At 59.6% G+C, this 51,308-nt stretch carries 45 protein-coding genes, 4 pseudogenes and 2 riboswitches (1 of these 51 cut by a window edge); of the genes and pseudogenes, 21 read left to right on the top strand and 28 right to left on the bottom strand.

Annotated features, from left to right (window positions below):
- Window positions 1-202: 202 nt before the first annotated feature.
- Together GGQ64_RS24965 and GGQ64_RS24960 are read right to left on the bottom strand one after the other, a co-directional pair.
- The gene (locus GGQ64_RS24965; RefSeq protein ID WP_246422920.1) at window positions 203-1,243 is read right to left on the bottom strand and encodes a glycosyltransferase; all 1,041 of its coding nucleotides are present in this window, start codon (window positions 1,241-1,243) and stop codon (window positions 203-205) included.
- Between the two features lie 809 nt (window positions 1,244-2,052).
- Window positions 2,053-2,256, bottom strand: a complete 204-nt coding sequence (locus GGQ64_RS24960) for a cold-shock protein (RefSeq protein ID WP_183808023.1) — start codon at window positions 2,254-2,256, stop codon at window positions 2,053-2,055.
- 820 nt (window positions 2,257-3,076) lie between these two features.
- Here GGQ64_RS24960 and xth point away from each other — a divergent pair.
- Together xth and GGQ64_RS24950 are read left to right on the top strand one after the other, a co-directional pair.
- Window positions 3,077-3,883, top strand: a complete 807-nt coding sequence (gene xth, locus GGQ64_RS24955; RefSeq protein WP_183808022.1) for an exodeoxyribonuclease III — start codon at window positions 3,077-3,079, stop codon at window positions 3,881-3,883.
- Window positions 3,873-4,091 carry a hypothetical protein gene (locus GGQ64_RS24950; protein ID WP_183808021.1) on the top strand — a complete coding sequence of 73 codons (219 nt, stop codon included), beginning with the start codon at window positions 3,873-3,875 and terminating at the stop codon, window positions 4,089-4,091. Before xth ends, GGQ64_RS24950 begins: the two co-directional genes overlap by 11 nt.
- A gap of 13 nt (window positions 4,092-4,104) precedes the next feature.
- Here the strand turns inward: GGQ64_RS24950 and GGQ64_RS24945 are convergent, their stop codons facing one another.
- Window positions 4,105-4,455 carry a hypothetical protein gene (locus GGQ64_RS24945; RefSeq protein ID WP_183808040.1) on the bottom strand — a complete coding sequence of 117 codons (351 nt, stop codon included), beginning with the start codon at window positions 4,453-4,455 and terminating at the stop codon, window positions 4,105-4,107.
- Between GGQ64_RS24945 and GGQ64_RS24940 the strand changes: the two genes are divergently transcribed.
- Entirely contained in the window at window positions 4,347-5,222 is an 876-nt protein-coding gene (locus GGQ64_RS24940; protein WP_183808020.1) for an SDR family oxidoreductase, read from the top strand. The two genes, GGQ64_RS24945 and GGQ64_RS24940, sit on opposite strands and share 109 nt — an antisense overlap.
- Window positions 5,223-5,259: 37 nt before the next feature.
- A pseudogene (locus GGQ64_RS24935) lies at window positions 5,260-5,634 on the top strand (alcohol dehydrogenase catalytic domain-containing protein); the annotation flags it as partial.
- Between the two features lie 304 nt (window positions 5,635-5,938).
- On the opposite strand, the gene GGQ64_RS24930 reads toward GGQ64_RS24935, so the two are convergent.
- Both GGQ64_RS24930 and GGQ64_RS24925 read right to left on the bottom strand, forming a co-directional pair.
- Window positions 5,939-6,427 carry a YciE/YciF ferroxidase family protein gene (locus GGQ64_RS24930; protein ID WP_183808019.1) on the bottom strand — a complete coding sequence of 163 codons (489 nt, stop codon included), beginning with the start codon at window positions 6,425-6,427 and terminating at the stop codon, window positions 5,939-5,941.
- A 149-nt stretch (window positions 6,428-6,576) separates the two neighbouring features.
- The gene (locus GGQ64_RS24925; RefSeq protein ID WP_183808018.1) at window positions 6,577-7,548 is read right to left on the bottom strand and encodes a DUF808 domain-containing protein; all 972 of its coding nucleotides are present in this window, start codon (window positions 7,546-7,548) and stop codon (window positions 6,577-6,579) included.
- A 263-nt stretch (window positions 7,549-7,811) separates the two neighbouring features.
- Here GGQ64_RS24925 and GGQ64_RS24920 point away from each other — a divergent pair, with 263 nt between their 5' ends.
- Together GGQ64_RS24920 and GGQ64_RS24915 are read left to right on the top strand one after the other, a co-directional pair.
- Complete coding sequence (locus tag GGQ64_RS24920; protein ID WP_183808017.1) at window positions 7,812-8,600, top strand: alpha/beta fold hydrolase; 789 nt, start codon at window positions 7,812-7,814, stop codon at window positions 8,598-8,600.
- Window positions 8,600-9,757, top strand: coding sequence for a PAS domain-containing sensor histidine kinase (locus GGQ64_RS24915; protein ID WP_183808016.1), 1,158 nt, complete (start codon window positions 8,600-8,602; stop codon window positions 9,755-9,757). Before GGQ64_RS24920 ends, GGQ64_RS24915 begins: the two co-directional genes overlap by 1 nt.
- Before the next feature lie 43 nt (window positions 9,758-9,800).
- Here GGQ64_RS24915 and GGQ64_RS27945 read toward each other — a convergent pair whose 3' ends face one another.
- The 5 genes from GGQ64_RS27945 to nrdH form a co-directional block, all read right to left on the bottom strand.
- Window positions 9,801-10,193 carry a YidB family protein gene (locus GGQ64_RS27945; protein WP_183808039.1) on the bottom strand — a complete coding sequence of 131 codons (393 nt, stop codon included), beginning with the start codon at window positions 10,191-10,193 and terminating at the stop codon, window positions 9,801-9,803.
- A 492-nt stretch (window positions 10,194-10,685) separates the two neighbouring features.
- A complete protein-coding gene (gene nrdF, locus GGQ64_RS24905; RefSeq protein WP_183808015.1) occupies window positions 10,686-11,675 on the bottom strand; it encodes a class 1b ribonucleoside-diphosphate reductase subunit beta in 990 nt (329 codons plus the stop codon).
- A 15-nt stretch (window positions 11,676-11,690) separates the two neighbouring features.
- Window positions 11,691-13,844, bottom strand: coding sequence for a class 1b ribonucleoside-diphosphate reductase subunit alpha (gene nrdE / locus GGQ64_RS24900; protein WP_183808014.1), 2,154 nt, complete (start codon window positions 13,842-13,844; stop codon window positions 11,691-11,693).
- The gene (gene nrdI, locus GGQ64_RS24895) at window positions 13,826-14,224 is read right to left on the bottom strand and encodes a class Ib ribonucleoside-diphosphate reductase assembly flavoprotein NrdI (RefSeq protein WP_183808013.1); all 399 of its coding nucleotides are present in this window, start codon (window positions 14,222-14,224) and stop codon (window positions 13,826-13,828) included. Before nrdI ends, nrdE begins: the two co-directional genes overlap by 19 nt.
- A 10-nt stretch (window positions 14,225-14,234) precedes the next feature.
- Entirely contained in the window at window positions 14,235-14,456 is a 222-nt protein-coding gene (nrdH, locus tag GGQ64_RS24890) for a glutaredoxin-like protein NrdH (protein ID WP_183808012.1), read from the bottom strand.
- A 242-nt stretch (window positions 14,457-14,698) separates the two neighbouring features.
- Window positions 14,699-14,915, bottom strand: a riboswitch (cobalamin riboswitch).
- 150 nt (window positions 14,916-15,065) lie between these two features.
- Between nrdH and GGQ64_RS24885 the strand changes: the two genes are divergently transcribed.
- Together GGQ64_RS24885 and GGQ64_RS24880 are read left to right on the top strand one after the other, a co-directional pair.
- Complete coding sequence (locus tag GGQ64_RS24885) at window positions 15,066-16,268, top strand: GTP-binding protein (RefSeq protein ID WP_183808011.1); 1,203 nt, start codon at window positions 15,066-15,068, stop codon at window positions 16,266-16,268.
- Between the two features lie 52 nt (window positions 16,269-16,320).
- Window positions 16,321-17,546 (top strand): annotated as a pseudogene (locus GGQ64_RS24880) (hypothetical protein).
- 49 nt (window positions 17,547-17,595) lie between these two features.
- Here GGQ64_RS24880 and GGQ64_RS24875 read toward each other — a convergent pair.
- The 3 genes and pseudogenes from GGQ64_RS24875 to GGQ64_RS24865 all read right to left on the bottom strand — a co-directional run bounded on the left by GGQ64_RS24875 (window position 17,596) and on the right by GGQ64_RS24865 (window position 21,550).
- Window positions 17,596-18,420, bottom strand: a complete 825-nt coding sequence (locus tag GGQ64_RS24875; RefSeq protein ID WP_183808010.1) for an acyl-CoA thioesterase — start codon at window positions 18,418-18,420, stop codon at window positions 17,596-17,598.
- Window positions 18,417-20,760 (bottom strand): annotated as a pseudogene (gene metE, locus GGQ64_RS24870) (5-methyltetrahydropteroyltriglutamate--homocysteine S-methyltransferase). Before metE ends, GGQ64_RS24875 begins: the two are co-directional and overlap by 4 nt.
- A 97-nt stretch (window positions 20,761-20,857) precedes the next feature.
- Window positions 20,858-21,067, bottom strand: a riboswitch (cobalamin riboswitch).
- Window positions 21,068-21,310: 243 nt separating this feature from the next.
- Window positions 21,311-21,550, bottom strand: a complete 240-nt coding sequence (locus GGQ64_RS24865; RefSeq protein WP_183808009.1) for a hypothetical protein — start codon at window positions 21,548-21,550, stop codon at window positions 21,311-21,313.
- A gap of 202 nt (window positions 21,551-21,752) precedes the next feature.
- On the opposite strand from GGQ64_RS24865, the gene GGQ64_RS24860 reads away from it, so the two are divergent.
- A complete protein-coding gene (locus tag GGQ64_RS24860) occupies window positions 21,753-22,079 on the top strand; it encodes a GYD domain-containing protein (RefSeq protein ID WP_183808008.1) in 327 nt (108 codons plus the stop codon).
- A 456-nt stretch (window positions 22,080-22,535) separates the two neighbouring features.
- Here GGQ64_RS24860 and GGQ64_RS24855 read toward each other — a convergent pair whose 3' ends face one another.
- The 6 genes from GGQ64_RS24855 to GGQ64_RS24830 form a co-directional block, all read right to left on the bottom strand.
- Window positions 22,536-23,762 carry a hypothetical protein gene (locus GGQ64_RS24855; RefSeq protein WP_246422919.1) on the bottom strand — a complete coding sequence of 409 codons (1,227 nt, stop codon included), beginning with the start codon at window positions 23,760-23,762 and terminating at the stop codon, window positions 22,536-22,538.
- A 406-nt stretch (window positions 23,763-24,168) separates the two neighbouring features.
- The gene (locus tag GGQ64_RS24850) at window positions 24,169-25,230 is read right to left on the bottom strand and encodes a DUF1254 domain-containing protein (RefSeq protein WP_246422917.1); all 1,062 of its coding nucleotides are present in this window, start codon (window positions 25,228-25,230) and stop codon (window positions 24,169-24,171) included.
- A 735-nt stretch (window positions 25,231-25,965) separates the two neighbouring features.
- Window positions 25,966-26,757, bottom strand: coding sequence for a transporter (locus GGQ64_RS24845; protein ID WP_183808007.1), 792 nt, complete (start codon window positions 26,755-26,757; stop codon window positions 25,966-25,968).
- A gap of 205 nt (window positions 26,758-26,962) precedes the next feature.
- The gene (locus GGQ64_RS24840) at window positions 26,963-27,724 is read right to left on the bottom strand and encodes a hypothetical protein (protein WP_183808006.1); all 762 of its coding nucleotides are present in this window, start codon (window positions 27,722-27,724) and stop codon (window positions 26,963-26,965) included.
- A 43-nt stretch (window positions 27,725-27,767) separates the two neighbouring features.
- Window positions 27,768-28,124, bottom strand: coding sequence for a YcgJ family protein (locus tag GGQ64_RS24835; RefSeq protein WP_183808005.1), 357 nt, complete (start codon window positions 28,122-28,124; stop codon window positions 27,768-27,770).
- A gap of 47 nt (window positions 28,125-28,171) precedes the next feature.
- Window positions 28,172-28,960 (bottom strand): acid phosphatase, encoded by a 789-nt coding sequence (locus tag GGQ64_RS24830; RefSeq protein ID WP_210300425.1) that lies wholly within the window; start codon window positions 28,958-28,960, stop codon window positions 28,172-28,174.
- A gap of 295 nt (window positions 28,961-29,255) precedes the next feature.
- On the opposite strand from GGQ64_RS24830, the gene GGQ64_RS24825 reads away from it, so the two are divergent.
- Window positions 29,256-29,945, top strand: a complete 690-nt coding sequence (locus GGQ64_RS24825) for a Crp/Fnr family transcriptional regulator (protein ID WP_183808003.1) — start codon at window positions 29,256-29,258, stop codon at window positions 29,943-29,945.
- A gap of 469 nt (window positions 29,946-30,414) precedes the next feature.
- Here the strand turns inward: GGQ64_RS24825 and GGQ64_RS24820 are convergent, their stop codons facing one another.
- On the bottom strand, window positions 30,415-31,419 hold the full coding sequence (locus tag GGQ64_RS24820) for an AraC family transcriptional regulator (RefSeq protein WP_183808002.1): 1,005 nt from the start codon (window positions 31,417-31,419) through the stop codon (window positions 30,415-30,417).
- An 82-nt stretch (window positions 31,420-31,501) separates the two neighbouring features.
- Between GGQ64_RS24820 and GGQ64_RS24815 the strand changes: the two genes are divergently transcribed.
- The 4 genes and pseudogenes from GGQ64_RS24815 to GGQ64_RS28380 all read left to right on the top strand — a co-directional run bounded on the left by GGQ64_RS24815 (window position 31,502) and on the right by GGQ64_RS28380 (window position 35,879).
- Window positions 31,502-32,098, top strand: a complete 597-nt coding sequence (locus GGQ64_RS24815; RefSeq protein ID WP_210300424.1) for a hypothetical protein — start codon at window positions 31,502-31,504, stop codon at window positions 32,096-32,098.
- A gap of 101 nt (window positions 32,099-32,199) precedes the next feature.
- Window positions 32,200-33,632, top strand: a pseudogene (locus GGQ64_RS24810) (DUF1254 domain-containing protein).
- A 122-nt stretch (window positions 33,633-33,754) separates the two neighbouring features.
- Window positions 33,755-35,380, top strand: coding sequence for a DUF1254 domain-containing protein (locus GGQ64_RS24805; RefSeq protein WP_246422915.1), 1,626 nt, complete (start codon window positions 33,755-33,757; stop codon window positions 35,378-35,380).
- 220 nt (window positions 35,381-35,600) lie between these two features.
- Window positions 35,601-35,879, top strand: coding sequence for a hypothetical protein (locus tag GGQ64_RS28380; RefSeq protein WP_425488539.1), 279 nt, complete (start codon window positions 35,601-35,603; stop codon window positions 35,877-35,879).
- 139 nt (window positions 35,880-36,018) lie between these two features.
- Here the strand turns inward: GGQ64_RS28380 and GGQ64_RS24795 are convergent, their stop codons facing one another.
- From GGQ64_RS24795 to GGQ64_RS24760, 8 genes are all read right to left on the bottom strand, one after another.
- Window positions 36,019-36,651, bottom strand: coding sequence for an SRPBCC family protein (locus GGQ64_RS24795; protein WP_183808035.1), 633 nt, complete (start codon window positions 36,649-36,651; stop codon window positions 36,019-36,021).
- Between the two features lie 14 nt (window positions 36,652-36,665).
- Entirely contained in the window at window positions 36,666-37,484 is an 819-nt protein-coding gene (locus tag GGQ64_RS24790) for an XdhC family protein (RefSeq protein ID WP_183808001.1), read from the bottom strand.
- A 2-nt stretch (window positions 37,485-37,486) separates the two neighbouring features.
- Window positions 37,487-38,677 carry a vWA domain-containing protein gene (locus GGQ64_RS24785; RefSeq protein ID WP_183808000.1) on the bottom strand — a complete coding sequence of 397 codons (1,191 nt, stop codon included), beginning with the start codon at window positions 38,675-38,677 and terminating at the stop codon, window positions 37,487-37,489.
- A gap of 1 nt (window position 38,678) precedes the next feature.
- Entirely contained in the window at window positions 38,679-39,560 is an 882-nt protein-coding gene (locus GGQ64_RS24780; RefSeq protein WP_183807999.1) for an AAA family ATPase, read from the bottom strand.
- Window positions 39,561-39,574: 14 nt separating this feature from the next.
- Window positions 39,575-42,004: an aerobic carbon-monoxide dehydrogenase large subunit gene (locus tag GGQ64_RS24775; RefSeq protein WP_183807998.1), complete on the bottom strand. Its 2,430-nt coding sequence runs from the start codon at window positions 42,002-42,004 to the stop codon at window positions 39,575-39,577.
- Window positions 42,001-42,501 (bottom strand): (2Fe-2S)-binding protein, encoded by a 501-nt coding sequence (locus GGQ64_RS24770; RefSeq protein ID WP_183807997.1) that lies wholly within the window; start codon window positions 42,499-42,501, stop codon window positions 42,001-42,003. The genes GGQ64_RS24775 and GGQ64_RS24770 overlap by 4 nt, the downstream gene beginning before the upstream one ends.
- 10 nt (window positions 42,502-42,511) lie before the next feature.
- On the bottom strand, window positions 42,512-43,378 hold the full coding sequence (locus tag GGQ64_RS24765) for an FAD binding domain-containing protein (protein WP_183807996.1): 867 nt from the start codon (window positions 43,376-43,378) through the stop codon (window positions 42,512-42,514).
- A gap of 178 nt (window positions 43,379-43,556) precedes the next feature.
- A complete protein-coding gene (locus tag GGQ64_RS24760; RefSeq protein ID WP_183807995.1) occupies window positions 43,557-44,765 on the bottom strand; it encodes an MHYT domain-containing protein in 1,209 nt (402 codons plus the stop codon).
- A gap of 695 nt (window positions 44,766-45,460) precedes the next feature.
- Between GGQ64_RS24760 and GGQ64_RS24755 the strand changes: the two genes are divergently transcribed.
- From GGQ64_RS24755 to GGQ64_RS24725, 7 genes are all read left to right on the top strand, one after another.
- Window positions 45,461-46,498 carry a LacI family DNA-binding transcriptional regulator gene (locus GGQ64_RS24755; protein WP_246422914.1) on the top strand — a complete coding sequence of 346 codons (1,038 nt, stop codon included), beginning with the start codon at window positions 45,461-45,463 and terminating at the stop codon, window positions 46,496-46,498.
- 168 nt (window positions 46,499-46,666) lie between these two features.
- On the top strand, window positions 46,667-47,680 hold the full coding sequence (locus GGQ64_RS24750) for an SIS domain-containing protein (RefSeq protein ID WP_183808034.1): 1,014 nt from the start codon (window positions 46,667-46,669) through the stop codon (window positions 47,678-47,680).
- Window positions 47,681-47,769: 89 nt separating this feature from the next.
- Entirely contained in the window at window positions 47,770-49,095 is a 1,326-nt protein-coding gene (locus GGQ64_RS24745) for an ABC transporter substrate-binding protein (RefSeq protein WP_183807993.1), read from the top strand.
- 23 nt (window positions 49,096-49,118) lie between these two features.
- Window positions 49,119-50,075 (top strand): carbohydrate ABC transporter permease, encoded by a 957-nt coding sequence (locus GGQ64_RS24740; protein ID WP_246422913.1) that lies wholly within the window; start codon window positions 49,119-49,121, stop codon window positions 50,073-50,075.
- Window positions 50,072-50,932, top strand: a complete 861-nt coding sequence (locus tag GGQ64_RS24735) for an ABC transporter permease subunit (RefSeq protein WP_183807991.1) — start codon at window positions 50,072-50,074, stop codon at window positions 50,930-50,932. The genes GGQ64_RS24740 and GGQ64_RS24735 overlap by 4 nt, the downstream gene beginning before the upstream one ends.
- Before the next feature lie 8 nt (window positions 50,933-50,940).
- A complete protein-coding gene (locus GGQ64_RS24730) occupies window positions 50,941-51,090 on the top strand; it encodes a hypothetical protein (protein ID WP_183807990.1) in 150 nt (49 codons plus the stop codon).
- On the top strand, window positions 51,087-51,308 hold the start of the coding sequence (locus GGQ64_RS24725) for a PfkB family carbohydrate kinase (RefSeq protein WP_183807989.1). Its footprint extends 642 nt past the window's final position; 222 of the gene's 864 nt are visible here — the first part of the coding sequence; the start codon lies at window positions 51,087-51,089; its stop codon lies off the right edge, out of view. The genes GGQ64_RS24730 and GGQ64_RS24725 overlap by 4 nt, the downstream gene beginning before the upstream one ends.

Genomic DNA, 51,308 nt, shown 5'->3' with positions numbered 1-51,308 from the left:
ATCTGCTCGTCTGAAAATCTGCTCTTCTTCATTCGTCCGTCCTTTGAAGGGCCGGACTCTAATAACTTTTGGAGGGAATTTTTAGTGGCAGGTCATCAGGTGTTAATAAGCCCATCGAGTTTCCGTACCGAGTGTGGCCAGATCCAGTTTCTGATCACCGCCTCTCGCGGAGAAAACGCGGAAAGTGTGCTGAGCATTTCCACTATGGCCTCGCCGAATATCTCGGCCGACGCTGCGCGCCCGGTTTCGGCGTAATATATTGCAGCCCACACCGAAGTGCTGCGTTGGCTAGAACGGGTAGGCCAGCGAGCATGTATTCGGTCAGTATTGCCGGCGCACCATCATCGACGCCGCATACGACCCCGATCTTCGCCAGGTTCATCAAGCGATTGACCTCAGCATAAGAGACCCCTGGCGGTCCGACGAAATCGACGCTGATCTCCAACTCCCTCGCTTTTGAACGCAATGTGGGGCCTAGCTCTCCGTAGCCGAATACGCACATGGCGCGAACGGAGCGTGGGAGCGTAGCAAGTGCCTCGAACAGGATATCGTGTCGTTTATATGCTTGTGCGGAAGCGACATAGACAACGTCATACGGTTTTGGCCCTCCAAGCGGATAAAACATACTTTGAGAGGCAAACTCCGGCCCAATTGGCAGTATCAGTGTGTCCATCTCGGGATGCCGCAGCGTGACCTCTTCCGACTGGCATTGGGCACCGGTAAGAACTAACTGGAAATGCCGACTTACTTCGACCGGAATACGCCACGTCGGGGCATCTATGGAATTGTAAATCTTATAGCTGTCCTTGCATGCTGTAAGAATGTCCTCGCACACGCCGAGGCCCCAGACGCAAAGAACGGCGGGGGACCCGAACTTGATGATATGAGCCAGCATGTGGTTCGATGCAAACGGCGCTTGCGGCCCGTTCATCTGGAAAAAGCGGCGAATCAGATGAGGTTCATTCGTCACGTCCGGCGGCGGAGGTCTTTCGCTGCGCCAGTGGCTCCACACCTCTATCCTGTCGATAAGACCAGACTTAAGGCATGCAAGTGGCATTCGCTCGACATAGCTGCCAGCTACAATCACATTGTCGGCGTCTCCCCCGATGTGCCGCGGCTTTTCACCTAGGCTTCCCCACCGTCGTAGAAACTCCTCTGGGGGAGGTGCCGCGGACGCTTGCGGAAGTCCGTCCTGAAAGTCACTGATGACTACGAGTAGTCTTTCGCCCTTCCTCGTGATCATGACCTGTCGCCATATTGCGTTTATCGTCAAACTGACGTTGCGTTTATCGTCAAACTGACGCCCGCGGCCTTTGTTCCAAACCGCCCGGGGTATCGTGTCGTCAATGACCGAGTGAGCTCGTCTACTCCGGCCCTGGATGAGGGAAGCATCTGGTCGCGTCGCTGCAGTAGGAAGCGCGTGAGCAGGATTTCTGCGCACTAACGAAGACGCGGCATTGACGGGTTGGAGAGATTGTGGTCCGGACGTTACGCTGCGCCGACGAGGTCGGTCCGGAGGAATCGTACTTCAAGGGATAACGAAGGATCCGGACGCCGACCTCATGCCGCTCGTAGAGAAGCTGATGCCGAAGCGAAGGGTATAAATAGCTAGGTGAGCACACGAGTACGGCCGGCACCGCACTCGCGGCAGCAACGCCAATGGTCGCTCATCCACTGCCACGCCGGCCGCACCCTGAAAATATTTCCGTGGCGTGGGGACAAATGCGCCTCGCAGGGGCCTTGATTCTTGACGGCCTTATAGGACGAATGGGGGACGTCATCGCCGTCGGACTTCATGCGAGTTGGGGCGTGAACGCCGGCTACGCGAACGCGCATACAAAATTTGAGAAGTCGAGGGCCGTCCTGAAGGCAGCCACGACGATCATTGGAGGCGCGGAAGAAGAGCAAGAGTTGAGTGAGCAAGAATCGGAGGATGTTACAAAAGTCAACCAGAACGCCGACGATGCATTTGGCGGACGAGGCGAAACGGCCAAAAGCGCGACCGACATTCGGGCCTCCCTCTTCGGCGAACTGGCGGATTGCCACCGGAGGTCAGAGGACCGAAACGTTCTCTGCCTTCGACTTTCCTGTTTTGCGATCCTGACCGACTTCGAAGCTGACCTTGTCGCCCTCATGGAGCGAGCCGCCGCGCTCGAGCGACGAAACGTGGACGAATACGTCCTGTCCGCCATTGTCCGGGGTGATGAAGCCGAAGCCCTTGTCTACGTTGAAAAACTTTACGGTACCTGTCACCATTTGGCTGGTTCCTCTCGTGGCCTCTTCGGATCGCGAAGGAAACGTATAGCGATCGAGCGTGCCGTCAATATGCAGACATCTTTGCATGTGTTTCGGGTCTTGGATAGTGCGGTCCGCGATCTCCTTTAGGGATCATCTGTGACTTGTCGCGCGCAGCCCGGCGATCTCCAAGAAGGATCAAGCGCCCCTTGTGCTTCACCTGAGTGGCGTGACTCACAGGGAGGACAATCGAACCGCCACGTAGCCGTGGTAAGGAGCAGGAGGGCGGGGCGAGCCGTCCCGTCGACGAAATAGCGTCATCCGGCGTGTCAGGGTCTTGTTGTTTGCCGGCTGAAACCGCTTCCCGCAGATGAGAGGAACCATCCGGGACCCGAGCGGGTTTCAACTTTCGAGGTCGCGGCGTGTCAATCGGACACGACGGAGATGGTGAACGTAGCGATTTTTCCGATTTCTCGCTACGGGCAACGAAACGCCAGGCGAGCGCTCAACCTGTCCGCCGCGATCTCGTCCAACCAACACATAGATGATCTCCGCAATCCAAGGTCGTCGTAGCTCTGATGCTGGATGCAGATACAACAACGGCCGCGCCGACGTGTAACTTTTCGGGTCTTGGTGCGTTTCGGCTCCATTAACAAAGGGAGAGTGTCATGTCCGAGCGCGAACTCATCGATACGGGAACCGACAAGCGTTATGTTCGGCGTGATAAAGAGGGCCAATTCAAGCAGTCCGTCGACGCTCTCTGTCCGCTGACAAGCGCCAGAGCGCGAGGAATGACACGAGGCGGGACGAGGGCGACACGCGCGATCAGAAGCACTAGACCGTGAAAATCGCAACCTACAACGTCCATGGCGTCAACGGTCGCCTGGACGTTCTGCTTCGGTGGCTCAAACAGGCGTCGCCTGAAGTGGTTTGCCTGCAGGAACTCAAGGCACCTGATGAAAAATTTCCGGCAAAAGCGATAGAGGCCGCCGGATACGGAACTGTATGGCACGGCCAGAAAAGCTGGAACGGTGTCGCCATTCTCTCCCGGGACACGGGGCCACTGCTCACCCGTAGGGGGCTTCCTGGCGATCCCGACGACGCCCATAGTCGTTACATCGAGGTCGCAGTCGAGGGGATGATCATCGGCTGCTTGTATCTACCGAACGGCAATCCTTATCCCGGCCCAAAGTTTGAGTATAAACTCCGTTGGTTTCAGCGCCTTACCGCATATGCGGCCGAACTGATGGAACTGGGGGTGCCCGTCATTCTGGCTGGCGACTATAACGTCATGCCTACGGAACTCGATGTCTACAAACCGGAACGCTGGGTAGACGACGCCCTCTTCCGCGTCGAGGTGCGCGATGCCTACCGGCTACTCGTTGAGCAGGGCTGGACGGACGCGATCAGGGAGCTGCATCCAGGAGAACGTGTGTACACGTTTTGGGACTACTTCCGCAATGCGTTCACCAGAGATGCACGCCTAAGGATAGATCACTTCCTCCTCACGCAAGATGTCGCCGCGCGCCTTGTGAAGGCGGGCGTGGACCGGGAGGTGCGAGGATGGGAGCACACCAGCGACCATGCGCCAGCATGGATCGAGCTGTCGGAAAAGGCGATCAAAAGGAGGAAGCGGAATGAGAAATGACTGGCGCGAAGATGTTCGTGTAGCGGTTGAGAACCTGGTGGATAACGCGGTCACCGGCGGCGCGGTACAGGGGGAGGTTTACGCCGAGGTGCTCAAGGAGATCGAGCGTCTTAAAATCGCGGAAGAACGCGATCCCGACCCTTCAGAGGATGCACCCGAAAGAACAGTCGACGAGCCTGCAAACGACTGGCCTGGGGCCGATCGATAAGTCCACGCCCGGCTCAGCTCGTGTTCTTCACGAGCTTGTAGGCCATCTTCGTTTGCGCGATGAGCTTGAGCAGGCTCCCCTTACCAGTGCCGCCATGGCTCAGCCCAATCTTTTTGACGTCGTTGAGCTCGTTGTCACTTAACGAGCGCTCTCCCCGCCGTCGCGCTGCTATTTCCTCAACGAATGTCGGAACGTTGATCGGGAAGCGTTTCCCTCGCTCACGCGGGTCACCAGCAAATTGAAGGACGCGGCCTAATGGAAAATCCGACGACGAAATACCCCAAGCCACCTTTCGAGAAACAAACGCAGCCGTTCCCCGGCCTCGCAAGCAAGATGAACCCCAAGCCGGATCACGGCGAGACATCTTATAGGGGCTCCGGCAGGCTTGCGGGGCGCAAGGCCTTGATCACGGGAGGCGACTCCGGAATGGGGCGTGCGGCTGCGATCGCCTATGCTCGCGAGGGCGCTGACGTTGCCATCAACTACCTTCCCGACGAAGAGCCCGATGCAAAGGAAGTGATCGCGCTGATCAAAAAGGAAGGCCGCAAGGGCGTTGCACTGCCTGGCGATCTTCGTGACGAGGACTTCTGCACGCAGCTTGTCGAGGATGCCGTAGAGGCGCTTGGCGGCCTTGACGTCCTCGTGAACAACGCAGGCCGGCAGCAACAGGCCCAGTCGCTGTCCGACATCACGACGGAATCCTTCGACGCGACGATGAAAACCAATATCTACGCGATGTTCTGGCTGACAAAGGCGGCGTTGAAGCACCTTCAGCCGGGGTCTTCGATCATCCAGACGACATCGGTGCAGGCATACGACCCCTCGGAGAACCTCGTCGACTACGCGATCACCAAGGCTGCCGGGATGAGTTTCACGAAGTCCATGGCCAAGCAACTCGGCCCGAAGGGTATCCGCGTCAACGGTGTTGCGCCGGGCCCGGTCTGGACAGCGTTGCAGGTCGCGGGCGGCGCGACGATGGACAAGCTTCAGGAGTTTGGCGGTGAGACGCCTCTCGGCCGACCGGGACAGCCCGCCGAACTCGCCTCGATCTACGTCCAGCTTGCCGACAATAGCGCCAGCTTCTCGACGGGACAGGTATACGGGGCGGCCGGCGGCAGCGGCCAACCGTGAAAATGAAGACGCTGAAGTCCAACAGGAGGATTGCACCTTGAAAGCACTGACATGGCACGGAAGCGGCGACATTCGTTGCGAGGCCGTCGATGACCCGATTATCCAGGACGACCGCGACGCGATTATCAAGGTCACGAGTTGCGCGATCTGCGGTTCGGACCTTCACCTCTACGGCGGCTTCGTGCCCGGCATGCATGCTGGTGACGTCATGGGACACGAGACCATGGGCGAAGTTGTCGAAGTCGGCCGACGTAACGCCAAGCTCAAGGTCGGCGATCGGGTCGTTGTTCCCTTCACCATCTCCTGCGGTGAATGCCGCATGTGCAAGTGGAGCCTTTTCTCGCTTTGCGAACGTTCCAATCCTTCGGGTGCGGAACAGGCCAAACAGATAGGCTACCCCACCGCCGGCGTCCGTAACCGATCCTTCGCATCACTCTGGATTGGCTTCCAAACCCCGAAGGCAGTTATCCTGGTAACTGGCACCTGCGAGATAGAAACAGCAACTGCTCTGTTCATACCGGCCCTTCGCGCCTATGCGGTTTGCGCCCATCCCGGGAACATCAAGCACGCCATCGGCGGACTTTCCGCTGGCCGCGCGTTGCAATGAGCTTAGCTCTATCGTCGCCCCTACCGCTTAGGACTGATGAGGAGCCAACTTACGAGCCGACTACTTGCTTAGAGTTCCGTAAGGACCAGAGACCTACGCTGTCGATTGGTCAACCTTCCGCTCTTCTATTCACCACCGATGTTGCAATGGCCGTGAGAGCGAGATCGGTGGCTTGCTCCTCTTCAAGTGTCGATTGAAGAATTTCGGCTACCTCTTCGTAGCCGAGTTCCAGCGCCCAGGTTCGCAGGGTGCCATACCTTGACATTTCGTAATGCTCCACCGCTTGGGCCGCAGATAGAAGGCCGGCGTCCAGCGCCGGCGAACCTTTGTACTCTTCCATAATCTCGGCACCCTCATCGGTGATCCCGAGGATGGCGTCGCAAGTCTTTGCTTCGGGTTGAGCGCCGATCACGTTGAAGACCGCTTCGAGACGTGTCACGTGAATTTTGGTTTCGTCCAGGTGCTGACGAAACGCCGATTTTAGCTCCGAATTCGTTGCCGCCTGCTCCATCTCTGGAAGTGTGGCCACGATTTTCTGTTCGGCGAAGTACACGTCCTTCAACGTGTCGAGGAAAAGGTCTTCGAGCAATTTGGCCATGGTGTCGGTCCTTGATTCGTCGCGCGCCGGAAGCCGGGGCCGCTGTCTGGAACCAACTCGTTGTAGGAGGCAATGTTCCTCAGGTTTCCGTACAAAAGCTGATATCCCACCATCGAGATCGTCTCGCGGCTCGAGCCAGTAAAAAGGACCTATATATGGGTGGCGGATTTTGGACGGAGCCGACTGATCAGCGGGGCCGACGCATGCACTAACAGGATGGCCGTGCCCCCAATTAGGATGGCTAGCCCAGCCTGAATCGCGGACGTCGTGGTCCAGTGCAGGACCCCGGTAAGGTAGGCCGACGCGGCGCTTACGCCCTCGGCAATCTCGTCGATGAAATGTTCAGTCCCGTGGAATCCCAATTCGGCCAGTCCGTGGACGAGAATGCTACCACCGACCCAGAGCATGGCGGCAGTGCCAATCGTAGCGAGGATATTAAGAGAAACCGGGACCCCGACAACAAGGCTACGTCCCAACGCTCTCACAATGCCGGTGGAGGACCTGGCGAGCGCTAGCCCTACATCGTCCGCTTTGACGATAAGCGCAACGACACCGTAGACGGCAAGAGTAATCAGAATGCCCACTGATGCCAGGACCGCTGACTGCCTGTAGATATTGGAGGTGGCGACGTTGGCGAGGGTCAGCGTCATGATTTCAGCTGATAGTATGAAGTCCGTTCTGATCGCGCCGGCGACCTTCTGGTTTTCCAACGCGACCGGGTCGGACGTTCCCAGTACCGCGGCCTCGTGTTTGTGGGCGTCGTGCGGCGCGATGGCCTCATACAGCTTTTCGGCACCTTCGTAGCAAAGATAGACGCCGCCGACCATGAGAAGCGGCGTGATCGCCCACGGTGCGAAATAACCGAGGAAGATGCATGCCGGCAGAAGGAATAAAAGCTTGTTTTTCAACGACCCGAGCGCGATTTTGGCAATGATCGGCAGTTCCCGCGCTGGCGACAGGCCGACCACGTATCGCGGTGTCACCGCCGCATCATCGATCACGACCCCCGCCGCTTTCGCACCGGCTTTCGCTGTCTGGGCTGCGACATCATCCAGAGACGCGGCCGCGAGCTTCGCGATTGCGGGAACGTCGTCGAGAAGCGCGAGAAGTCCAGTTGCCATATAGGTTGTCCCTTTGGTCCATACGCAGTTGTCTAGGAACATCTGCCGTTTGGATAGAATGTAGCAGTGGCTCTGTCGCAAGCCCTTCTACCATGTCAACAGCGTCACGTCCTTCTGCGCTTACTGTCTTCGTCAGCAAAAGGGTCCTCGAAGACGATGAGTTACGCTGAAGGGTCATCGCATTCACACCGTATGCTCGATCCCGAGGTTGTGTTTTTCTGCGGGGTAGAAACGTGCTAGGAATGCTGACGAAGGGGCCATACATGTCAGTCATCGAGCGTAATCATGTCCAGACTCGGGGCGGGGGTTCCCGTGCGATGGTCTTTGCCCACGGTTTCGGCTGCGACCAGAACATGTGGAGGTTTGTGGCCCCTGCGTTCGAAGGCGATTTCAGGACAGTTCTTTTCGATCATGTGGGGGCCGGACGCTCCGATCTCGCGGCATATGACGCGGTAAAGTACGGCTCGTTGTCGGGATACGCCGACGATCTCGTGGAGATTGGGCGTGAACTCGGCCTTAGGGGTGGCGTCTTTGTCGGGCACTCGGTGAGCGCGATGATCGGAGTCTTGGCTTCGCTCAAGGCCCCGGAGATGTTCGAAAGCCTGGTTCTGGTCGGGCCTTCGCCTCGTTACATCGATGACGGAGAGTACATCGGTGGTTTCACCGCGACCGAGATCGATGAACTGTTGGCCTCTCTTGACGATAACCACATGGGCTGGTCGGCCACCATGGCTCCAGTGATCATGAGTAACCCGGATCGGCCCGAACTAAGCGATGAGTTGACCAATAGCTTCTGTCGAACCGATCCGGAGATCGCAAAGGCGTTCGCAAAGGTGACGTTCACTTCAGACAACCGCGCTGACCTGCCGAAAGTGACCGCACGGACCCTCGTGCTTCAGTGCCGGGACGACATCATCGCGTCGGAAGAAGTAGGGCGATATGTCAATGAGCAGTTGCCGAACAGTCAACTGGTCGTGCTCGAAGCGAGCGGCCATTGCCCGAACCTCAGCGCTCCACAGCAAGTGGTCGCCGCCATTCGGGACTTTGTATGATGATCGTGGCAAGCACCGCCGCACCAGGTCCGACGGAGGACCTGGATGACCTCTACGAGAACGCCCCTTGCGGCTACCTCTCGATCCAGCCCGACGGCCGCATCGTGAAGGTCAACAGAACCCTAGCGAATTGGATGGGCGTTCCTGCCCAGCAGCTTCTCGGTAAGCGCCTGCGTGATCTCCTGAACACGGCCGGCCGCATTTTCTATGAGACCCATTTCGCACCGCTCTTGCGTATGCAGGGGTATTTCAACGAGGTCGCTCTCGATCTGATCAAAGCCGACGGTACTAAGCTCCCTGTCCTCGCTAACTCTATGGAGCGCCGTGCCGAAGACGGGACACTGTTGTTCACCCGCGTGACTTTGTTTCAGGCCGTTGAGCGACGCCGCTACGAACGCGAACTCGTGGATGCCCGGGCAGCTGCCGATGCCGCAGGTGCCGCCATGCAAACTGAACTTGATACGGAACGGCAAGACGCCGAGCTGCGGGAACAGTTTATCGCCGTCCTCGGCCACGACCTCAGAAATCCACTGGCTTCGATCAACGCGGCTGCTCGGCTGCTCCGCAAGGAACCGCAGAACGACAAGGCAATCGAACTTCTCGACCTGATGCAGGGCAGCGTTTCGCGGATGTCCGGCCTAATCGACAACGTTCTGGACTTCGCAAGGGGGCGACTGGGTGGCGGCATGGGGCTGAACAGAGCGGTTCAACCGCTCGAACCCGTGCTGACGCAGGTGGTAGAAGAGTTGCGATCAATTTACTTGGGCCGCAAGATAAACGCGATGTTCAAACTTGAGACAAACATAGACTGCGATGTCGGCCGCATCGGTCAGCTGACGTCGAACCTGATTGCAAATGCCCTGGCCTATGGTGCGCCGAAAGAGCCTATCCGGGTTTCCGCCTCGATCTCAGACGGGCTGCTGGAAATCTGGATTGCTAACGGAGGCGACCCGATCCCTGCTGAGGCACAAGAAAGCCTTTTCCTACCCTTCTTTCGGGGAGAAAGAAAATCCGGTCGGGAAGGGCTTGGACTGGGCTTGCATATAGCCTCTGAGATTGCCCGCGCCCATGGCGGCGAGCTCGTAGTCAGGTCCGATCCCATGGAAACCCGCTTTACCTTCACCATGCCTGTGGCCTCAAAGACTGCGGACATCTGACATCTGCCATTCCGCGAGTCGTACTTCCTAGACAGCCCGAAGCTTAGGCATGGACGTCGTTGTCGTCGTCCCGAGGGAACTGGCCATTTGGCGTCAGTTCGTCGACGGCTGATGGAAGGTCACGGCTCAGACGGCTTAGAATTTCGTCAGGAGTAAGCCCTGTCCGCGAAGACAGCTCGTTCAGGATATTCGGACCGAGAACGTCGGAAAGTTCGTGACCATCGATTGGTCTGTTTTCTCCTGGCTGTACCCACGGCTTGACCGTTTCACCTCGACCTTTCTCGTCGAACTGCCGAAGTAGGTCGGCAAGCCCGCCAGAGAGTCCCCCCTCAGCAAGGCCGCCCAATAGGTCCCCGAGACCGCCGAACCCGCCGCCAGTTCCTTCGCCTGTCCGTCCCCATGTCGCCCATGCCGCCCCCGGATTGGGTCGGACCATCGGGACCTCAAGGATTTCGAAGGCTGCGCAGTAGTTCACCAATCTTATCCCGGTTCTGGTAGCCCGCAACGGCGACTACACCGAGCAAGGCTCGGTGCCGTGGTTGGAGATAAGCTCCGGGGCTGTGATCTCGTAAAAATAAAAAATTGGAACCCTCGTCACAGGTCAAGAAATTCGATCCCACGCCATGGTCGTCCAGCAAAAGACCGGTCGTCCGGTACAGTTTGAGATCACGACCGAAGTGAGGGCAAGCCAGCTTGCTTGGCTTGAACGAAGAGGTGGGACAGTTGACGACTACGCCCTTCCTCGTCGTGTCGATCATGCCGCCAATGGGGCCGCACGTCACACATCAATGTTTTCCTGTTTGCATATCGAGCTGGCGGCTACGCGCGCCCATATCGGCCGTTGCACTTATCATGGCCCGCCGCCAGAAGCGGACATTTAAGTAGCTACACGACCTAGCACCTTCGCGCGAAGACTGGCCTGGTTTCACTAGAAATCCCAGTCCTCGTCCTCGGTTGCCACCGCCTTGCCAATAACATACGAGGAGCCGGAGCCCGAGAAGAAGTCGTGGTTCTCGTCGGCATTCGGAGAGAGGGCCGAGAGAATCGCCGGGTTCACCTTGCAAGCCTCCGGCGGGAACAACGCCTCATAGCCAAGGTTCATCAGAGCCTTGTTGGCATTGTAGTGCAGGAACTTCTTGACGTCCTCGGTTAGGCCGACACCGTCATAGAGCGCCTCGGTGTACTTTGCCTCGTTGTCGTAGAGTTCGAGCAGCAGGTCGAAGGCGAAATCCTTGATCTCCTGCCGGCGTTCTTCGGAAAGCCGCTCCAGCCCGCGCTGGAACTTGTAGCCGATGTAATAGCCGTGTACGGCTTCGTCGCGGATGATCAGGCGGATCATGTCGGCGGTGTTGGTCAGCTTGGCGCGGCTCGACCAGTACATCGGCAGATAGAAGCCTGAATAGAACAGGAAGCTTTCGAGGAACACGGATGCGACCTTTTTCTTCAGCGGATGGTCCGAGGCGTACTGCTCCATGATCACTATGGATTTCCGCTGCAGGAACGCGTTTTCCTCCGACCAGCGATAGGCGTCGTCGACGTCGGGCGTCAGGCAGAGGGTCGAGAAGATCGAGGAATAGGAGCGTGCGTGCACCGCCTCCATAAAGGAGATGTTGGAGAGCACCGCCTCTTCATGCGGGGTGACGGCATCCGCCATAAGCTTCACCGCGCCGACACCGTTCTGGATCGTGTCCAGCAAAGTCAAGCCGGTGAAGACGCGGATCGTGAGTTGCTGCTCCTCCGGCTTGAGGGTGGCCCATGACTGGATATCATTCGATAGCGGTACCTTCTCCGGCAGCCAGAAATTACCGGTCAGGCGATTCCAGACCTCTAGGTCCTTTTCGTCCTCGATGCGGTTCCAATTGATGGCGCGAACGGCCGCAGTAGCCTTGGGGGCCTTGGTCTTGACTTGGATGTTCATTCTGTTCCCCTCAAATCAGAGCGCGCATGACACGCAGCCCAGCACTTCCGTGCCGGACAACGCCATCTGGCGAAGCCGGATGTAGTAGATGGTCTTGATGCCCTTCTTCCAGGCGTGGATTTGTGCCCGGTTGATGTCGCGCGTAGTCGCCGTGTCGCGGAAAAACAGCGTCAGCGACAGGCCCTGGTCCACGTGCTGGGTCGCCGCTGCATAGGTATCGATGATCTTTTCCGGGCCTATCTCATAGGCGTCCTGATAGTAGTCGAGATTGTCGTTGGTCATGAAGGCGGCCGGGTAATAGACGCGGCCGATCTTGCCTTCCTTCCTGATCTCGATCTTCGAGACGATCGGGTGGATCGAGGACGTGGAGTGATTGATGTAGGAGATCGAGCCCGTCGGAGGCACGGCCTGCAGGTTCTGGTTATAGAGTCCACCCGCCATGACGGCCTGCTTCAGTTCCCGCCAGTCTTCCTTCGTCGGGATAGGGATGCCGGCCGTCTCGAACAGTTCGACCACCCGCTCCGTCGTCGGCAGCCATTCGGTTTCCGTGTATTTGTCGAAATAGTCGCCGGAAGCATATTTCGAGTTCTCGAAGCCCTTGAAGCTTCGGCCACGCTCGACGGCCAACCGGTTCGAGACACGGATCGCGTGATAGGTGACCGTGTAGAAATAGATGTTGGTGAAATCGACGCCTTCCTCGGAGCCGTAGAAGATGCGTTCGCGGGCGAGATAGCCGTGCAGGTTCATCTGGCCGAGGCCGATAGCATGGCTTTCGTCGTTGCCCTTGGCGACCGAGGGAACCGACGAAATGTAGCTCATGTCGGAGACCGCAGTCAGCGCCCGGATCGCCGTCTCGATCGTCTTGCCGAAGTCGGCCGAATCCATCGCGGCTGCGATGTTCAGCGAACCGAGATTGCAGGAGATGTCCTTGCCCATCTTCGCGTAGGACAGGTCGTCGTTGAATTCACTCGCCTCGCTCACCTGCAAGATTTCCGAGCAGAGATTGCTCATGGTGACGCGGCCGGCGATCGGGTTGGCGCGGTTCACCGTGTCCTCGAACATGATGTAGGGGTAGCCGCTCTCGAACTGGATTTCGGCGATCACCTGGAAGAAGTCGCGCGCCCTGATCTTCTTCTTTCGGATACGGCTGTCGGCCACCATCTCGCGGTACTTCTCCGTCACCGAGATTTCGGTGAACGGCAACCCGTAGACGCGTTCGACGTCATAGGGTGAAAACAGGTACATGTCCTCGTTGTTCCGGGCGAGTTCAAAGGTGATGTCCGGAATGACGACGCCGAGCGACAGCGTCTTGATCCTGATCTTCTCGTCGGCGTTTTCGCGCTTGGTGTCGAGGAAGCGCATGATGTCGGGATGGTGGGCGTTCAGATAGACCGCTCCGGCTCCCTGACGCGCGCCGAGCTGGTTGGCGTAGGAGAACGAATCCTCCAGCAGTTTCATCACGGGGATGATACCGGAGGACTGGTTCTCGATGTGCTTGATCGGCGCGCCGGCTTCGCGTATGTTGGTGAGCGACAGCGCCACGCCGCCGCCGCGCTTGGAGAGCTGCAGCGCCGAATTGATCGATCGGCCGATGCTCTCCATGTTGTCCTCGACGCGCAACAGGAAGCAGGACACGAGTTCGCCGCGCTGCTTCTTCCCTGCATTGAGAAAGGTCGGCGTCGCCGGCTGGAAGCGGCCGGTGATGATCTCGTCGACGAGGTCGCGGGCAAGTTTCTCGTCGCCTCGCGCCAGCGCCAGCGCCACCATGCAAACGCGGTCTTCGTAGCGCTCCAGGTAACGCTTTCCATCGAAGGTCTTCAGCGTGTAGCTGGTGTAGTATTTGAACGCCCCAAGGAACGTTGGAAACCGGAATTTCCGTGCATAAGCCTCGTCGAACAGGTCGCGGACGAAATTGAAGGCATACTGGTCGAGAACCTCCCGCTCGTAATAGCCCTCGGTCACCAGATAATCGAGCTTCTCGCGCAGGTTATGGAAGAACACCGTGTTCTGATTGACGTGCTGGAGAAAATACTGCCGCGCCGCCGTCCTATCCTTGTCGAGCTGGATGTTTCCCTGCTCGTCGTAGAGGTTCAGCATGGCGTTCAGCGCGTGGTAGTCCAGCGCGGTTTCCCCGACTTTCACCGGGCGTTCTAGCGTGAGCGTGTCCAAAATCGTTCCAATCCGTGCCTGACGTTGACGACATCCTCCTCGGTGCCAAGGAGTTCGAACCGGTAGAGGTATGGAACCTTGCACTTGGCGGAGATGACGTCGCCGGCGATCCCGAAGGTCGCGCCGAAATTGCTGTTGCCCGCGGCGATCACACCGCGGATGAGGGAGCGGTTGCCCGCATCGTTGAGAAAGCGGATCACCGGCTTAGGGACGGCCCCCTTACCGCCGTCGCCGCAGTAGGTCGGGACAACCAGCACATAGGGGCGATCGACGCGGAGCTCGGCGGCCGCAAGGGGGATGCGGATCGCCTGTCTTTCGAGCCGGCCGACGAAGCGATGCGTGTTCTCGGACCGACTGGAGAAATAGACGAGATCGCCCATTCTACGGCACTCACGCCAGGGCGCTGATCATGTCCGGACGAAAACCGGCCCAGTGCCGTTCGCCGGCGATGACGACGGGGACCTGGCGATAGCCGAGTCCCTGCACGAGCGCGAAAGCGTCGGCGTCCTCGGAGACATCGACGATCTGATAGTCGATGCCCTGGCGGTCGAGGGCGCGGGTGGTTGCGGTGCACTGGACGCAGGCGGGCTTGCTGTAAACGGTGATGGTCATAGATGTCCTCGTGAGATCGATTGGCATGCGAGGTCGTTCGGCCAACTGGAGGCGGCCGTTGCAGAGACGGAAATTGGATGCAACTAGCCCAGGCCTTGGGACCTGGATCGGTTACTCACGCTGACGCAGACGGAAAGAACTAGACATGGACTTCACCCCGAAGTGGCTCTGACGGGGCTGTGGGGAAGCGATACGTGGACTTGATGCCACCACGGATCGCTTTCCTGCCGGGCACCCCGCCGGTGGACGTTTTGTTCGAGGCAGGTCTCCTGGCTCACGGGTCATCGTGCTCGCTCGGCCTTCCCGGAAGCAATGCTCCAGTGGCCATGTCGAACGAGCACTCACCGCTCACAGTTGCGGGGGCAGCTCCGGCTTGGCGATCATCATGTCCGCCGACCGAATTCCCATCTTAGCCTTCGATACTCTCGAATCGAAAGAACCTTGAACACTAGATATAGTAGACGCGACTGGATGCACGTCAATAGCTATCGTCTCTTGTCCGCAGTTTTTCCGATCATCGAAATTTTCCGACGCGATCGCCTTGACCGCCTCCAACTTTTCCGCTCTTTTTGTAACTGTATAACGTTACTGAATTGAGTGAACAACCCTATGACCAAACTGCCCGTCACCGTCCTCTCCGGTTTTCTCGGAGCCGGGAAAACAACGCTGCTCAACCACATCCTCTCGAACCGCGAGCGACTGCGCGTCGCGCTGATCGTCAACGACATGAGTGAGGTGAACATCGACGCCGCGCTGGTGCGCGATGGCGGTGCGAACCTATCGCGGACGGAGGAGCTACTGGTGGAGATGACCAATGGCTGCATCTGCTGCACGCTGCGCGATGACCTGCTGAAGGAGGTGCGTGCACTCGCCGAACAGGGCCGGTTCGACTACCTGCTGATCGAATCGACAGGCATCGCCGAGCCGCTTCCGGTGGCGACGACCTTCGATTTCCGCGACAAGAACGGCATGAGCCTGTCGGATGTGGCGCGTCTCGACACGACGGTGACGGTGGTCGATGCTGCCAATCTATTTGCCGACTACGGTACCACCGACTTTCTCGCCGACCGCGGCGACACGGTCGGCGACGGCGACAACAGGACAGTCATCGATCTCCTGGTCGAACAGATCGAATTCGCCGATGTCGTGGTGCTCAACAAGATCGGCACCGCGACGCCTGAACAGCGTGATGCAGCCCGCAAGATCATCGTTTCCCTCAATCCCGATGCAAAGCTGATCGAAACCGATTTCGGCCAAGTCGACTTGAAGGAGGTTCTCGGCACCGGCCGCTTCGACCTGGCGAAGGCCGAGCAGCATCCGCTCTGGTTCAAGGAACTGCACGGCTTCAAGGACCATCTTCCCGAAACCGAGGAGTACGGTATCCGCTCCTTCGTATACCGCGCCCGCCGTCCCTTCGAGCCCGCGCGCTTACAGCGCTTCATCGATCGGTCATGGCCGGGGGTCGTGCGGGCAAAGGGGTTCTTCTGGTTGGCGACGCGGCCGCATCATGTCGGCGAGATCAGTCACGCCGGCGCGCTCGTGCGCACTGGCAAGGTGGGTGTCTGGTGGTCGGCGGTACCGAAGGCGCAATGGCCACGTGATCCCGGCTTCCTGCAGATGATGGAGCCCTATCTCGACCCGACCTGGGGCGACCGGCGACAGGAGATCGTCTTCATCGGCGCGGACCCGATGAACGAAGCAACGATCCGCGCCGAGTTGGACGACTGTCTGGTAAGGGCCACGGAATTCGATCCCAACCTCTGGAAAAACCTTCCCGATCCCTTCGCAAGCTGGGAACACAAGGCCTCGTAAGCAACTCATTCCGCGCTCTTACGCCCCACAGCTTTACAAACAGGAGATATCTATGTTCTGCCCCCGCATCACTGTGCTGCTGGCCACCACCGTTCTTGCCACCTTCGCCGCGCCATTGGCGCTCCATGCCGCGGAAGAGCAGAGCGAGACCTGGCGGCTGTTCGTCGCCGATCATACGCAGCCGATCGTCCGTGCGATCGATCTCGGCACCGACAAGGAAATCGCTCGCTTCGACCTGAAGGGCTTTGCGGCCCTGTCGCTTAGCGATACCGGACGCACGGTCTTCGCCGTTCAGGGCGACCAGAACACAGTCCATGCAATCGACACCGGCATCGCGCTCTCCGATCATGGCGAGCATCGAGATATCGAGATCAAGGAGCCGAAGCTCCTCGCGACGACGGCGAAAAGCCCGGTCACGTCGTGACCCATGGCGACGCTCTCGCCGTTTTCTATGATCGCGGCGGGAAGTTCGATCTCCTTGGGGAACGCGTGCTGCTGGAAGACAAGGTAGAACCCAAACCCTTCGACACGACCGCACCGCATCACGGCGTCGCCGTGCCGATGGGCAATTACCTGCTTGTTTCAGTGCCGAATATGGAGGCCGAGGTGAAGGAGGGCGAACTACCGCCGCGGCTCGGACTGAGGGTACTTGACCAGGAGGGCAAGCAGGTGGGAGACGTCGCGACCTGCACCGGACTGCATGGAGAGGCGAGTTCGGCACGGCTGGTGGCCTTCGGCTGCGCCGAAGGTGTGCTCATTGCCCGTCCCGGCGGCATCGACGGACCGAAGGTCGAGATGCTAGCCTATCCGGCGTCGCTGCCGGAGGGCAAGGTGTCGACCCTCCTCGGCGGTACCGCCATGCAGTTTTTCCTCGGCAACTACGGCGAGGACAAGGTGGTCCTCATCGACCCCGACAGCAGGGACGAACCCTACCGGCTCGTCGACCTACCGACGCGACGGTTGGACTTCGCGCTCGATCTCGCCCAACCGCGCAACGCCTATATCCTGACCGAGGACGGCAAGCTGCATCTGCTGGACGTGATCAACGGCGAGATCGCCAAGAGCGAGACTGTAACCGAGCCCTACAGCAAGGACGGCCACTGGCGCGATCCGCGGCCGCGACTAGCGCTCGCCGGCGACCACATCACCATCACCGATCCCCGTCACAGCTTAGTTCGAATTGTTGATCCAGTGACGTTGAAAGAGACGCGCACCATTGCCGTCGAGGGCCAGCCCTTTGCCATCGTCGCCGTCGGCGGCTCAGGGGCGACGCACTAGCTCCGAATGACTTGTCTCACGACCGCGGGTGCCGGCGATCCGCCGGCATCTAATCCTGCCCGTCTGACGCGGCCGGTCCGTCGTCGACGGCGACAGGGCGGCTGTCTCCGTCAACGGCCACCATCACGAACACGCCTCGCGCCGTCAGGTGGCGGTCACCGCTCATCAATTCTTCCGACCAGAGTTCGACGTCGATCCGCATAGATGTGCGACCGACCTCGACAACTCGCGCGACAACTTCGACAATCGATCCCACTGCGATGGGACGGTGGAAGTCCATTCGCTCGGAGGCGGCGAGGACGGATTGGCTTCTGGCGCGTTTTGCAGACATCACAAATGCCGCCTTGGTCATGAAGGCCAGTGCATCGCCGCCAAACATCTTTTTGGAACTGTTCGCCTGGTTGGCAAAGACGATGTCCGTCATTCGAACCTCATCGGCCGGATAAGGCCGATGCGACGTCGGAAGCGGTACGAGGCTCCAGTCGGGCGCGACTCGCTCGACCCCAACGGCGACCATGTGAAAGACCCCGCGTGTGCACAACTCGCGCTTGGTTCCGTCAATCGTCGCGGCGATCATCTCCACTTCGACGGTCAGGGATCGTTTCCCGGCCCAGACGGGCGTCGCGATGAATTCGACGATCTCGCCGACATGTGCCGGCTTCTTGAATTCCACGCGCTCACAAGAACCCGTCACGAACGGCACGCGGCCATGGCGTGTCGCCGCAATGAAGGCGGCCCTGTCCATGAAGGCAAGTCCGGCACCTCCGAACAAGGTGCCGTGGTGGTTGGTGTCGCCAGGAAAGACTATGTCGATGAGGGTGGTGGGAGCCGGCCCTCCGGCCGGCTCCCCTTGCGACGCGAACTCGCGCCTCATGCCTGCACCGAGCGCGGCTTACCGCCCAGTATCTCCTGCCGCAACTTCCGCGCCGCCTCGACCATGTTGATCAGCGCCGGCCTGACGTCCTCCCACTTGCGGGTCTTCAGGCCGCAGTCGGGGTTCAACCAGAGCTGGTCATCGAGAAGGCGGTCGCGCGCAAGATCGAGCAGGGTCTTCATTTCGTCGACATCAGGAACCCGCGGCGAGTGGATGTCGTAGACGCCGGGACCGATTTCGTTCGGGTAGCGCTGTACGGCGAAGGCCTGCAACAACTCCATCTTCGACCGCGATGTCTCGATCGAGATGACGTCGGCATCCATCGCCGCGATTGCGGGCATGATGTCGTTGAATTCCGAGTAGCACATGTGAGTGTGTATCTGGGTCTCGTCCGAGACCCCACTGATGCATATGCGGAACGCCTCGACCGCCCAGTCGAGATAGTGCTGCCAGGCCGACCGTCTGAGCGGCAACCCCTCGCGTAGTGCCGCCTCGTCGATCTGGATGATTGCGGCACCGGCACGCTCCAGATCGATCACTTCGTCGCGGATCGCAAGCGCAATCTGGCGGCACACCGTCTCGCGCGGCAGGTCGTCACGGACGAATGACCAGTTCAGGATAGTGACCGGTCCCGTCAGCATCCCCTTCATCGGCTTCTGCGTCAGCGACTGGGCATATTCCCACCAGCCGACCGTCATCGGGTTCGGACGGGAAACATCGCCATAGATGATAAGGCGGGCGAACGTATCGCGATCCGTAGCTCTGCACCCAGGCGTGCTTGGTGAATGCGAACCCCGAAAGCTGCTCGCCAAAATACTGCACCATGTCATTACGCTCGAACTCGCCATGAACAAGGACGTCGAGCCCGATCTCCTGCTGCCAGCGCACGGCGGCGGCCGTCTCACGTTCCAGGAAGGCCATGTAGTCGACATAGCTCAGTTCGCCCTTGTCGTGCATGGAACGCGCTTTGCGAACTTCGGCAGACTGCGGGAATGATCCGATCGTGGTCGTCGGAAACAACGGCAGGTCGAAGCGCCGGCGCTGCGCGTCCTGACGCCTGCGGAACGTCGATTGCCGCTTCTGCTCCATGCCTTCGATTTCGGCCAGCCGGCCGGCGACGATCGGGTCATGCACCCGGACCGATGTCAGACGCGCCTGCGTTGCCGCACTATTGGCCACCAATGCCGCATCGTCCCTGCCATCTTCCACGAGGGCCGTGGCCAAGAGCTTCAGTTCGTCCAGCTTCTGCGTCGCAAAGGCGAGCCAAGATTTCAATTCCTCGTCGAGGGCGGTCTCCAGCGTCACGTCGATCGGCAGGTGCAGAAGCGAGCAGGACGGCGCGAGCTGAACATTATCCCTGTGTTTCGAAGCGATGAACGACGCGGTCGTCTGCCTCAGTTTTGCAAGATCGCTCTTCCAGATGTTGCGTCCGTCGATAATGCCCAGCGATAGGACCTGGCCGGGAGCCGCCTTCGCAACCACTTCGGCCGCCTGTTCTGGTGCGCGCACGAGATCGACGTGAAGCCCGGCCACGGGCAGGCCAATGGCGGTGTCGAAATTGTCGCCGAGCGCTCCGAAGTAACTCGCCAGCATGATCTTGAGGTCGGGGACCAAAGCAGCAAAGGCGGCATAGGTGTGGACGAGCGCTTGCCGCTCATCGTCCGTCAGGTCCAGCACGAGGCACGGTTCGTCGAGCTGGACCCACTCCGCACCCGCATTCGAAAGCTCGGCGAGGATTTTCGCATAGACCGGCAGCAGCCGTTCCAGCAGTCGTAGCGGGTTCGAGCCGTCGCGCGCCTTCCCGAGTTTCAGGAAGGTGACGGGTCCGAGCAGAACCGGACGCGTCTCCACCCCGATCGCCCGTGCTTCGAGTAAGGCTTCGAGCGGCTTGTTCGCGGTGAGCTCGAATGTCTGTTCCGCTCCTAACTCGGGCACGAGGTAGTGGTAGTTCGTATCGAACCACTTGGTCATCTCGAGCGCCGGCACGCCGTCGCCGTGATGGGCGTGACCGCAGGCCGCACGGCCGCCGTTCGATCCGCGCGCCATGGCGAAATAAACATCGAGATCGACTGGTCCGCCGTTCCAGCCATAGGCTGACGGGATGGCACCTACCATGACGGCGGTATCGAGCACATAATCGTAGAGGGAGAAGTCGTTCGACGGGACGACGTCGATCCCCTTTTCCTTCTGCATGAGCCAGTTGTCCGTGCGGAGTCTGGCCGCGGTTTCGAGCAGAGCGGCGCGGTCGGATTTCCCCGACCAATAGGATTCGAGCGCAAACTTCAGTTCGCGATGTCTTCCGATTCGTGGGAAGCCGAGATTTGCAGTCTTGATGGTCATTTCCTTACCCCGAAGTTGTGGGCAAGGCATTGGTTGACGCATCGGCGCACGGACATGGCGAACCGGGCGCAAAGCGGCACACCGGACACCCCGCCCGTGGACGTTATTTATCGCGGCAGGTCTCCTGGCTTGCGGGTCACCACCACCGTCCGTCTTCCCGAGGCGTCTTCCTCAGTGACATGTTGGACGGCGGCTCTCCGCCTACAGTTGCGGGGGCAGCTCCGGTATGGGCGTTTGATACGCCGTCACCGTATTCCCTCTTAGCTCCGGATCATCGATCCGCAGAACCACGATGCAGGGAACATCAACGTGAAATCCGCCCGGGTCAAGGGATATAAAGATATCTTTATATTCCCGGCTTCGCCCCTGCAACTCGGCCGTGGCGGCCGCTGCCCGAAAGCAGACGTCGCCAGCGACAGGGCTGGACGGCTCGATTGCGCCACAAGCGGACATTGGTCTTCAGCCACCAGACCGCGACGGAAGAGCAGCCGAGCGGCCTTGCCGACCGTTCGAACTTTTCGAAGCTGAAAGGCCGGGGGCGATTCGCTTTTCAGATTCCGAGCATTTTCTTTGCTTCCCCGAGTGCTGCCTCCGAGCCTGTGTGGTCGCCGGACTGGTGCAACCGTTCGCCTTGCTGGCGTAGCTGTTTGACCTTGGCCATATCGGCTTCAGACAGGGAGGCGTTCGGGAGGGCTGTGTCAATTGCCGCCATCATGGTGGGGCACTGATTGGCGAAGGCATTCACAGGCGCGAGCGCCAAAAAAAGGGCAATTGAAATCCTGACAATCATGGGCGTCGCTCCTCCAAAGCCGGAGCGCGGATGCCTCTCTGGCAACTAATGGATTATAGCCCAGCATCGGCCCAGCGCCAATGGCGGGCGATCAAGACAAGTATTGCCGAAAACTAAAGCGCCACGGAGGCCATTTTGCTGATACGATTGTATCCCGACTATGCTGCAAAATGATATGGTAACGAGTTAAGGAGTATCGGCAATGGCACTCTACCTGACACGCTTCAGCTACACACCGCAAACCTGGGATAGATTGACACGAAATCCCGAAGACCGCCGGGATGCCGCGCGTAGTTACATTGAATCAGTCGGAGGTAAACTTCACGGCTTTTGGTACGCATTCGGATCGCACGACGGGTATACCCTGTGGGAGGCACCCGACAACGTCTCGATGGCCGCCGTCGCAATCGCGATTGCAGGCGGTGGCGCTGTGTCAAAGTTCGAGACGACGCCATTGCTTACGGTGGAGGAAACACTGGAGGCTATGGAGTTAGCAAGAACGGTTGGTTATCGCTCGCCGGGAGCGTAGGTGTTGGTCTTGCACCTATCCAATTCGGCATGCCTAGCGGTGACTATCTTAAAAAGATGAACGTGCGGGATGGGCGATAAGGGTCTGACTTTGGTCCACCACAAGCCGGATCACTACGGTGGCCTGTCGCCGTGTCAGCCTATGGTCCTGTCGACGCTCGTTGTCCGCTCTGCGCCGGCATTTCGGCTGTAGAGACCAGCTTGGCCGCTTCCCGAAAGCAGACGTCGCCAGCGACAAGGTCAGACGACTGGATTACGCCGCCAGAAGCGGACATACGGAGGAAACCGGTGAATCCAGCGCCAACTTGAAGTCGAACATATGGCCCCCGAGCCGCCATAGGCGCTATCGTCCCCGACGATGATCGCAGTCCCCGGAGCAAAAATCCGTCGTGTGCTTTGCTGCTCATTTGCAGGGCAATCCCGATCCGGTCCGCTGCGCACACGGGATAGCATCGCTTCATAGAAGCAGCAGTTTCTTCAGGACGGACAGGACGTCCTTGTATGGCAGTTTGGACATGCCCACCACGGCGAAAGGGATGAGTGCTGCCGCGGAAACGGGGACCACGGCGGCCCGGGTGACAAGGAGCGTCGAGAGCTTACGCGTCGCCTCGTAGAGCTTCCCCGGATCCGAAAACTCCGTGTCCGGCTCGGGTGTCGGATCCGAAAAGACGTTCCGGCCCACGGCTTTCCGCTCGGCCGAGCGATAATATTGCGTGGCCTGCGCGCCCAGCAAGGACAGTCCTTGCTCCTTCAAACGAAGCAGCGGGGCGGTGAAGGCGGACAATGGATAGGCGAAGAAGCTGATGACGATCGCGAGCCAACCGCTCATGACCATACTCAACGTGGTCATGGAGAGGTCGTCGTGATGGCTGTACTTCGCGGCCGCCGCGGCGATCGCACAGCTCATCCCGAAGACGAAAATGGCATAGGCGTTCGGATACTCGCCCAGGAACGCCAATCCGCCCTTGCCGTCGGGATGGGTTGCAACCAGGCGGAGATCGAGTTTCGCGAGCTTGCGCAGCATGCGCGTCCACACCAGGTGCCGCCATGCGCCCCGTAGAAAGAGGAAGACGAACAATGGCAGGCTAAAGCAGATCGACCACCAGCCGGCGAGCGTAACTCTGTTGCCATCGAGTGAATGCTCTACTGCCCAGGAAGATACCTCGACTGTGTGAAAATTGAGATAGGAAAGGGTCGAGGCGAAAACTGCCAAGGCCAGGCAAGCAAGTTCAGCTCCCCAAGAATCGCGCTGACGAAGCGCCGAGGCTACGATAGCCGCGGCGACCGGAATTGACGTCGGAGCAATGATTGGTGCACGCGTGAGCTGGGACAGCGTCGCTTTCAAGCCTTTTTCGACATGGTACTCGGCCAGGACAAAAGCACCGATCCCGATGAAAAACTTCGCCCACACTCCAAAGTCGGTAAGATAGGCTCCTTGGCCGTGCTCCAGGGAGAAACTACGCGGCAAGCCGAGCAGGAAAGGAACACTCCAAGCCAAGGCAACGAACAAGGCCGCGCGAGATCCGACGCGAAGCGCGTTCTGCCGGAGCAATTTCAGACGCCCCTGCAACTCGAAGAAAGGTCCGCCGTGGAAGGCTAGAAACTCACTCTGAGCGGGATCGCGGCGCGGGGAGGGCGCGTCCTCATTCACTTTCGCTGGAGCCGGAGCAGCAATCTCGTTCATCTACCAAGCCACTTCTTGAATATGATTTGAGAATTTATTCTTCCGGATCCGAACAGCACTTATCGCGTTTCGGAGATCTCGTCTTCCTACCCGGAAAAAGCGGGTCTATGCGAGCCGAGACTTTTCCACCCGTCCCGGTTAATGGAGCGCTCTGCTAAGGCTACGCCCGATGTGCCGCGACGGCAGGCGGACTGGCAGGCCTTGCCGTTCGCTGATCCAGTTCCTCCGCCCAGATAGCGTCAACTCGTCGATAGAGATCCCAGACCGAGCTGCGTGCGGCTGAGCGTGAAAGTCACCCGCACGCAAAACAGTCGATCGAACCTCCAACACATTGGCAAGCCGCGCTCCCACGTGACGAGAAGGAATAGAGGGAAACTTCGCGCGACGTGGCGTTTGCCGATGAGGCTCAGTTTAGGGGCTTAGCCTCTGGGAGCTTCCACTCGCCGCTGAGGATGGATTGCTCCGGACGATAAAGCCGTACGGTGTAATTCCAACCCTCAACGATCGGCAGGCAGTTTGGGATTTTGCCGTCACAGCCGCCAAACTGGACTCTCACCGAACCGTTAGCATTCTTCTCCGCGGTGATGTCGTTGATCGAATAGGCGTTGTAGGCGTTTTTCTCGAAGAAACCTTCTTCGTTGTAGACGCTGATCGACCAGAATGCCTCCACCGGCACGGTCTTCGGTAGTTCGAGAGTGTAGACCGTTTTGCCATCGTTTTCCGCGGGAGTGAAACTCGGATACATGGCGTCCTTTTCCGGAATTCCACCCCATCCGGAGGCCGTGCCAATCAAGTGCTGGATCGGATCGACCTGGCTGCGGGCTCCAAAGGAACCGTGATACGACGTCTGATGTTTTGCCAGCGTGAGCAGCCCGTTGCGGATGTCTGTGAGGTCGCCTTCATCCCAGTTTGGAAGGTCGAGCTTCCCTGTCTCCTTCTGACTGACCGTGATGGCATCCTGAAGCCTGTGGACCGCGTCGAGGTCCTTCGGATCATTGGGATCAACCAACGTCCGTACAGCGACGAAGGCATATCTGGTTCCAACCGATTTCTGCGTCAGCTCAACGGGCTTCGTCCCGTAGGCGACGATCGGCAGGTAGTGATCCTGATCGACGACCATCATCGACATATAGCGCTGGCCCGCGTCAGGCAGCGAGAGCGTTACCGGCCCGCTGGCAAGATCAAACACAGCAAACGAATAAAGCGTATCCCGGTTCATACGGATGACCGTTTGCTTATCGATCGGTACGGGCTCGCGAGAATGCTTGAACTTGCCCAGTCCGCCTATGTCCTTAGCATTGGCTGCGAGGTAGCGGTCGGTCTCGGCGCGGACGAAAGTGTCAACGGTGACCGGCATTTTGCTCTCTGTCGACTCGGCAAATGCCACACCGGCACCGGTCATGCCAATGCCATGGCCACCCAATACGACGGCCGAGAACACGGCCAGGCGGTAGATTTTCTGCAGCATGCAATAGCTCCTCGATATGCAATCCCGGAAGGCCACCTGCGGATGGCCGAGCAATTCAATGGCGATGAAAAAGAAGGCACGAGATGACCCGCCGTAGTGGCCGGCTGGCTGCAATATGCAAGCCAAACGAGCAACATTCTCGGATCCAGATGGCTTTATCACGTTGAGATTTTCGCTGAGCGACCGATACCTCCGTGTCTCGTGGTCTTTCTTTTCTATCGTGAAAGTTGATACATAGCCTTAAAGCAGTGAACTGGGTCAAATCGGACAATTGGGGATAGAAAAATAATTCGCATGTCGCGAGCGGACGCCGAACGCATTGTGGGCTTGCCTGCTTCTTTCAGTAGTCTTGGTCAGCAATCGCCTCACGGCTTTCGTATTGCGACGGCTTCGAACGGTCCCGTCGAGAACTAACCGACCTGGTGCGACGGCGGCCGCCACCGGATTTGCATCGCGTAGACCGGTCCGAATTTCCGAACCCATCGGCGGATCATTTCATGCGAAACGACGATGTTGCCCTCCGGCAGCAATTCCTCGACCAGGTGCGGGCTCAACGGGAACCGGACGTGCAACCAAGGTGCTTGGGCGATAAACTGTGCGGGAGACCGCGATGCCTGTCGCTGATGGCTGTATTCTTCACCCCACCATCTCTGTGCCTCACTCACTGACTGCAGGTTTACGTGACAACACCTCTCACCGGAGTTTCGATCGTTCTTATCGAAAACGGGTGGTGTACTACTTGGGGAAGAGAAAGGTGATGCCGGCACGAATGCCCCAACCGTCCGGACCGTTGTCGGGTGCCGCAGCCCAGTAGCGTGCGCCGACCGAGAAGCTTACCGGCTGCTGGCCGATCACTGCGAGCTTCGATACCGTAAAGTTGACAGGTACACTCCACTGGTCGCCTTTCCAATTATAAGTGCTCTCCGTATCGAGCCCGATCGTCCAGGCGGTCTCCGTTGTATAGGAGATAAAGGGTTGCAGGAATGTGGAGCTGATGTCCGACCGCTTGCTGTCACCGGCGACAGACCAGATGTGATTGCCCAGCGCGCCATAGGTCCAGGGGCCCTCCTGTTTCAACAAGACCCCTGTCGGGCCGAGCCCCCATTTTTCTGCGCCGAGAAGCCGATCGGTTCCCGTAGGCAGCAGAAAGGCAGGCCCCATGCCCCAGATTGCCCCACCGGCGGTCGGCTGTTTGGGTGAAAAGAAGAAGCTCTGAACAATGTCGCCGAGACCGAACTGGCTGCCCGATCTCTCCGCGATATCGTTCTGTAAGATGACCGGAACAATCGTGCGGGAGATGACATTCCAGTCTTCGTTGATCGAGAACGGAATGACCGGTTGGATGTTCAGAAGCAATTTGCCGCCGTCGGCGAGACCATAGCCCTTATCATAGTTGAACTGGAACGGAACGCTGATCAGCGAGGCCACGGGATTCGACAATTGTTTGGCAAGATCGGCGTCCCCTGCCGCAGCCTTACCGGCCAGGCCGGCCGCCGCGACTAGAAGCAGGAACGACTTCGGTTTCATGAAGCCCCTGATTGACATCGTCCGGCTGCTGCTTGATGTTCTCATCTCAAATTCTTCTCATAAAATTGAATTCGATCGCTGCCGAGACAGCATTAATTGCATCTAACGCGCACAAAACAGCTGGCCGTTACAATGTAAGAACCGCTAATACGTCAGATAAGCTGCAACGACGGTGTTCCCGCACGGAGACACCGCTGCATTGCGTCTAAAAATGGAAAACCAACCCCGGGATCGGGCCTTTCTGCACGACGTCATAGTCAAAGCCGCCGGAGCTGTAATCGACGCCCATCGCGCGATATCCAGCCACGGCTGAAATGCTATCCTTGATTTGGTAGCCGATGGCGCCTGCGACATCCCAATCAAGATCGGCTTGGCCGGCGCCGACGTTCCCCCAACCCGTGAGGTAGAATTGATCCGTGAAGAAATACGTTCCACGGAATCCTGCGACCGCGTCGATCCAGGTCGCGCTGTCTTCGCGGCTTACGCCATCAAGGACGCCGCCGCTGAAAGATACCTTGGTGCTCGCGTACCAGAGGCGCGCTCCCACAATCACGTCCAGATGATTCCGGCCATTCGTCAGCAGGCTATATCCGCCTCCAACCAGACCTGAAAACGTCTCGGACGTCACACCGATGTTGTTCGTCAAAATCCCGGCGGGGCTGTGGTCACTCGAAACGCTGAAACTGTCATATCTACCCTCCGCCACGCCCATAAAGGCGAAATCCAGATGCTTGAGGATATCGCCGAAGCCGGACTTCAAGCTCGCCGGCGGAAGGCCAAACTGCCCGACCGTGCCGTCGATGCCGGCAGCCCAGAAATACGGGCTGGCATTGAACTGCCAGACGGACGAGGTCTCGCCGCCGGCTTCGGGCTGGAATGGAAGGAACTGCTTATCCGCAGCCTTCGCCGAAGGCGAAAGCGTCAAGGCCGATGCGAATACAATTGAGCATACTGAAATAAGCTTCATTTTCTCCTCGATGACGGCCGACGTCCGCCGGCGAAGGAATGTTTTAGCGGCGAAACAGGAGACGCGTGTACGATTTGCTGATTGCACCACTTCGCTTGCCGTCCGCATCAAAGTATCTGCCTTCGCGGCATAGCCGCTCTTTGACGTCGCAGAAGATGCCATTGGCAAACGTGAATTCCGTCCGGTCGAAATCACCTTGTGAAAACAGCTTGATTGCCGCCTGCTTGCCAAGGTGCTTTTGCGTCAACCGGTTCGAAATGCCCGTATTGTCGGCGCACATGTAGCGGTCACAGAGCACGCCCTTCTCCGGTGAGAGGAGTGCCTCCGCCGCCGAAGTGGGTGCCGCAAACGCTGCAGCCAGTAGTCCCACGACAGGCAGGAGGCTTTTTCTTGCTTGCATGGGGACCACCGTATTGCGGTTGTTTGCCGAGAACAGGACCTATCGTCTTATCGCGCCGACAGAGCGGCTTCTTCCGCCATGCAGCTTGATGCCTCGACCGCCCCGGCAGTCTTCAATTCTTCGCGTGCCGCCGCGACATCCGAGATGAACTCTGCATTGTTATGGAGTTTTGCGACCGTCGCCGCACCCATGATGCGTCCCGCATCGACGTCGCTCTGCCAATGTGCATCGCAAATGACGCGGCTCTGGCCGAATTCCATGCCGCGTTTCATCAGGACGTCGGCGCGTTCCGGGTTGATTTCGCTCAACACCAGCGCCCAGGCCCAGCCAGCCGCCGTATGGCCCGAGGGATACGAGCCGTCGGTACGCAGCAGCGGCTCCTGATCGGGATAGCAGGTGCCTTCGTTGTGGACCACGAATGGACGCGTGCGATTGTAGGTATTCTTCACCCCATACGTCGACAGGCCTGCATCAGTCAGGACCTTCTGCATCAAGCGATACAGATGAGGGGTCTTCTCCTCATTGATATCGACGCCCATCGCGCAGGAGAAGTTTTTCGCCGGCTGCGGAAATTGCAGATCAGCGTCTGCGCGGGCCAGATCCCAGCGCGGCGTACCACGCAGCGGTATGGTTGCGGCTCTGAACTCCTCGTCGCGCGCAAGCGCCGCGCTGCTGTCCGCCGGTGGCGGGCCGAGCAGCACAAGGCTGTCGGGCAAGTCCTTTTTCGCAAGATAACCCGGCGCCAACTGGAAATGAGGATCCGTAATTTCCGGCTGGGATGCACTTTCCGCACCAGCTAAGCCTACACCACATCCAACAAATACGATCGCCGACAACAGGGAAGATCTATGGATACTCTTCAGCACATGAGGCATACCTAATAATCTATTAAAAACTAGCGAAAGCATATTAACGAACACCTTCAAAATTCTAAGGCTAATTCTCAGGAAATAGACTTCCGAAATCACAAGGTTAACAGAGTGCCTAGTCACGTAAGCAAGGACTAATTTTCAACCGAAATGATCAGTAGTTTCATATTCCATTTCACCACATTGCTTTTGCCAAATCTGAAAGTTTCGTACATAGCTTTTTCTCAAAACACTGTGTCAAACCGGACAATTGAGGGAAAAAATGGTACGCATGTCTCGAGATGCAGCAGAGCGCATCATATGCGGCGACGGCTGGCTGGCTCACATGTCCGAAACCTTCAGGGCGCGTTTGCTGCAGAATGCATTGCTTCTCAAGTTCGATCCGGGCCAGATCATATTTCGGCCAGGCGATCCGCCGGGAGGCATCTACGGGCTGGTATCCGGGACGGTGACCGTGGACACGGCGCCGCTCGATTCGATGCCGCGCCTGATCCATATCGCTTTGCCCGGCGGATGGACGGGCGAAGACAGTTTCATGACCGGTGAGCCAAGGCGAATCGAACTGTGTGCCCGAACCGAAACCTGGGTCATGCACGTTCCACTGGATGTAATGGAGCAGATGGCAGCGGCCGACCCGAAAATCATTCGGGCTTTCGGGGTCATGTCGATCCTGTCGTCGGACGTCCTGCTGCGTGTCGTCCACGATCTGCAAAGAAAGAGCGCGAACTCCAGAGTGGCGTCGGTCCTGCATCGCATGTCGTGGAAATCAGGTGCGTCAGTCTCCGTGTCACAGGAAAATCTCGGTATCATGGCGAATGCATCGCGTAAGCAGGTCAACAGTGCGATCAGGCGCTTTGCGCAAGCCGGTTGGGTCGATATCGGTTATCGAACCATAACGATCACGAACGCTCTGGCGTTGCGACGATGCGCTGATGAGGATCTCGTCGACTGACTTGGTAGTCGGCGCTCAATATGTTGATTGTAGTGGGCTGCCCTTCCAAGGACGTCGAGTTTGATGTCCGCCGTTGAAGGAAAGGGAGCCGATCCTGTCAGGCTTGGGGCCTAATCCCGGACCTTGACCGCAAGGGCTCCTAAGTCCGCTTTTCGTATTGGTGTTCCAGTAACGGACGGTCGGCCGACGGCCCCTAGAGTGACAGGGCGGTTCCGGCTTGAGCAGCCTGTCCGCAATGCGCCTCGATATCGGCCGTTGCTACTGCCTGAAAGCAGACACTGCGACCATTCTCGACCTCGCGGTTGCTTTAGGAGCGGTCATTCGACGCTTTGCGACCTGAATAGCTGCATTTGCCCGGTCAGAAGTACTAGGGAACATCTGCCGCGGCGATGCAATTTGACACCATCTTCGCCTGGCTACAACTTCTCCTCCTACTGATATGACTGGAAGAAAGCCTGCATTCCGTTTATTATTTCTTCGAGCGGAACTCCCGCGGCCCGCTGCCGGTCACCTTTCGGAAGGCACGGGCGAAATTGGCTGGAGACGAATATCCTAGGTCTGCCGAAACGCGAGTTATCGAGCCATTCGTGTGTCGGAGCAGTTCAGTAGCTCGCCGAATCCTTACCACGCTCGCCAAGCTTCGGAAGTCGGTGCCAGCCCGATTGAGTTCACGTTGGAGGGTCCGGACGCTGGTGTCGATCGATTGCGCGGCGCTGTCGATCGAAACGCTGCCGGTGAGAACTTGCGCGCGAATGTGTTCCACGACGACGTCGATCAGACCACGTGGAGCACTACCTCGCCGGTCTCGCGCTACATCCTCGAGGGTGACGATCGGCAATGAAACGCGCCTCGGTGCAGCAGACAGACGATGGCGTTCCGTGACAATTGTCACCGCGGGTGCGTTGAAAAGGACGGGACACTGGAAGACGTCTTCGAAAAGCCCCGGCGGATCTGGTCTGTCGGTGTCGAGTTCGATGCGCAGTGGCCGCCAATCGGGGGGCAGATAAGCCCTGAAGAGGCTCAGAAGGACGCCTGCAGCCGCGCACGCGGTGTTGCCCCACCCTGAGCGGCCGGCCAACGCAAAGACATAGCTGTATTGTACCTCGTCGCCGACGAACGCGATCGACATTCTGTCATCCGTACTATGAAAACAAAGGCCGGAGATGGCGCGCTCGATGGCTTGCCCCAGGGTGTCAGCTCCAAAAACGTAGCGTCCGTAGCTCCCGTAGTTGGCGACGTTCATCATCGGGGCAATCAGAACCCCAAAGTTGGCCTCGCCGGCGGCCCGTGCAGTCGCCTCGACAAAGCCGGTCAGCGCCGCATGCGGGATGAAGCAGTTCTCGCCCTCGATCAGCTCGAGGTCGAGGCCTACGGCGCGATTGGCCTGCAGCAGCGCCTTTTCCCCCATTTCACGACGTATGAAGGCCGGCATGCCATGCAGCACGTGGCTTGAGATGACCGGGATATCAGCCATGTGCGCAACGCTCCGGAAGGGTGCGACCCTTGGCGCAAAATGAGTAGTTTCGAAATTCGATTACTGCTTAATGTAGTAAAAGATGAGTGTCGCGGGAGCAAGTAAACTTGTTTGCGGTGGCAATTTGCGTCTGCTGTATCAACGGGGGAAGACCATGACGACCAGACGAAACCTGCTGTTGGCAGCCACGGCTGTGGCGGCGTCGGTGGCTCCTCTTAGACCCCGACTGGCACTGGCAGCCGATGAGGTGGCCGACTTCCTGTTCGTTCAGACCGCAAGCGCGATGGCATTCGACAAGGCGGCGAGCAAGCTGACACTCGAAGGTGTCGGCGCCACAACCTTGTTTTTCTCGGACCGTCCTGAGCGCATCGCCGGGAACATGGACACGACGGCTTTCGTGCCGTTCTGGAGCAAAGGAAAGGACAGCTTCCTTTCCGATCCGCCGAACGCCGACCTGTCGATCCTCGAAGGGGACAAGCTCCAGCAGGTTGTCGTCGTCCTGGAGAACCCGGAACTCAACAGCAACAACCTGACCTACACGGTGAAATTGGTTGGCGGCGAGATGCCGGAGAAAGGCGCCGAAGTGTCGGTGTTCATCGACATCATCGGCATGCCGCTGACGCCGCTCTCCTATGCGGGCGTGGCAAGGCGCGGCTACCGACGGGCGTTTCTCTACTAACACTGGCCTGACATGGGGCAATCAACTTCGAGACAATCCTGACCGCAGCCGCTCTCAGCCCACGCTGAGAAAAGGCGCGAAGACAAAACGGAGTACGGCAAATGTTGACGAAGCGAGATCTAGTTCGCTCGGCCTCGCAATTGCCGCCAGCGCGGCGATTGCGAGGCCAAGCCTGCTGATGGCGAAGAACTACCCCGGCATCATCGAAGCCAAGGATATCGCCGAGGAAGGCTTTATCTACGGCCTGCCGATCGTGATGAACTATGCGGTCATGCAGGAGTTCGCGGTCGACAGGAACTCGGGGCAGTTCAAGGCACCGTTCAACGAGATTTACAGCTATCACCACGTCGCCACGCCCGAGGATACGGCAATCATCACGCCAAACAGCGACACGCCTTACTCGTTTCTCTGGCTGGATTTGCGCGCCGAGCCGATGGTTATCTCGGTGCCGACGATAGAGAAGGACCGATACTACGCCGTCCAGCTCATCGACGAGAACACCTACAATTACGGCTACATCGGCACGCGCACCACGGGACCCGAGGCGGGCGACTATCTGGCGGTCGGCCCCGGCTGGAAAGGTGAAACGCCCGCCGGCATCAAGAGGGTCTTCCAATCGACGACGCCGTTCACGCTCGCGCTTGTCCGCACTCAACTCTTCAATCCCGACGACATGCCGAACGTCGAGAAGATCCAGGCCGGCTACAATGCGCAGCCGCTTTCCGCTTTCCTCGGACAATCCGCCCCGCCCGCCGCGCCGACAATCGAGTTCCTGCCTGCCACCACTGCCGGGATCAAGGAAAACTTCTTCCAGTATCTCGACGCAGCCCTGCAATTCGTCCCCGAGACGGCGAGGGATAAGGATATTCGCGCGAAACTTGCGAAGATCGGCATCGGTCCCGGCAAGACCTTCGACTTCAAGGACCTGTCGCTCGAGCACAAAGCCGAAATCATGGTGGCCATGAAACAGGGTGACGACAAGGTCACCAAATGGCTGGCCAGCGGAAACAAACCCGTCAACGGCTGGAACGTCAGCTCGCTTCTTGGCGATGAGGCCTTCTACAACGGCGATTGGTTATTGCGGGCCGGAGCTGCCAAGGCCGGTCTATATGGCAACGATGCAGTCGAGGCCATGTACCCCTTCACCCGAACGGATGCGACCGGGGAACCCCTCGACGGCAGCAAGCACGAGTACACCGTCACTTTCGCGCCCGGCCAGTTGCCGCCAGTGAATTCGTTTTGGTCCGTTACGATGTATGACGGGAAGAGCCAGCTCCTGGTCAAAAACCCGATCAACCGCTACCTCATCAACTCGCCGATGGTGTCCGGCATGAAAAAGAACGAGGATGGCTCGCACACCCTCTACATTCAAAAGGACAGCCCCGGTGCGGACAAGGAAGCTAACTGGCTGCCTGCGCCCAATGACACGATCTATCTCGTGATGCGCCTGTACTGGCCGAAGACCGAAGCGCCTTCGATCCTGCCGACTGGCGAAGGGATCTGGCAGCCGCCAGCGGTCGTGGCGGCGAATTAGCGTTTTGCGCCGACCGCCTGACGGGCACGTCGCGATGGGCGAGACGCTCATTCAGGCGACGGTCTTGTGCCAGGCCTTCGAGCCGCGACTACCAACCTAAGGAACCAAGGAGAGCACGACCTATGAAATCGATCCACTGCAGGTTCCGCGGACTGGCGATGGTCCTCGCGGCATCGACTTTCCTCGCCGGCACGATTGGAGCAAGCGCCCAAACGGCGCCCCCTCCTGCATCCATCCTGACGCCGGATAAAGTCGAGACGCGCATCGGCACACTCGACTTCAAGGACGGCATGCCGAGCAAGGAAACCATTGAAAAGGTGTATGACAATCTGGACTTCACGCACGCCTTCGAGGCGTTCGTGAATACGTTCCAGGGTGTCAGCATAGCGGCCCTTCACAAAGGATTTCAGAGCGTCGGAGTGAAGGACAATGAAGTCCTCATTTTCTCCGATCTGATGGATGCCAAGTCGCTGTTCCTGACGGCCAACGCGGACACGATCTATTCCCTGGGAATGCTCGACCTCTCCAAGGGGCCTATGGTGCTAGAGGTGGGCCCCAAGATGTTGGGCGCGATCGACGACCAGTGGTTCCGCTGGGTTATTGATTTGGGCGCACCCGGGCCTGATCGCGGCGAAGGGGGAAAGTATCTAATCCTGCCGCCTGGTTACGATGGCAACGTGCCAGAGGGTGGCTACTTCGTGGCCCGCGCCCGCACCAACTTCGTCATCTGGTTCGCTCGCGCGTTCATGGAGAACAACGACCCGAAGCCGGTGGTCGAACAGATCAAGAAGACGCTGAAGGTCTATCCCTATGAAGCCGGCGGCTACGGCACGCCCGTTGCCGAATTCCTTGCCGGTAAAACCAAGCTCGGGCCAATTACCGTGCCGCCGCCGACTGTGTTCCACGAAGGCACCGGTAAGGTGATGAACACGATTCCGCCCAACGACTACTCCTATTACGAGTGGCTCAACGAAGTCGTGCAGCAGGAGCCTGCAACGGCGCTCGACGCCGAGTTGATGGGCCCGATCGCCGCCATCGGCATCGTCAAGGGCAAACCCTTCGCGCCGGATGCCCGGATGAAGAAAATTCTCACCGAAGCCGTGGCGCTCGCCAACGCCACTTCGCGCACCCTGTTTATGGCTCCTCGCGCGGCGGACTGGTACTACTACCCCGGTTCGAGTTGGGTAAACCAGCTATTTGTCAGTGGCTACGAGTTCGAGACGCCAATCCCGGAAATTACGCCTGAGGGCGCCAAGCCCTTCCCGGCTACCGGCTACCGCTTGCTGGACTCGCGAACGTCCTTCTTCTACGGCGTCACCGGCATCACGCCTGGGATGGCTATGCGCCTGCCCGGCATTGGCTCGCAGTACCTGTGGACGATATTGGATGCAGATAAGCAGCCCTTCGACGGCGCAAAGACCTACAAGGTGACACTGCCCAAAGACATTCCGTACGCGAACTTCTGGTCCTTCATTCTCTACGATAACCAGACACGCTCGATGCTCGATACCTCCCAGAGCTACCCGCGCGCAGGCAGCCAGAGCTATCCTTCACCAGCGGCTGAGGCAGCCGCCGACGGCACGACGACAGTCTGGTTCTCGCCGGAACAACCTGAAGGCGTCGCTCGGGGCAACTGGATCCAGACCGTGCCCGGCAAAGGTTTTATCCCGTGCCTGCGTCTTTACGGCCCGCTCGAACCATTTTTCACGAAGGAGTGGAGGCCAAGCGAGGTCGAACTGGTGAAGTAAAAGGACACCCGTCCACGTCAGCCCGATCTCCAGTCGAGAGATGAAGGACACAAGGTGTGTCGCAAAGGTGAAGGAGGAGGTCAAGCTGATCGGCTCCTCTTCAAGGATCGAGACGACTGTGGCGGCGTCACGAAGCCCAAGTTCCCGGGAAGCGTGTGCCGCCAGGCGCTGTAGCAGTACGAGCACCATGCACATGGTCGAGAAGTAAGGAGAGAAAGAAGTGAAACGGATCTGCCTACTGGGCTTGCCGGCGACCCTCACGGGCGTGCTTTCGGCGGCTTGCGCCGCTGTGGCGCAGGACGCCGACGAACTGGCCAAGCAACTCTCCAACCCGATCGCCAGCCTGATCAGCGTGCCGATGCAGAGCAACTTCGAATGGGGCGCGGGTGCCGCGGCAACGGCTTCGCCTACACCATGCACATCCAGCCTGCCAGGACAAACACTGATGGGGATACGCGCTTTCCTTCGCATCACCGGCCGTAGACACGAATGCACCTGACCCGCAAAGCTCAGCCATCATCCGAGATCATACTGCCAAGCGGGTGCCGTCCAGACATGATTTCATCCCGCGTCCGAATGTGTTGCCCGACCGGCGCCGCTCATCGCAAAGGGGCCCGATCGGTAACGCGAGAATACCCTCATATGACCGGACGCGAGCTGCAGATCGAAAATGCCGCGGTATCGATAGGGGCATGATGCTGGCCCATGAGGCAGCAGATGTCCTGACCGAAGGCAACCAGCAGGAAAGCTGCCGTGCTCGTGCCGAGCAACCGGCCGACCCAGCCTTTCTTCTCTACCGGGGCGTCCCCGACGGGGTGCGGTTGGTCCGGCGTCGTCCCGACGATTTCGCTGAATTTCGCGAAGAATTCACTCGCAAGCTTCTTGGCGGTGCTATCGATTAGCCGGCTGCCCATCTGTGCCAGCTTTCCCCCGATCTCCGCGTCGACGGTGTAGTGGAGCATGGTCGCGTCACCGTCGGGCTCCAGCGTTACCTTGGCACTGCCCTTGGCAAAGCCTGCCAGGCCGCCCGAACCGTCGCCGGAAATCGTGTAGCCGTTCGGCGGGTCGAAATCGGAAAGCGTAACCTTGCCGGAGAAACTCGCCTTCACCGGGCCGATGCGCAAGGTCACCTTGGCCACCATCTCGGTATCCGAGGTCTTCTCGATCTGCTCGCATCCGGGAATGCATTGGCGCAGGACCTCGACGTCGTTGAGACCGGCGTAGACCGCTTCGCGTGAGGCAGCAATGCGCTGCGAGCCGCTCATATCCATAGTCATTCTCTCCTTCAAGCTATGCGTTGGCCGCGCCGGCGGACGGCGATCATCTCGGCGACGATTGAAAAGGCGATCTCGTCCTGCGTAATAGCGCCCAGATCGAGCCCGGCTGGCGAGCGTATGGCATCCATCGCGCTGACATCCACGCCGGCGGTCTGAAGGTCACGGCGCAGCGCGGCGAACTTTCTGCGCGAGCCGACGAATCCGATGTAGCGTGCCGGCGCGTCGATCACCGCCTTCAGTGCTACGCCATCACCGCGCCCCTGGGTGGCGATGACGATGAAGCCGTCCCCGGTGCCGTCATCAGGCAGTTCAAGCCCTTCGATCATTCTGTCCGCATCGCCGAAAGCCGCATGGTCGGCCGCCGCAGCGCAGACCGTCACGAAGAAGCCGAGCCGACGGGCGATCTCGGCGAGCGCAATCGCCACGGGCGATGCCCCGAAGATAGTCAGGCTTGGGCGCGGCAGCACGGGTTCGACAAAGACATCCATTGTGCCCTGGCTCGGGCACATGTTGCGGGCGTAGAGAATGCCGTCGCGCACTTCGCCGGGGTTGACGTGCTGCACTTCGAGCAGGTCCTCCGGCTGGACGCTGACGAGACGCGGCTGGCCGTCGCGGATCGCTTCGCCCGCCGCCTTCAGCACCGCGCTGCGCGCGCAGCCACCGCCGATCCAGCCGCCGGAAATCCGTCCATCCGCCAGCACCACCGCCTTGGCGCCGGCCTTGGCCGCCGTCGCTGATACGGTGCGCACGACGGTGGCGATGACGAACGGTTCGCCGCGCGCCTTGGTTTCGGCTACCAGATCGAGAATATCGGAAGGGGCCTGCATGGTCAGATCCTCGCCAGATAGGGTTCGAGCGCTTTCAGGCTTTCAAGATTGTGGGCCGGTGCGAAGAGGTCGATGAAGGGAAGGGCTGCCTTCATGCCGGCAGCCTCCGGTGCGTAATCCTGCCAGCCGATCATCGGGTTCAGCCAGGCGATCCGCCGGCAGCGGCGCCGCATTGCCTGCATCTCGGTGCCAAGATTATCAGCCGGGCCGGTGTCGTAGCCGTCGGAGACGATCATGACGCAGGTGTGCGAATGGATGCAGCGCTTGGCATGCCAGCGGTTGAAGGTCGCGAGACACTCGCCGATGCGCGTACCGCCGCCGGTCCCCTCCGCCATCAGCGACATGCGCTCCACAGCACGCTGCGGATCGCGTTCGCGCAGTGCCGGCGAGATATGGATGAGACGCGTATGAAAAACGAAGGCTTCCGCCTCGCGAAAGGCATCGAGCACCCCATGCATGAAGCGCAGGAACACCGCCGAATAGAGGCTCATCGACCCGGAGGCGTCGAGCAATACGACCAGCCGCAACGGCTTTTCCTTGCGTCTGCGGTGGACCAGTTCCAGTGGCGTACCACCATGGGAAATGCTCTTGTGGATGGTGCGCCGCAGATCCAGCCGCTCGCCCGTTCGGGCCGCACGCATGCGTCGCGTGATCCGGGCCCGCATGCCTTTCGCCAGCCGCTGCGCCAGTTCGTGCGCCTCGGCCAGATCCTCCGGCTGCGTCATGTGACGGAAATCCGTCCGGCTCAGGAGTTCGGTGCGCGAGGCCCCATCCCGCCTCGAGCGGCCGGTATCGGTTGTTTCGACATCCTCGCCGCGCCGGACATGGTCGGCATTCTGAATGTCGCCGAGCCCGCGTGCGCCTGACGAAACGGCCTTGAGCCCGGCCGGCGCCTTCTGCGGCGATCCGGACAAAAGCGTTGCCGATTTCATGCCGCGCTTCAGCCAGTAGGCGTCGAAGATCTCGTCAAATTTCTGCCAGTCCGACTGCCGGCTGCAAAAGAGCGCCCGCCACGCCGGACGAAGGCGGGACGGACGGGTCGAGGCCGCCCCGCTCAGGATCACCAGCGCATCGCGCGTCTCGGCAAGGCCGGCAACGAAACCATTGTCGCGGAGCGTCGCGACAAAAACGCCGAGCTTCACCCGCATGGCGGCACCCAGGTCCGGCAATGCGTTTTTTTCCGCCGCGTGCATCTCAGGCCACCTTTCCCAGCAGCCTGTCGGTGACCTGCCGCGTCATGCGCGCCCTGTCTTCCGCCGTCTTGATCAGGCACGTCAGCGTTTCGTACACGGCCTCCGGCTCGTCGCGCAGGTGGTGGATGTCGAGGCCGGCGAGCGTCGCCGCCCAGTCCAACGTCTCCGCCACACCGGGTGCCTTGCGCAGTTCCTCCTTGCGGATCAGGCTCACCATGGTGGCGATCTGAAGCGAAAGGGCCGCATCGATCCCCGGCAGACGCGACAGGATGATCCGTGCCTCGCGGTCCACATCCGGAAAATCGACATAGTGGTAGAGGCAGCGGCGGCGCAGCGCATCCGACAGTTCACGCGTGCCGTTCGAGGTCAGGATCACGCGCGGGATGGTCGTTGCCGTTATCGTTCCGAGTTCGGGAATCGAGACCTGAAAGTCGGACAGAAGCTCCAGCAGGAAGGCTTCGAACTCCTCGTCGGCGCGGTCGACCTCGTCGATCAGGAGAACCGGTGCCTTGGCCTGCCGGATGGCAGCGAGAAGCGGCCGTTCGAGCAGATATTTTTCCGAGAAGATTTGCGCCTCGACCTCGTCCGCATCCGCCCCTTCTCGCGCCTTGATGGCGAGCAACTGGCGCTGGTAGTTCCACTCGTAAAGCGCCGAGCTCTGGTCCAGGCCTTCGTAGCATTGCAGCCTGATCAGCCTGGTATCGTTGGAAAGAGCAAGCGCACGCGCGACCTCGGTCTTGCCCACGCCCGCTTCGCCTTCCAGCAGAAGCGGACGCGACAGGCTGCCCATCAACCAGAGCGCAGTCGCGAGGTCGCGATCGGGAATGTACCCGACCGCGGCCATTTGCGAGGCGATCTCCTCCTGTGGAAGCGTCACGGCCATCGCTGTCTTCCCACTTATGCGTGCAGGCCCAGCCGCTCGCCGACCTTCCACAGACGCCAGGCATCATGCGGCATCTGGATGTTGCCGGCACCGAGGAACGCATAGGCGTCGTTGACCGCATTGGAGAAACACGGCACGCCGCCGACATGCGGGCTCTCGCCCACGCCCTTGGCGCCGATCGGATGATGCGGAGACGGGGTGACGGTGAAATCCGTCTCCCATTTCGGCGTTTCGACGGCGGTCGGCAGGAAGAAGTCCATGAAGGACGCTCCCATGACATTGCCCATCTCGTCGTAGCGGATCTCCTGGCCCATGGCGCAGGCAAAGGCCTCCGTCAGTCCGCCATGCACCTGGCCCTCGATGATCATCGGGTTGATGCGGGTGCCGCAATCGTCCAGAGCGTAGAAGCGCCTGGTCTTGGCGACCCCTGTATCGACGTCGATGTCCATGATGCAGAAATACGCGCCGAACGGGTAGGTCATGTTCGGCGGCTCGTAGTAGTTCACCGCCTCGAGTCCCGGCTCCATGTTCGGCGGCGGGGCATTGTAGGCAGACCAGGCGATCTCCTTCATCGTCTTGAACTTTTCCGGCAAGCCCTTCACGCGGAAACGGTCGATGTCCCATTCCAGATCGCCCTCATGCACTTCAAGCATGTGCGCCGCGATCATCTGCGCCTTGGCCTTGATCTTGCGGGCGGCGACCGCGGTGGCAGCGCCGGCCACGGGCGTCGAGCGCGATCCGTAGGTCCCGAGGCCGTATGGCGCAGTGTCGGTGTTTCCTTCCTCGATCATGATATCGTCGGCGGGAATGCCGAGTTCGGTCGCGATGATCTGGGCATAGGTGGTCTCATGCCCCTGACCCTGGCTCTTGGTGCCCATGCGGGCGATGACGGAACCGGTCGGATGAATGCGGATCTCGGCGGAGTCGAACATGGCGATGCCGAGGATGTCGCAGTTCTTGGCGGGGCCTGCACCGACGATCTCGGTGAAGAAGGAAATCCCGATGCCCATCAGTTCGCGGGTCTCGCCGCGCTTGAAGGCCTCGCGCTTTTCCGCCTGCTCCGCGCGAAGCTGCTTGTAGCCGATGGTGTCCATCGCCTTCTGCATCGCCACATGATAGTTGCCGCTGTCATATTCCCAGCCGAGTGCCGACTGGTAGGGAAACTGCTCCGCCTTGATGAAGTTCTTCATCCGCAGTTCGGCTGAATCCATGCTGAGCTTCTGCGCCAGCACCTCGATGGCCCGTTCGATCGCAAACACGGCCTCCGTCACGCGGAACGAGCAGCGATACGCCACGCCGCCCGACGCCTTGTTGGTGTAGACCCCGTCCACTGCCAGATGTGCGACAGGGATGTCATAGGAGCCGGTGCAGATGTTCATGAAGCCGGCCGGCCATTTGGACGGGTCGGCGCAGGCGTCGAAGGCACCATGGTCGGCCAGCACATGCACGCGCATACCGAGGATCTTGCCTTCCTTCGTCGCGGCGAGTTCCGTCGTCATATGATAGTCGCGGGCAAAGGATGTGGTGGAGAGGTTTTCCATCCGGTCTTCCACCCACTTCACCGGAACGCCGAGCACGATCGAACCCACCACCGAGCAGACATAGCCGGCATAGGCGCCGACCTTGTTGCCGAAGCCGCCGCCGATGTCGGGCGCGATGACGTGGATCTTGTGCTCCGGCAGGCCCGAGATCAGCGATACGACGGTGCGGATCACATGCGGCGCCTGGAAGGTGCCCCAGAGCGTCAGCTCGCCCTTCACCTTGTCGAAGGAGGCAACCGACTGGCAGGTTTCCAGTGGTGACGGATGGGTGCGATGATCGAGCAGCATTTCCTTGATCGTCACCTCGGCATTCGCAAAGACGTCGTCCGTCGCCTGCTTGTCGCCGATCTGCCATTCGAAGATGTGGTTGGGATGCTTGCGCGGCCCATGCGCGCCCGTCATCTTGTCCTTGATGTCCTCGCGCAGGATCGGTGCGTCCGGCAGCATCGACTTGAACGGATCGACGATGCACGGAAGTGCCTCATACTCGACGTCGACCAACTCGGTCGCGTCCGAAGCGATGTAGCGATCCTCCGCGATCACGAAGGCCACTTCCTGGTTCTGGAACAGCACCTTTTCTTCCGCCAGCACGGCCTGTACGTCGCCTGCCAGCGTCGGCATATAGTGCAGACCGAGCGGCTTCAGGTCGGCGGCGGTCAGGACCGCGATCACACCTGGCATAGCTTTGGCGCGGGAAGTGTCGATCGAGACGATACGGGCATGGGCGTGGGGCGAGCGGACGAAATCGCCGAAGACCATGCCCGGCAGCTTCAGGTCATCGACATAGGAACCCTTGCCCTGCGTGAAACGGATGTCTTCGACGCGCTTGCGCTTGCATCCCATGCCCTGCAGCTTTTCGGTGCGCTCCGCGCGATCCAGATCGATCTTGACTTGCTCGTTCATTCTGCCGCCTCCTGGAATGGGGTTCCGTTGATCTTGGCGGCCGCATACTGGATGGCCTTTACAATGTTGACATAGCCCGTGCAGCGACAGAGGTTGCCGGCGATCCCGTGCCGAATCTCGTCTTCGGTGGGGTCGGGGTTTTCCTGGAGCAGCCGGTGCGCGCGAAGGATCATGCCGGGTGTGCAGTAGCCGCACTGCAGGCCGTGCATCATGCGGAAGCCTTCCTGCAGCGCGCTCAGCGTTCCGTCCGCGTTCGCCATGCCTTCGATCGTGGTGATGCTGGCGCCGTCCGCCTGGACTGCGAAGGTCATGCAGCTCTTCACCGACATGTCGTCGATATCGACGGTGCAGGCGCCGCAGTGGCCGGTGTCGCAGCCGATATGGGCGCCGGTCAGGTTCTGTTGCTCGCGCAGGAAATGGATCAGCAGCGTGCGCGGCTCGACGAGCGCTTCGACCGCCTTGCCGTTGATCGTGACTTTGATGTGCGATTTGGTCATCGTGTCTTCCTCAAGCCGTGGCGCGGGACCGGGCCCGCTCGAGCGCGCGGCGCAGCATGACGCCGGCCATCTTGGTGCGGTAGTCCGCCGGGCCGCGCATGTCGGAGGCCGGATCGGTGATCGCTTCGGCGGCCGCGACCGCGCTTGCGACGGAACCTTCGTCCAGTTTTGTGCCGACGAGCAGGCGCCCCGCTTCCTCCGCCCACAGCGGAGTTTCGGCGACATTGGTGAGGCCGATCGAGACGCTCATGCACGTGTCGCCAGCCATGGTGATCATCACTGCCGCCGCCGCCGTCGCATAGTCGCCGACCTTGCGCTTGAGCTTTTCGTAGGCATAGCCGTGGCCCGCTGCCGGAACGGGAATGCGGACCGCAGTCAGGATCTCGCCGGCAGCCAGTGCTGTTTCATAGGCGCCAAGGTAGAAATCGCGCGCCAGGACTTCGCGGCTTCCCTCGTTGCCCGTCAGCGCGTAACGGGCGTTCAAACACTGCATGAGTGCGGGCATGTCATTGCCGGGATCGCCGTTGGCACAGTTGCCGCCGATCGTTCCCTTGTAGCGGATTTGCGGATCGGCGATCATCAGTGACGTTTCGCGAATGATCGGCGCCAACTCGGAGAGAAGCGAAGAGCCGATAAGGCTGTGCTGAGTCGTCATTGCACCAATGACGATATCGTCATCCGAACGCGCGATCCCGCTAAGGCCGTCGATGCCCGCAAGGTCGATGAGGTGTTCGGGAGATGCAAGCCGTGTCTTCATCAGGGGGATGAGACTGTGACCGCCTGCCAGCGGGCGTGCGTCTTCTCCCAGTTCGATCAGTAGCGCGACGGCGCTGCCGATCGTCGTCGGGCGATGATAGGCGAATGTCCCAGGTATCATGATGCCGCTCCTCCCAAAGCGTCGTCGTCCATGCCAGCTGTCGTGTTTCCTCGGTCACGACACCTGCTGTGGCAACGAGGCCGCCATCGGCATCGCATGACAAGCGCAACCACACCAAACGCCCCGATATGCACGAAATGCATGCACGGCGCGCACGAACTGCGACAGGAGGGGTGACCTAAGTTTCGGATGGGCCGGTTGGATTGGCGGCTTTGAAGGCTGCGAGTTCCTGGCGCAATGCGACCATGCGCGCGCGGCTCACCGGCACTGTGCGCCGCACCGGCGTATCGAGTTCCGCAACGCCGGCATCGCCCGTCTTCTTGATCCGGGTGACGAAATCCAGATTGACGATATAGCTTCGGTGGGTCCTAAAGAACGTGGTCTTCTGCAGCCGGTTGGCGATGTCGGTGATCGACAGGGGACAGAACAGATCGTCCCGGCCGTTGAAGATGTAGGTGTAGTGCGCGTTTGAATGGACCGAGGCGATTTCATCGGCTGCGATCTGAAAGCGATTGCCGTTCTTCTCGATCGGCAGGAAGTCGATGGCGGAACCGGCTGCTGCCGCGAGGACTTGTCCCTCGCCAGGAGCGCGTTCTCCGCGGGTCACGGCTGCTTCCTGCGGCGTCGCGACCGAAATGGCGGACGTCCATCCTGCGTCGCCCTTCAGATCATTCGCGTCGGTCGGAATGAGTGCCAGCATGAAGACCGCGGATATGGAACAGGCTATCACGCTGACGATGATGGCCAGCATGTCGCTGGAAATGACGGACTTCACGGTCGTCGCATCCGACCCGGCTACATGCATTGTCGTTCCAGCCATCGCTACATAGTGCATACCCGAGACGGCACAGCCCAGCACAACGGCGCAGAGAAAGAGCGGCGGTCGCCGGTCGGCGGAGAATGCCAGCCAGAGGGCTAGGCCCGATGCCGCGATGGCGATCGAAACGCTTGCCAGCATATAGGCCGGGTCGTGGCTCAGATGCGCGACGGAATGGATCGCCATCATGCCGACATAGTGCATCGTGGTGATTCCAAGCCCCATGGCGATTGCGGCCAAAACCAGCAGGCGCTGGGAGCGCAGGCTCGCCAGATAGATGGCGATTCCGGTGACCAGGCCACACACGAAGAACGACAGAAGCGTCGGCAGGACGGCATAATCGATCGTGATGGCGGTAGTGATTGCCAGCATGCCGATGAAATGCATGCTCCAGATTCCGACCGCGAGCGTCGTTGCCGAACCGGCAATCAGCAGGCGTCGCCGATTTGCGAAGGCACCGGGAATGAAGATCGCCAGGCTGATGCCGACATATCCGACCTGGATCGCCACCAGGACTGACAACGCAACAAGGATCGGATTGTAGCTGAAGGAAGCGGCCGTTTCATTCATGCTGTCGATACCAAGCCCTTCAAAGCATATTGGCCGCTCGTGCCGGGACACGAACGGATCCAAGTTTTGGCGCCTACGCCAAAGAGCGATAAACCTCCCCGGTCATGCTCCCAACATAACCACGATCAGTGTAGCGACATCCTTGGCGCTTTGTCGAGAAGCCCGACGCTCGAAGATCCCGTGCGTGCGGCCGAAGTCATCTTCTCGCGACATCGGGCGAGTTGGACGCAGTGGAAGTGCCCGATGACGGTCCGTGTTGAGTTCCAGCAGGATTTGACCCGATTTTCCGTTTGGTATTGTCCCACCTAGTAACATGTAAGGGGTTGTTTGAAATTCCTTCTTTCAGAAAACAGCCGGGCCACGACGAAATGATAAAGAGGGTCAAGATCACCCGGCAATCAACATCCCGATCAAGGTAATGACCGAATACGATTGCTCGATCCTCACCGACGTCCCAATTTGGCAAGAGCCGTCGCGAGCTTGTTCCGGTGCATTCGAAGCGATACAACAACAGACCCAAGCCCAGGCAGCCTCCAGAGCGCTTCGCGTTGTAGTGAGTGGTATCCCTGACGGACAAGCCGGTGCGGGGCCATGGCCGGCGGTTGCTGACGGTATGCTGCTTTCCGCGGCGGCATGTCTATGCGAACCGTCGACCCGACGCTACAAGGAGGATCGTTTTGGATCATGCTTGTGCGATGGCGAAGGGTGAAATGCTTCGGAAACCGGCGACTTTGAAGGATGTGGCGGCGCTGGCGAATGTGTCGCGTGCAACGGCTGCCCGCGCCCTGAACAGTTATGGCTATGTCGGCGACGAAACCGCACAGAAGGTTCATGCGGCTGCGGAAAAGCTCGGCTATCGCGGCAACCGCCTGGCGCAAGCATTGCGCAACGGGCAGTTGCCGATCGTCGGATGTATCCTCGGCGATATACAGAACCCGTTCTTCGCCCGCATCGCGCACGACATTGAAGCCCTCGCCCGCGAGTGCGGGTACAATCTGGTTATCGGTAGCAGCGAGGAGGAACTCGGGCAGGAAGTCTCCCTGCTGGAAAGCCTCCAGTCGCTCAGTATCCGCGGCTTCATCGTGGCGCCGACGTCGGCCGAGAGCAACGCCCATCTGCTGCGACTTATCGCCGAAAACGTGCCGCTGGTGTTGATCGACCGTGTCGCAGAGGGAGTCGATTGCGACAGCGTCGTCGTCGATAACGAAGGCGGGGCGCGCAAGGCAGTCGAGTACCTTATCGCGATGGGCCATCGTCGCGTCGGACTGCTGCAGGATGACATGCGCATCTTCACCTCGCGCGAGCGCATGAGCGGCTACCGGGCGGCACTTGCCGCCGGCGAAATTGCACCGGACGATCGAATGGTTTCCGTTTCACAATCTACGGTAGATCACGCAGTGGATGCGACCATACGCCTGTTCAGCCAGAAGACCCCACCGACCGCGCTCTTCACGGTTGACAGCCTGATGACACAAGGCGCGCTTCTCGCCTTCCGTTCCATGGGCATTTCGATTCCCCACGACGTCTCACTGATCGGTTTCGACGACTTCAATTTGGCGACGTTCACCGATCCGCAGATCACGGTCGTCTCGCAGCCAGTGGCCGAAATCGGGCGCGCAGCAGCCCGGCTGCTGTTCGATCGACTCTCCGGGAAAAGTGGCCAACCGCAAAAATTTCGCTTTGAAACCAAACTGATAGTTCGAGGCTCCGTCAGCCGGAGAAGAGGCGTCTGAGCGCCGGACACCCCGTCCGAAATTTTTTGAGCTCCCTACTTGCCAGCGCCAGATTCTTATGCGCTAAATATGTGTGAGATCGATCTCACATTGTCTCAAAAATCATTTGCGCAAGACGCGGTCTCGCTACGAAGGCGATCTTGCGACGCGCAAAACGGGAAGGTTCTAATGCTCAACTTCGATAGAGATCGCTTTGTTAAGATTCAAAGCGGCGCAGTTGCAATAGCGCAGGACGTGCGTCACTTGATGCGCGAATTGCTGAACGACGGTCTGGAACGCATTTTCTTCATGGGGACCGGCGGCGTGCAGTTTCTCACCCAGCCGGCAATCGAACTTGCGCGGAATTCGACGCTTTTCCCGGTTTCGGCAGCCTATTCGGCGCAGGTCGTTCTGGAGCCGCCGGCCGGTTTGAACGAGAAGGCGCTGGTCATCCTGCCCTCGCTGTCGGGCACGACGAAGGAAAGCGTGCAGCTACTAGCCTTCCTCAAGGAGCGCGGCGTGAAGACGCTGTCCTTGACCGGGCACAAGGATACGCCTCTCGGTCGCGACGCCAACTACAACTTCACCAATTTTGCCGAAGACGACACCTCCTCGGAATCGTTTTACCTGCAATCCTTGATCATCGTTCTCGCGCTTCTCGCAGAACGTGGCGAATATGGTAATTTCGACGCGACCGTGGCCGAACTCAAGCTGCTGCCGGAACTGCTGGTTTCGGTGAAGGAAAGCTACGAGGCGAACGCCGCAGCCCTTGCGAAGGAAATCAAGGACGAGACCTATCACATCTTCACCGGGGCGGGCTCCGTCTGGCCGGAGGCTCACTACTACGGCATGTGCATTCTCGAAGAGATGCAGTGGATACGCACTCGTCCGGTGCAGGCGTCCGACTTCTTCCACGGCACGCTGGAACTGGTGGAGCCGGGCGTCAGCCTGTTCATCTTCAAAGGAGAAGACGCCAGCCGGCCGCTGACCGACCGGGTGGAAAGCTTCGCCAAGCGCTACACCGACAAGGTGCGCATCCTCGATGCGGCATCGGCCGGCCTTCCGGGCATTTCCGCCAAGACCCGCAGCCTCATTTCCCCTGTCATCCTGGCAACGATGCTTGAGCGCCTGAGCGCGCATCTGGAAGTCCTGCGCGATCATCCGCTGACCACGCGCCGCTACTACAAGCGCGTCGAATACTGAACGTTTCCCGGTCCGGCGATCACCGCCGGACCGGATCCCGGGACCTTTGCATGCCCCAAAAAACGACGACAAAAGAGAGGAACTGCGAAATGAAAGCCAACACGTTCTTGAGCACGACGAGCCTCGGATCGCTCGTTGCAGCAGCATTCGTCATCAGCGGCACCAGCGCCGTGGCAGCGGCAGACCCGGTTGCGGCCGATCCTAGTGCCGCGGTCGAATATACGGGCACGATCAGCGTGCTGACGAAATTCGGCCTGCAGCAACTCTCTCCCTTTTTTGTCGACGCGGCAAAGGCATACGAAAAGCTTCATCCCGACGTGAAGATCGAGCTCATCCAGGAGAGCGACGACAGCGTGAAGGGCAAGACCAAGGCCCTGGTCGCATCCAACTCGTTGCCTGACATCTACTTCACCTGGACGGGCAGTTGGGGCGAGAATTTTGTGCGCGGCAATCGCGCCGTCGACCTGACCCCGGTCATCGGCCCGCAGACCGAATGGGGCAAGACGCTTGCCACCGCCGCAGTCTCCGCCTTCCAGTACAATGGCAAGCTCTACGGTGTTCCGCTTTATCTCGATGCCAAGTTCATGGGGTACAACAAGAGCCTGTTCGAAAAGGCGGGCGTTTCCGAACCGAAGAGCTTCGACGAGCTTTTGAGCGCCTGTGCAGCCCTGCGCAAGTCAGGCTCCACGCCGATTTCGTTCGGCAACAAGGAAGGCTGGCCGGGCGTTCATTATGCGGGGCAGCTGCTTTCCTACAACGTGCCGCAGGCGACGCTTGAAAAGGACTTCGTCCCGGCTACGGCCGAATATAGCGATCCCGGTTATGTCGTCAGCCTGACGCAGTTCAAGCAGTTGATCGACGAGTGCTCCGATGGCGCCGGCACCAATGGCTCTTCCTATGCATCGGCCTTGCAGCAGTTCAGCAATGGCAAGTCCGCCATGTACTACCAGGAGATCATCGAATTCGACCAAGCCACGGCCGATGGCGCTCTGAAGCGCGACGACTTCGGCTTCTTCAAGCTGCCGGCTCCGAAGGATGCCAAGGGCGACATCAAAGCCATCGAGGGCGCGCCGGAAGGCTACATGATCAGCGCAGCCTCGAAGAACATTCCGCTCGCGGTCGACTTCATGCGATTCGTCACCTCGGCTGAAAACGGGAAGATCCTGTCGGCGCCGCCCTATGGCCAGCCGAGCGCGACAGTCGGCGGCTATTCGGCGGAAACCATGAACCCCACCGTCGTCGATGGTCTGAAGGTGATCGCGGCCTCGTCCTATCTCATGCCCTGGCTCGATACGGCAAACCCGCCGCGCGTGGCGGCTGCCTGGCTCGCAGGTCTGCAGGCGCTCATCGGCGGCACTTTGACACCAGAAGAGGTGGTGGAGCGCGTTAAGGTAGCGGCGGCTTCGTCCAAATAGGGATAGGGCCCGGGATGACTGCCATGAAGCATGACTACAAGGGTGGAGCCGTCAAAATCGGCTTCACCGGGTCGCGCCGGCCTGAAAGGGGCCGGCTCGGCCCGATAACCGGGATACTCTCGTTCCGATGGATCGTGATCGCTTTCGTCCTGATCCTCTGGTTCGTCTACTATCCGATCATCGACAACTTTCTCGTCAGCACGAAGAACCAGGACATTTTCACGGGCGAAACCGCCTTCGTCGGACTGGACAACTACCGGCGCCTGCAAAGCGATCCCGTGGTTTGGACGGCGATAGTCAACAACACGCTCTATGCCGTCATCTCTGTCATCATCCAGGTTTTCGGCGCCTTCGTCCTCGCTGCGCTGATCGAGGGGCTCAGTGAAGAGAGATGGCGCCGGTTCTGGCGTGCCATCTACTTCGTGCCGTCGGCCATCTCGATAACCGTGACCGGCCTGCTGTTTTATTTCATATATCAACCCGACATCGGCCTTCTGGATTCGGCGCTGACGCAGATAGGCCTTGCGGATTGGTCGCGCGCCTGGCTCGGCGAGGAGCAGACCGCCATCTATGCCATCATCGCCATGAGTCAGTGGCAGGGCTTCGGCTATTCGACGCTGCTGTTCGCCATCGCGATCCAAAAGATCCCGCGTGAGCTCTATGACGCAGCGATCATGGACGGGGCTGGGACGTGGCGGCGCCTTTGGAACATCACATTCCCGCTGACCCGCGAGATGACCGGGCTGATGGTGATCGTCACGATCGCCGGCGCATTCCAGGTCTTCAACGAGGTCATGGTCATGACCGGCGGCGGGCCTAACAACAGCAGCCAGGTGCTGGGGACATGGCTCTATCAGCAGGGCTTCATCGAAAATGACTTCGGCTATGGTGCGGCGATCGCATCGGTCATCTTCGTCATCACGCTTTTGACCGGTTTTGCGCAGCTCTGGTACACGAAGAGACGGAGGATCGACCTGTGAGCGTCTCCAGTCAATCGCGGGAAACTGAGCGTACCGACTTCGTTGCCGTTTTGGCGAAGGTCTGCCTCGTCGCGTTCCTGTCCAGCCTCGGCGTCGTCGTCCTCTATCCGCTTTTCTGGATGGCGCTGAACGGCTTCAAGACCAATGCTGAAATCTTCGGCAACCCGTTTGCGCTGCCGAGCGGCTTCAGTATCGCAAACTACATCTCTGCCTGGAACCAGGGCATCCGGAACTATATCGCGACGAGCGTGATCGTCACCTTGGGATCGGCCGTCTGCACGGTGTTTGTCAGCGCTTGGACCGCCTATGGCCTGACCCGGTCGAAGCTGCCCGGAAAGCCGTTCTTCGTCGGCATCGTTCTTGGCGGCCTCATGCTGAGCCCGACGGTCGCGGTTATCCCGCTGGTGCGAATGATGCAGGACTTGGGCCTCTACAACACCTATTGGGCTCTGATCATTCTCTACACCGCCTTCCGCATTCCCTTCACGACCTTCCTTATCCGCGCCTACATGCTTGGCCTGCCACGCGACCTGGATGAGGCCGCCACAATGGACGGCGCCAGTGAAGGCCAGATTTTCTGGCGGGTGACGCTGCCGCTGTGCAAGCCGATCCTGGTTTCCTGCGTGATCCTGCACGTTCTGTTCGCCTGGAACGAGTACCTGTTCGCGATGATCTTCACCAGCGGGGCGGACCTGCAGACGCTGCCCGTCGGACTTACCTCCATCATGGCAAAGCACGGAACGAACTATGCCGTCGTCTTCGCCGCGATGACGCTCTCCGCACTTCCCATCGTGGTTACCTTCTTTGCGGCGCAGCGCTTCTTCATCCGGGGGCTGGCCGAAGGTATCGGGAAATAGGGGGGATCATGTTGAAACGCGTGCAGCCTGTCGATGCGAATTTCACCTTTCAGCACCATCCGTTCCGCAGGACTGTCGAGCAGTCGGGCGAGATCAGCGTCCGGCATATGGGACTGTGGAGTATCGCTCCAGATTTCGACCAATTGGAAGAAGCATGAAGAACGCCAGTCCCAATCTGATTGCCGTCGGTGACAATTGCCTTGACGCCTACCTGACCAAGGGTTTTGTCACCGTGGGTGGCAATGCCCTCAATGTTGCCGTGCAGTGGCGGCGGCAAGGCTTGGATGCCCGGTACTTCGGTGCGCTGGGGCCGGACGAGGAAGCGCAGATCATGTTCGGTGCCATCGAGGAGGCTGGACTCGACCCGGGCGACGTC

The sequence above is a fragment of the Mycoplana azooxidifex genome (assembly GCF_014196765.1).
GTDB lineage: Bacteria > Pseudomonadota > Alphaproteobacteria > Rhizobiales > Rhizobiaceae > Mycoplana > Mycoplana azooxidifex.
The sequence above is the reverse complement of the archived record's forward strand: the minus strand, read 5'-3'. Positions and strand labels throughout refer to the sequence as shown.

What these genes read in the sequence shown, in the direction of transcription:
- GGQ64_RS24965 (WP_246422920.1), bottom strand. Translation starts at nt 1,243, where the DNA reads ATGATCACGAGGAAGGGCGAAAGACTACTCGTAGTCATCAGTGACTTT.
- GGQ64_RS24960 (WP_183808023.1), bottom strand. Translation starts at nt 2,256, where the DNA reads ATGGTGACAGGTACCGTAAAGTTTTTCAACGTAGACAAGGGCTTCGGC.
- GGQ64_RS24950 (WP_183808021.1), top strand. Translation starts at nt 3,873, where the DNA reads ATGAGAAATGACTGGCGCGAAGATGTTCGTGTAGCGGTTGAGAACCTG.
- GGQ64_RS24940 (WP_183808020.1), top strand. Translation starts at nt 4,347, where the DNA reads ATGGAAAATCCGACGACGAAATACCCCAAGCCACCTTTCGAGAAACAA.
- GGQ64_RS24945 (WP_183808040.1), bottom strand. Translation starts at nt 4,455, where the DNA reads ATGTCTCGCCGTGATCCGGCTTGGGGTTCATCTTGCTTGCGAGGCCGG.
- GGQ64_RS24930 (WP_183808019.1), bottom strand. Translation starts at nt 6,427, where the DNA reads ATGGCCAAATTGCTCGAAGACCTTTTCCTCGACACGTTGAAGGACGTG.
- GGQ64_RS24925 (WP_183808018.1), bottom strand. Translation starts at nt 7,548, where the DNA reads ATGGCAACTGGACTTCTCGCGCTTCTCGACGACGTTCCCGCAATCGCG.
- GGQ64_RS24920 (WP_183808017.1), top strand. Translation starts at nt 7,812, where the DNA reads ATGTCAGTCATCGAGCGTAATCATGTCCAGACTCGGGGCGGGGGTTCC.
- GGQ64_RS24915 (WP_183808016.1), top strand. Translation starts at nt 8,600, where the DNA reads ATGATCGTGGCAAGCACCGCCGCACCAGGTCCGACGGAGGACCTGGAT.
- GGQ64_RS27945 (WP_183808039.1), bottom strand. Translation starts at nt 10,193, where the DNA reads ATGGTCCGACCCAATCCGGGGGCGGCATGGGCGACATGGGGACGGACA.
- nrdF (WP_183808015.1), bottom strand. Translation starts at nt 11,675, where the DNA reads ATGAACATCCAAGTCAAGACCAAGGCCCCCAAGGCTACTGCGGCCGTT.
- nrdI (WP_183808013.1), bottom strand. Translation starts at nt 14,224, where the DNA reads ATGGGCGATCTCGTCTATTTCTCCAGTCGGTCCGAGAACACGCATCGC.
- nrdH (WP_183808012.1), bottom strand. Translation starts at nt 14,456, where the DNA reads ATGACCATCACCGTTTACAGCAAGCCCGCCTGCGTCCAGTGCACCGCA.
- GGQ64_RS24885 (WP_183808011.1), top strand. Translation starts at nt 15,066, where the DNA reads ATGACCAAACTGCCCGTCACCGTCCTCTCCGGTTTTCTCGGAGCCGGG.
- GGQ64_RS24875 (WP_183808010.1), bottom strand. Translation starts at nt 18,420, where the DNA reads ATGAGGCGCGAGTTCGCGTCGCAAGGGGAGCCGGCCGGAGGGCCGGCT.
- GGQ64_RS24865 (WP_183808009.1), bottom strand. Translation starts at nt 21,550, where the DNA reads ATGATTGTCAGGATTTCAATTGCCCTTTTTTTGGCGCTCGCGCCTGTG.
- GGQ64_RS24860 (WP_183808008.1), top strand. Translation starts at nt 21,753, where the DNA reads ATGGCACTCTACCTGACACGCTTCAGCTACACACCGCAAACCTGGGAT.
- GGQ64_RS24855 (WP_246422919.1), bottom strand. Translation starts at nt 23,762, where the DNA reads ATGAACGAGATTGCTGCTCCGGCTCCAGCGAAAGTGAATGAGGACGCG.
- GGQ64_RS24850 (WP_246422917.1), bottom strand. Translation starts at nt 25,230, where the DNA reads ATGCTGCAGAAAATCTACCGCCTGGCCGTGTTCTCGGCCGTCGTATTG.
- GGQ64_RS24845 (WP_183808007.1), bottom strand. Translation starts at nt 26,757, where the DNA reads ATGAAACCGAAGTCGTTCCTGCTTCTAGTCGCGGCGGCCGGCCTGGCC.
- GGQ64_RS24840 (WP_183808006.1), bottom strand. Translation starts at nt 27,724, where the DNA reads ATGAAGCTTATTTCAGTATGCTCAATTGTATTCGCATCGGCCTTGACG.
- GGQ64_RS24835 (WP_183808005.1), bottom strand. Translation starts at nt 28,124, where the DNA reads ATGCAAGCAAGAAAAAGCCTCCTGCCTGTCGTGGGACTACTGGCTGCA.
- GGQ64_RS24825 (WP_183808003.1), top strand. Translation starts at nt 29,256, where the DNA reads ATGGTACGCATGTCTCGAGATGCAGCAGAGCGCATCATATGCGGCGAC.
- GGQ64_RS24820 (WP_183808002.1), bottom strand. Translation starts at nt 31,419, where the DNA reads ATGGCTGATATCCCGGTCATCTCAAGCCACGTGCTGCATGGCATGCCG.
- GGQ64_RS24815 (WP_210300424.1), top strand. Translation starts at nt 31,502, where the DNA reads ATGAGTGTCGCGGGAGCAAGTAAACTTGTTTGCGGTGGCAATTTGCGT.
- GGQ64_RS24805 (WP_246422915.1), top strand. Translation starts at nt 33,755, where the DNA reads ATGAAATCGATCCACTGCAGGTTCCGCGGACTGGCGATGGTCCTCGCG.
- GGQ64_RS24795 (WP_183808035.1), bottom strand. Translation starts at nt 36,651, where the DNA reads ATGGATATGAGCGGCTCGCAGCGCATTGCTGCCTCACGCGAAGCGGTC.
- GGQ64_RS24790 (WP_183808001.1), bottom strand. Translation starts at nt 37,484, where the DNA reads ATGCAGGCCCCTTCCGATATTCTCGATCTGGTAGCCGAAACCAAGGCG.
- GGQ64_RS24785 (WP_183808000.1), bottom strand. Translation starts at nt 38,677, where the DNA reads ATGCACGCGGCGGAAAAAAACGCATTGCCGGACCTGGGTGCCGCCATG.
- GGQ64_RS24780 (WP_183807999.1), bottom strand. Translation starts at nt 39,560, where the DNA reads ATGGCCGTGACGCTTCCACAGGAGGAGATCGCCTCGCAAATGGCCGCG.
- GGQ64_RS24775 (WP_183807998.1), bottom strand. Translation starts at nt 42,004, where the DNA reads ATGAACGAGCAAGTCAAGATCGATCTGGATCGCGCGGAGCGCACCGAA.
- GGQ64_RS24770 (WP_183807997.1), bottom strand. Translation starts at nt 42,501, where the DNA reads ATGACCAAATCGCACATCAAAGTCACGATCAACGGCAAGGCGGTCGAA.
- GGQ64_RS24765 (WP_183807996.1), bottom strand. Translation starts at nt 43,378, where the DNA reads ATGATACCTGGGACATTCGCCTATCATCGCCCGACGACGATCGGCAGC.
- GGQ64_RS24760 (WP_183807995.1), bottom strand. Translation starts at nt 44,765, where the DNA reads ATGAATGAAACGGCCGCTTCCTTCAGCTACAATCCGATCCTTGTTGCG.
- GGQ64_RS24755 (WP_246422914.1), top strand. Translation starts at nt 45,461, where the DNA reads ATGGCGAAGGGTGAAATGCTTCGGAAACCGGCGACTTTGAAGGATGTG.
- GGQ64_RS24750 (WP_183808034.1), top strand. Translation starts at nt 46,667, where the DNA reads ATGCTCAACTTCGATAGAGATCGCTTTGTTAAGATTCAAAGCGGCGCA.
- GGQ64_RS24745 (WP_183807993.1), top strand. Translation starts at nt 47,770, where the DNA reads ATGAAAGCCAACACGTTCTTGAGCACGACGAGCCTCGGATCGCTCGTT.
- GGQ64_RS24740 (WP_246422913.1), top strand. Translation starts at nt 49,119, where the DNA reads ATGAAGCATGACTACAAGGGTGGAGCCGTCAAAATCGGCTTCACCGGG.
- GGQ64_RS24730 (WP_183807990.1), top strand. Translation starts at nt 50,941, where the DNA reads ATGTTGAAACGCGTGCAGCCTGTCGATGCGAATTTCACCTTTCAGCAC.